Genomic DNA, 57,671 nt, shown 5'->3' with positions numbered 1-57,671 from the left:
GCCAAGCTTGGCGCCCGTGGCCGACGACGCCTGCCCGAAGTCGACGCCGTACTTGCGGGCGGCGCCCTCGGCCTGGCGGCGTGCCGAGGCGGGGATCACGGCGGTGCCGTCGTCCGCCCAGGTGACCTGGACGCCCTGGCCGAGCAGGTCGTTCAGGGCCTGGATCTCCCGGCCGTCGGTGACGCGCAGCGACAGCGCACGGCTCGTCCACGGCACCGTACCGTCGAGGTCGGCCTTGTCGACCTCCTTGGTGTCGGCCCGCAGAGAGCTCACCGAGTCGACCGTCGCGCCCCAGAGCAGCGCGTGGCTCCAGCCGGAGATGTCGTACATGGAGTCGACGCGCGGGGTGATGTCCGCGCCCGCCTCCAGCATCACGTTGGCCAGGCCGCGCTTGGGCTGGTGCATGTCGACGATGTAGGAGCCCTCGGCGTAGCGCTTCCCGTTGGCCGAGAACGCCCGCTTGGCCTTCTCGACCCGCACGTCGTTGGCGATCAGGTGGTCGACCAGGCGCGCGGCGGCGGTGGCCGAACGCTGCCCCTCGCCCGCCGGGATCACGTAGGCGCGCGGGAAGGTGGTGTTGTAGACGTCCTCGGGGCCGAAGCCCGGCACGATGTCCAGCGGCACCTGCTTGGAGGCCTCACCGGCCGCGCCCCGGCGGAACGTCTCGATCTGGTCGGCGATGAGCTGGTCGTGGCGGTCCTGCACGAAGGTGTAGGTCGCCCGCATCACGGCCGCCGCGATGTCGGTGTTGATCCTGGCCCGCCGCTGGAGCTCCGCGACCGGGAGGTTGTTGTAGTCGGCGTTGTTGACCCGCATCGGGAACTCGATGGTGTGCGAGGCCACCGCGCCCTGGAACGGGGCGTACTGCGGGGTGAAGATCGGGGGCCAGTCGTCCCAGCCCTCGGCGTCGTCGCGGAACGGGATCTGGGGCGGGTTCACGCCGTCCTTCTCGGGCGTGTAGCCCAGGCCCAGCACCGCCTGCTCCATCGCCAGGCCGTTGGCGTAGGTGTTCTTGATGAACAGGTCGTACTCGTAGTTGGCGCCGTGGGGCGGGGTCGTCGGCTCGATGAGGGTGCCGTTGACGTAGCCGTGCAGGTCGATCATGGCGACCGGCTGGGTGTCGATCATTACCTGGCGCATCGCCTGGACCTCGGGCTGCGAGGCGGTGATGAAGTCGCGGTTCATGTCGAAGCCCGAGCCGTTGGCGCGGGTGTTGCCGAACCGGCCGTCGGGGTTGGCGGTGACGTTGAAGTAGAGCCGGGTGCGGTTCAGCAGGTCGACGATCTTCTTGTCGTCGCTGGTGGCCAGCTCCTCGATCACGCGCAGGGCGGCGTCGGTGCCCTCCCACTCGTTGCCGTGGATGTTGTTGTTGACGAAGATCGGCGCCTTGTACCTGCCGGGCAGCTTGCGGTCCTTGGCGGCCTTGGCCGAGTCGTTCTCGATGCGGTCGCGGATGGCGTCCTGCTCGCGGGCCTGCTGCTTGCTCTCCGGCGCCGTGACGGTCACCAGGTAGAGGTCGCGGCCCTGAACGGTCTTGGTGATGATCTCGACGCTGACGCGGTTGCTGCGCGCCTGGAGGGCGTTCAGCTTCCCGGCGATGGCGTGGTAGGGGGTCAGGCCCAGCTTGATGGAGGCGTCGGCCGGGTTCTCGGCGGGAACCGGCAGGCGGGTCTGGCGCGGGTAGCCGCGCTCCTTGTCCCGGAAGTCCCGGAAGAAGGGGAACTGCTTGAGCCGCTCGGTGGCGGCAGCGGGGGTCGTGTCGCCCGCCAGGGCACGTAACGTGGCGGCGGCGGCCGGGTCGGCGGCGCCGAAGGCCTCCTCGTTACGCTCGGGACCGTTGCCGAAGTCGCGGGTCGTCACCCCGGGCGGCGGGGTCGGCTCGGCGAGTGCCGAACCCGTCGGAACGAGGAGCGTGGCCGCGACGGCGACGCTCAGGAGGGCGGTGGGGGCACGCAACAGAGAACCTCCGTGATCAGAGTGCGTGCCCTAATTCGTAGTGATCGAATGTGAAATAACACAAGATTTGTAACTGGAGCGACATGGAATCCATGTAAACCTGTCACCAGGAGGGCTCTTGACAGGAAGATTTCAAGCCCAGGGCGGCGGCACGGCCACCCGCGGCGGCGGCACCGGGAACAGGCCCCGCGAGTGGGCCATCAGCTCGGCCAGCGACCGCTGGGTCGTCAGGAAGTCGGTCTCGGAGACCCCGCCGCGCACCGCCCGCTCGTGGAGCAGCCCGAGCTCGGTCGCGGCGAGCTGGTAGTCGCTCATCGCCTGCTGGCCGCGCCGCCCGCCGTGCTGCCGCGCCCACTTGCGGGCCTCGCGGCGGTGCTTGAGCGACGAGAGCATGACGATGTCGGCGGCCGTGATCAGCCCAGTGCGCTCATAGGGCGGCAGGTAGTGCTGGATCATGCCGACGACCCGCTTCCGGTCGCGCACGATGACCCACAACTCCACGAAGAGCAGCGCCATCAGGATCAGGTAGGCCACGATCAGCCCGTTGAAGCCCGCGAACGAGGCGAACCCGTTCCAGAGGCCGTGGAGGATCATCGCGCCGATCCACCCCAGGATCACCATCCAGACGCCGCGCGCGCCCCGGTTCTGCGGCTGGGCGGCGTAGGCCACCGCGATCCCGATCAGCGAGGTGAACAGCGGGTGGGCCAGCGGCGAGAGCACTCCGCGCAGCACCACCGTGGCGGCCAGGCCCTCGGGGCCGTTCTCGGTCAGCGCCGCCAGGTAGTAGCTGACGTTCTCGGACATCGCGAAGCCCAGGCCCACCATGCTGGCGTAGATGATGCCGTCGGTCGGGCCGTCGAGCTCCTGCCGCCGGTAGCGCAGGAACCCGACCAGCACGAGGCCCTTCATCGACTCCTCGACGAGCGGGGCGCCGAAGGTGGCGACGTAGTTGCGGGCGCCCTCGGGGTCGCCCAGCGCGTTCTCGACGTAGATCAGGTTCAGCGAGTTGAGCAGGCCGGCGAACAGCACCGCGATCCCGGCGCCCCACATGAAGGCGAAGATCAGGTTGCTGCGCGGCTCGGGCTCCATGCGGTCGAGCGCCAGGACCCCGGCCAGCAGCAGCGGGACGGGCGCGATCGCCGCCGCCAGCGCGATGAAGAACTCGACCGGATCGCCGTTGAGGATGTCGAACGAGAACGACACGGTCGCGCAGATGCCCGCCACGACGAGCCCGATGATGAGCCCGAAGGACGGGCGCCCCCTCAACACCGATCGTGGATCGCGGCTCGCCATTCCGTGAGCGTAACGGAACCTCGACGCGCTGTCCGCTCAGGCGATCAGGGAGTCGATCGCCACGGCCAGGAACAGCAGCGCCAGGTAGATGTTCGACCAGTGGAAGAACCGCATCGGGCGCAGGTCGACGCCGGTCTTCCCCGCCTTCAGGCGGTGCCGCAGGGCGTACACCTCGAACAGGCACGCGGCGCCCAGGACGGCCGCGACGGCGGGGTAGAACAGGGAGGTCCCGGCCACCGGCCAGAGCAGCAGCGAGCAGGCCACCGTCGCCCACGTGTACCAGATGACCTGCTTCACGACCGTGGCCTCGGAGGCCACCGTCGGGAGCATCGGCACCTTGGCGGCGGCGTAGTCCTCGCGGTAGCGCATGGCGAGGGTCCAGGTGTGCGGCGGCGTCCAGAAGAACACCACGCCGAACAGCACGACCGGCGCCCACGACATGCCGCCGGTGATGCCGGCCCAGCCGATCAGCACGGGCATGCACCCGGCGATGCCGCCCCAGACGATGTTCTGCGACGTGCGCCGCTTCAGGAACATCGAATAGACCAGGACGTAGAAGAGGATCGCCCCCAAGGACAGGGCGGCGGCCAGCCAGTTCACGGTCAGGCCGAGGCCCAGCGTGGAAGCGGCGCCCAAAATCACGCCAAAAGTGAGCGCGCCTCTGGGGGACACCTGGTGGCGGGCCAGCGGACGGCGCCGCGTGCGGCGCATCACCTCGTCGATGTCGCGGTCGATGTAGCAGTTCAGCGCGTTGGCGCTGCCCGCCGACAGGGTGCCGAACACCATGGTGTTGATCGCGAGCCACAGATCGGGAAGGCCCTTGGCGGCGAGGAACATGACCGGCAGCGTGGTGATCAGGAGCAACTCGATGATCCGCGGCTTGGTCAGCGCCACATAGGCCCGGATGACCTCGCCGGCGCCGCGGCGAACCGCGGCGGGGGCCATCGCTTCGTTCTTCATCAGCACCGTCAAGGCGCTTCCAGCACGTGCGGGGTCAACGCGTAACCTCGGGATTAGAGCGGGATCTCCGGGCAGCAGCCGGAACTAGGGAAATCACTTTAGTGGGACGGGCCCGTGGTCCCTGAATCGGGGCTGCTCACCCACCCTCGATCGTTTGGGGGGTGCCTACCAGACGGTACGCATCCGCACCCGTTAGGGTCCCGTGTGGGCGGGAACGCCTGAACCGCGTGAGTGAAACAAGAGGGGATCGAACGAGTGAGCAGTGCTGGTCTTGAGTGGAGCGACCTCGATCGGCAGGCCGTCGACGTGGTGCGCGCCCTGGCGATGGACGCTGTCGAGAAGGCGGGCTCGGGACACCCCGGTACGGCGATGAGCCTGGCCCCCGCCGCTTACCTGCTGTTCCAGAAGACGATGCGACACGACCCGACCGATTCCCACTGGGTGGGTCGCGACCGATTTGTACTGTCCTGTGGACATTCGAGCCTTACGCTCTACATCCAGCTATACCTGTCCGGTTATGGCCTGAGCCTCGACGACATCAAGGCGCTGCGCACCTGGGACAGCCTGACCCCCGGTCACCCCGAGCACGGCCACACGCTCGGCGTCGAGACCACCACCGGCCCGCTGGGCCAGGGCATCGGCAACGCCGTCGGCATGGCCATGGCGGCCCGCCGCGAGCGCGGCCTCTACGACCCCGACGCCGCCCCCGGCACCTCCCCCTTCGACCATCACATCTGGTGCGTGGCCTCCGAGGGCGACATCGAAGAGGGCATCAGCCACGAGGTCAGCGCCCTGGCCGGCCACCAGCGCCTGGGCAACCTGACCGTCGTGTTCGACTCCAACCACATCTCGATCGAGGACGACACCCAGATCGCCCTCTCCGAAGACGTGGTGGCCCGCTACGAGGCCTACGGCTGGCACACCCAGACCGTCGACTGGACCCAGACCGGCGACTACGTCGAGGACGTCGCCGCCCTCCACGCCGCCCTGGAGGCCGCGCGCGCCGAGACCGGGCGCCCGTCGTTCATCCGGCTGCGCACGATCATCGGCTGGCCGGCGCCCAACAAGCAGAACACCGGCAAGATCCACGGTTCGGCGCTGGGCGCCGACGAGATCGCCGCCACCAAGAAGGTCCTGGGCATGGACCCGAACGAGTCGTTCGTCGTCCCGGAGGCCGTGCTGGAGCACGCCCGCGGCGTCGTCGAGCGCGGCCGGGCCGCCCACGCCGAATGGGACAAGGGCTACCAGGAGTGGCGCGCCGCCAACCCCGAGCGGGCCGCCCTGCTCGACCGGCTCAGCGCCAAGGAGCTGCCCACCGGCTGGACCGAGGCGCTGCCGTCCTTCCAGGCCGGCGCCTCCATGGCCACCCGCAAGGCCTCCGGCGAGGTGCTGAGCGCACTGGCGCCGGTGCTGCCCGAGTTGTGGGGCGGTTCGGCCGACCTGGCCGAGTCGAACAACACCACGATGAAGGGCGAGCCGTCGTTCATCCCCGAGGTGTTCCAGACCAGGGAGTTCCCCGGCGGGCCCTACGGCCGCACCCTCCACTTCGGCATCCGCGAGCACGGCATGGGCGCCATCCTCAACGGCATCGCCCTGCACGGCGGCACCCGCCCCTACGGCGGCACCTTCCTGGTCTTCAGCGACTACATGCGCCCCGCGGTGCGCCTGGCCGCGCTGATGAAGCTCCCGGTCACCTACGTCTGGACGCACGACTCCATCGGCCTCGGCGAAGACGGCCCCACCCACCAGCCGGTCGAGCACCTGTGGGCGCTGCGCGCGATCCCGGGCCTCGACGTGGTCCGCCCGGCCGACGCCAACGAGACCGCCGCCGCCTGGCGGATCATCATGGAGCACAACGACCGCCCGGCCGCGCTGGCGCTGACCCGGCAGAACCTGCCGGTCTACGCCGGCACCGCCGACGTGACCAAGGTCGCCAAGGGCGGTTACGTGCTTGAAGACGCCTCGAACGGGCAGCCGAAGGTGGTCATCATCGGCACCGGCTCCGAGGTCGAGATCGCTCTCGGCGCCCGCGAGAGCCTTGAGGAGCAGGGCATCCCGACGCGCGTCGTCTCGATGCCGTGCGTCGAGTGGTTCCACGCGCAGGACGCCGCCTACCGGCAGGAGGTCCTGCCACCGAATGTTCACGCGAGGGTCGCCGTCGAGGCGGGAATCGCGCTGGGCTGGCGTGAGTTCGTAGGAGACGATGGCGTCGTGGTGGGCCTGGAGCACTTCGGCGCCTCGGCCCCCTACAAGACCCTCTACGAGCAGTTCGGCCTCACGGCGGAGCGCGTGGCCGCGGCGGCGAAGGCCTCGCTCGCCAAGACCGGCGCCGACAAGGGCGAGACGACGGGAAACTGAATATGAGTGAGAACCTCTCCAAGCTGACCGGATTCGGCGTGTCGATCTGGCTCGACGACATCAGCCGCGAGCGTCTGCGCACCGGCAACCTCGCGGCGCTGATCCGCGAGAAGAACGTGACCGGTGTCACCTCGAACCCGACGATCTTCGCGTCCGCGCTGAGCAAGGGCGACGCCTACGACACCCAGCTCCACGACCTGGCGGTCCGCAAGGTCTCGGTCGACGAGGCCGTGCGCGCGATCACCACGTTCGACATCCGCTGGGCCGCCGACGTGCTGCGCCCGGTCTTCGACGCCACCTCCGGCGTCGACGGCCGCGTGTCCATCGAGGTCGACCCGCGCCTGGCCCGCGAGACCGAGGCGACGATCGCCGAGGCCCGCGCGCTCTGGTGGCTGGTCGACCGGCCGAACCTGTTCATCAAGATCCCGGCGACCGTCGAGGGCCTGCCCGCGATCACCGAGGCCATCGCCGAGGGCATCAGCGTCAACGTCACGCTGATCTTCTCCCTGGAGCGCTACCGCGCGGTCATGGACGCCTGGCTCGACGGCCTGGAGCAGGCCAAGGCCAAGGGCCTCGACCTGTCCAAGATCGAGTCGGTGGCGTCGTTCTTCGTCAGCCGCGTCGACTCCGAGATCGACGCCCGGCTCGACAAGATCGGCACCCCCGAGGCGCTGGAGCTGAAGGGCAAGGCCGCCGTCGCCAACGCGCGCCTGGCCTACGCGGCCTTCGAGGAGATCGTGAACACCCCGCGCTGGCAGGAGCTGCGCGCGGCCGGGGCGCGTCCCCAGCGCCCGCTGTGGGCCTCCACGGGCACCAAGAACCCCGACTACCCCGACACGCTCTACGTCGACGAGCTCGTCACCGCCGGCACCGTCAACACGATGCCGGAGAAGACGCTGAACGCCGCGGCCGACCACGGCCGTATCTCGGGCGACACGATCCGTCCGTTCTACGAGGCCGCCTGGAACGCCATGGCCGCGCTCAAGAGCATCGGCATCGACTACGACGACGTCGTGCGGGTGCTGGAGGACGAGGGCGTCGACAAGTTCGCCGTCTCGTGGAACGAACTGCTGGAGACCGTCACCACCGAGCTGGGGAAGGCCCGATAACTCATGGCGCTAGAGGTGACCCTGGGTCCCGTGGCCGAGGCCGCGGCGGCCGTCAAGGACAAGCTGGTCGCCGAGGGCGTGCCGGCCGCCCTCGCGGCGGGCGACTCGACCCTCTGGGGGCCGGAGGCGCAGACCGAGGCGGCGATCCGTCTCGGCTGGCTGACCCTGCCCACCACCAGCCGGGAACTGCTTCCCGAGCTGACCAAGCTGGTGGAGCGGGTGCGGGCCGAAGGGCTCGACCACGTCGTGCTGGCCGGCATGGGCGGCTCGTCGCTGGCGCCGGAGGTCATCTGCGCGACCGACGACGTGCCGCTGACCGTGCTCGACACCACCGACCCCGGCCAGGTGCTGCGCGCCCTGGGCGACCGGCTGGAGAACACGGTCGTGGTGGTCGCGTCGAAGAGCGGCGGCACCGTCGAGACCGACAGCCACCGCCGCATCTACGAGAAGGCCTTCCGCGACGCCGGCATCGACCCGGCCGGCCGGATCGTCGTCGTGACCGACCCGGGTTCACCTCTCGAGAAGTCCGCCACCGAGGCGGGTTACCAGGTCTTCCTGGCCGACCCCAACGTGGGCGGGCGCTACAGCGCGCTCAGCGCGTTCGGCCTGGTGCCGAGCGCGCTGGCGGGCGCCGACGTCGGCAAGCTCCTCGACGACGCCGCCGAGATCGCCCCGCTGCTGGGCCGCGACGAGGGCAACCCGGGTCTCGACCTGGGCGCCCTGCTGGGGGCCCAGGCGCTGGCCGGGCGCGACAAGCTGATCCTGCGCGACGCGCTGTCCGACATCACCGGGCTGCCCGACTGGATCGAGCAGCTCATCGCCGAGTCGACCGGCAAGTCCGGCAAGGGCATCCTGCCCGTCGTCGGCGCCGACTCGGCCGAGGGCCACGACCAGTTCGCGGTCGACATCGGCCCCGAGGGCGACGTCCACGTCGACGGCCCGCTGGGCGCGCAGTTCCTGGTCTGGGAGTACGCCACCGCGATCGCCGGCCGGGTGCTGGAGATCGACCCCTTCAACCAGCCCAACGTGGCCGAGTCGAAGGAGAACACCGGCAAGATCCTCGCGTCGGCCCCGCAGATCGGCGCCCCGGCGCTGGTCGACGGCCCGGTCGAGGTCTACGGCGAGGTCGGCGACTCCCGCAACCTGGCCGACGTGCTGACGTGGCTGCTGCGGGCGATCCCCTCCGACGGATACCTGGCGATCATGGCCTACCTCGACCGCGAGGCCGCCTTCGACGCCGCGGTGCTCGGCGGGGCCGACTTCGAGCAGACCACCGAGGCGTGGGCGAGGGCCGACGTGGCGACGCTGCGCAACCTGCTCGACTACCGCACCGAGCGGGCCGTCACCTTCGGGTGGGGCCCGCGGTTCCTGCACTCGACCGGCCAATACCACAAGGGCGGCCCGCAGGTCGGGGTCTTCCTGCAGATCACCGGCGCCAACGGCGACGACGTGGCGGTCCCGGGCAAGCCCTACGGCCTGGCCGAGCTCCAGCTCGCGCAGGCGCTGGGCGACCTGGGCGCGCTCCAGTCGCGGGGCCGCCCGACCGTGCGGCTCCACCTCACCGACCGGCGGGCGGGCGTCGCCCACCTGCTGGCGGTGGCCGAGGAGCTCTGACCCCGATGAGAGCGGATGAGATCAAAACGGAGCCGTCGTACAGGAGGGCGCCGAATCATGTCTGACAACGAACCCGCCGCGCTCGCGGAGGAGACCCAGGTCGCCACCGCGGCCGTCGCGGCGGTGGCGACCAACGAGGAGACGATCGCCGCCAACCCGCTGCGCGACCCCAGAGACAAGCGGCTGCCCCGCGTGGCCGGGCCCTGCGTCCTGGTGCTGTTCGGCGTGACCGGCGACCTGGCCAAGCGCAAGCTGCTGCCGGCGATCTACGACCTGGGCAACCGCGGCCTGCTGCCGCCGGGCTTCTCCCTGGTCGGCTTCGCCCGCCGCGACTGGGCCCACGAAGACTTCGCCAACGTCACCTACGAGGCCGTGAAGGAGCACGCCCGCACCCCGTTCCGGGAGGAGGTCTGGAAGCAGATCTCCGAGGGCATCCACTTCTGCCCGGGCGAGTTCCACGACGACGGCGCGTTCGACTGCCTGGCGATGATGCTGAAGGAGATCGACGAGACCCGGGGCACGGGCGGCAACTACGCCTTCTACCTGTCGGTCCCGCCGAAGTTCTTCCCGACGGTCGTCGAGCAGCTCAAGCGCACGGGCCTCGCGCAGCACCCCGACGGGTCGTGGCGCCGCGTGGTGATCGAGAAGCCGTTCGGCCACGACCTGGCCAGCGCCCAGGACCTCAACCGCATCACCAGCGCGGTCTTCCCGGAGAGCTCGGTCTTCCGGATCGACCACTACCTGGGCAAGGAGACGGTCCAGAACATCCTGGCCCTGCGCTTCGCCAACAACCTCTACGAGCCCATCTGGAACCGCAGCTTCGTCGACCACGTGCAGATCACGATGGCCGAGGACATCGGCATCGGTTCACGGGCGGGCTACTACGACGGCATCGGCGCGGCCCGTGACGTCATCCAGAACCACCTGCTCCAGCTCCTGGCGCTGGTCGCGATGGAGGACCCGACGTCCTTCGACGCCAACTCGCTGCGCCGCGAGAAGGAGAAGGTCCTCAAGGCGGTCAGGCTGCCCGACGACCTGGCGACCGGCGCGATCCGGGGCCAGTACACCGCGGGCTGGCAGGGCGGCGACAAGGTGATCGGCTACCTCGAGGAAGACGGCATCCCGAAGGACTCGCTGACCGACACCTACGCCGCCATCAAACTGGAGGTGGCCAACCGCCGGTGGGCCGGGGTGCCGTTCTACCTGCGCGCGGGCAAGCGCCTGGGCCGCCGGGTGACCGAGGTCGCCGTGGTGTTCCAGCGGGCGCCGCACCTGCCGTTCAGCAAGGACGACACCGAGATCCTCGGCCAGAACGCCCTGGTGATCCGCGTCCAGCCCGACGAGGGGATCACGGTGCGGTTCGGGTCGAAGGTGCCCGGCACGGCCATGGAGGTCCGCGACGTGTCCATGGACTTCGCCTACGGCGAGTCGTTCATGGAGAGCAGCCCCGAGGCCTACGAGCGGCTGCTGCTCGACGTCCTGATCGGCGACCCGCCGCTGTTCCCGCACCAGCGGGAGGTGGAGCTGTCGTGGCAGATCCTCGACCCGATCGAGGAGTACTGGGCCACCCACGGGCGTCCCGAGGGCTACCCGGCCGGCACGTGGGGTCCCGCGGGCGCCGACGAGATGCTCGCCCGCGACGGGCGGGTCTGGAGGCGGCTGTGACCAGTTTCAACCTGACCGCGACCACCGCCTCGAAGATCAGCTCGGCGCTGACCAAGCTCCGCCACCAGATGGGCGCCCCGGCCGTCGGCATGGTGCTCACGCTCGTGGTGGTCTCCGACGAGGCGGGCCAGTACGACGCGGTGCGCGCGGCCACCGACGCGGCGCGCGAGCACCCGTCCAGGATCCTGGTGGTGATCCGGCGCGACGCCCGCGAGGCCGACCGGCTCGACGCGGAACTGCGCGTCGGCGAGTCGTCGCCCGGCGAGGTCGTCATCCTGCGCCTCTACGGCGAGCTCACCAAGCACGCCGACTCGGTGCTCAGCCCGCTGCTGCTGACCGACACCCCGGTGGTGGTCTGGTGGCCGGCCGACGGTCCGTCCGCCCCGGCGAAGGACCCGATCGGGCACCTCGCCACCCGGCGGATCGTCGACGCCCGCACCGCCCACGACGGCGCCAAGGTCGTCGCGTCGCGCTGGGCGGGCTACGTCCCGGGCGACACCGACCTGGCCTGGACGCGGCTCACGCCGTGGCGTTCGCTCCTGGCGGCGGCGTTCGACCTGCCGGCGGGCCCGGTGACGGGCGGCATCGTCGAGGCGACGGCGGGCCATCCCAGCGCCTGCCTGCTGGCCTCGTGGTTGTCCGACAAGCTCGGCGCGGACATCGCCGTCGGCGAGTCCCAGGGCCCGGGCCTGACCGCCGTTCGGCTGACGCTGGCCAGGGGCGGCGAGCTGACGCTGGTCCGCGGCGACGCGCGGCTGGCGACGCTGTCGCGGCCGGGGCAGCCCGACCGCAACGTCGCGCTGGCGCGGCGCAGCGAGTCGGAACTGCTGGCCGAGGAGCTGCGCCGGCTCGACCCCGACGAGATCTACGCGGGCGCGCTGAAGCACCTCGCCGCACAATAAGATCGTCAACCGCCCGTCTCCCCTTCCGGGAGACGGGCGGTTTCTCTTTTACCGGAGGTACGTCATGAGCGCAGTCCCCTTCGTCGTGGTCCACCGGGACCCGGGCGTCCTGGCCCAGGCCGTGGCGGCCCGGCTGATCACGAGGTTGACCGACGTGCAGACGGCACGGGGGACGGCGTCGGTCGTGCTGACCGGCGGCACGATCGGGATCGCCACCCTGGCCGCCGTGGCCGCCTCCCCGGCCCGCGACGCGGTCGACTGGCGCGCCGTGGACGTCTGGTGGGGCGACGAGCGGTTCGTGCCCGCCGGCTCCTCCGACCGCAACGAGAAGCAGGCCCGCGAGGCCCTGCTCGACGTGCTCGACTTGGACCCCGAGCGGGTCCACCCGATGCCCGCCGCCGACTCGGGCCTGTCCCCGGAGGAGGCCGCCGACCGGTACGCCGCCGCCCTGGGCGCGGCGCCCGGCTTCGACGTCCTGATGCTGGGCATGGGCCCCGACTCCCACGTGGCCTCGCTGTTCCCAGGCCATCCGGCCCTCCACGAGAAGGACCGCCTGGTCGTGGCCGTGCACGACTCCCCCAAGCCGCCGCCCACGCGGGTGTCGCTGACCTTCCCCGCCATCCAGGCGGCGCGTGAGGTGTGGGTGATCGCGTCGGGCGCGGAGAAGGCGCCCGCGGTGCGGGTCGCCCTGACGTGCGACCAGCTCTCGGCCCCGGCGGCGGGCGCCCGCGGCGTGGAGCGGACCCTGTTCCTGGTGGACCGGGCGTCGGCCGCCGAGATCCCGGGCCGGTCGCCCGTCGGGTAAAGCCGGGATTTGCCGAGACGGGACCGGCCCTTGGCCGGGCTTCGAGCCCGGCCTTGCGGCGGCAGGGCGGCGGCGGGGCGGCGGCGGGCCCCTCCCGTCCCCGGCGTTGCGGTCGCTTTTACCCGCCCCGCCCTGAGCCCGGGAACCCCCTTCCGACCTGCGGATAGTGTCGGTTGAGTGGTCGACGGACGAGGGAGGGGACCATGTCGATCGACCTGACCGAGGACACGACCGTCGGCTGGACCTTCACGCTCACCCCGGCGGAGAGGAGACCGTGACATGCGCGCCCTGCGATTCACCCGCTACGGCTCGCCCGCCGACGTCCTGGAGGTCGTCGACGTCACCGAGCCCGAACTGAACGGCGGCGACGCCCTCGTCGCGATCAAGGCCGCCTCGGTCACCCCGTCGGACCTGAAGACCGTCTCCGGCTACATCCCGGGCACCTCGTTGCCCCGCGTCCCCGGCCGCGACTTCGCCGGGGTGGTCGTCGGCGGGCCGCACGACTGGATCGGGGCCGAGGTGTGGGGCACCGGCGGCGACCTGGGGTACACCCGCGACGGGTCGCACGCCGAGTTCGTCGTGGTGCCCGTCTCGGCGCTGGTCCGCAAGCCCGAGAGGCTGACCTTCCCCGAGGCGGCGGTCATCGGGGTCAACTTCCTCGTCGGCTGGATCGGCGTCGTCGAGACCGCCCTGCTGGAGAAGGGCGAGACGATCGTGATCTTCGGCGTCAGCGGCGCCGTCGGGTCGGCGGTGGCGCAGATCGGGCGCGTCCGGGGGGCGCGGGTCATCGGGATCGACCGCAGACCCCCGCTGGACGACGCCGGCCTCGACGAGTTCGTGCTGCTGGACGGCGACGCCGCCGCCGAGGTGCGGCGGCTGACCCGCGGCGCCGGCGCCGAGGTCGTGTACGACGCCGTCGGCGGCGTCACCACCCCGGCGGCCCTGGCCTGCCTGGCCCAGCGGGGCCGGCTCGTGGTCATCGGCTCGACCGGGACGCGGAAGGTCGAGATCGACCTCCCCGACTTCTACCACCGGGAGGTGCGCATGATGGGCCTGGACACCAGGCGGCTCGGCGCCATGCAGTGCGCCGAACGGCTCGCCCAGGTCACGTCCTATCTGGAGTCGGGCGACTTCCGGCCGCCGCCCATCGCGTTCACCTTCGACCTCGAACTGGCCGGGGACGCCTACGAGGCGGTCGCGAAGCGGCCTCCCGGGCGGGTCGTCATCTGCCCGTAGACGCGCGTCGCAGCGTGTGCTCGGCGTCGGTGAGCGCCTGCCGGGCCTTGGACTCCTCCTTCCTGACGACCTCGTAGCGCTGTTCGGCGGCCGACGCCCGTCTCCGCGCCCCGGTCAGGGCACGCTCGGCCTCGGCCACACCTTCGAGCGCCTCGTCGCGCTCCGCGACGGCGGGCCCGAGCCGGTCGGCCCATTCCGCGTGACGTTCCCGCGCCGCCTCCACGGCCGCCTCGGCCGCCGCCCGGGCCGAAAGGTCGGGGGCGGGCCTGCGGCGTGCCGCCGAGGTGGGAGGGGCCGCGGTGGGCACGAAGCCGCTGTAGCTCAGGGCCCCCGCCAGCCGTCCCGAGCGGACCTGGGCGGCCGCGTCGGCGTCGATCACGGCGGCGTCGAGGGTCTGCTCCAGTTCGGCCGGCGAGGTCACCCGGCCGGACGCGGCCTTCAGCACCAGGCGGGAGACCGCGGCGACGGCGGCGGCGCGGCGCGGGCCGAGGGCGGCCAGGGCGTCGCCGTCGCCGGAGGCCCAGGCGGCCCGCATCTCCTCCCCCACGGCCAGGAGTTCCCCGATCTCGGCGGGGTGCGAACGCACCACCTGGTTGACCGCCCACGCCAGCACGGTGGGCTTGCGCAGCTTCCCGATCTCCTTGTCGCCGGTCTCCTTGACGAGCCGGTTCCGCGCGGCGGTGAACTCCGACGGGGGCAGGGCGTAAAGCTGGTCGGCAGCCTCTTCACGGTTCACGGAGAGGTCATACCCTGGCCCGCATGACCGACTTGCGCGGAGACCGGCTGACGCTCCGCCCGATCGCCCCGTCGGACGCCCCGTGGCTGCTGGTCCACTGGAACGAGCCGAGCGTGCGGCGGCACCTCTTCGACGACTCGCTGGTCTCGGTGGAGCTGGTGGCCGAGATCGTGAGCGACAGCCGGGAGGACTTCGAGTCCCACGGCTACGGCCTGTGGGCGATCGTCCGGGGCCACGAGATCGGGGTGTGCGGGTTGCGCACCACCGACGACCACGCGGCCGAACTCCTTTACAGCGTAGATCCGAAATGGCAGGGGCAGGGTCTCGCGCTGGAGGCGGCCCGCATGGTGGTGGCGTTCGCCTTCGGCGACCGGGGCGCGCCCGAGGTGGTGGCCGAGACCGACGCCGCCAACACCGCCTCGCGGCGGCTGGCCGAGAAGCTGGGCATGATCCGCACCCGCACCCGCCAGGGCGAGCACGGGCCGGTCCACGTCTACACGCTTCGCGCACCCGCCGTTTCCGGCGCATAGTGGGGGCAGTCCCCCACACCACACGGAGACGACACGGAGGAAACCCGTGTTCGAGCGTTTCACCGACCGTGCCCGCCAAGTGATCATGCTCGCCAGCGAAGAGGCCCGCGACCTGGGCCACCGCCACCTCGGCACCGAGCACGTCATGCTCGGGCTCATCAGGGAGGGCCACGGCCTGGCCGCCCAGGCGCTCGCCGAGTGCCAGGCCGACGTCGAGCCCATGCGGGCCGTCGTGGCCCGCCTCGTCGGCGAACCGCGGACGCCGCCGGCCGAGACCGCCAACCTCCCCTTCACGCCGCGCACGAAGAAGATCCTCGAACTGGCGCTCCGTGAGGCCATGCGGCGCAACGACAGATACGTCAGCACCGAGCACATCCTGCTCGCCACCCTCCGGGAAGGGCAGGGCATCGCCGTCCACGCGCTCGCCGAGTGCGGGATCCCGCCCGAGGTGGTCGAGGACGCGCTCGAACGGCGCATGGCCGCTCAGGGCGCGAAGGACCGCTCGGTCATCGACCGGCTGACCGATCCGGGCGACCACACGATCCAGGCCACCCTGCGCCGCTACGGCGAAGACCGGCACACCATGAGGAGGGTCCTGGAGAGCCTCGAAAGCCTCCACCGGCGGCTCGACGCGATGGGTGCGCCGCCCGACCCGGGAAAGTGATCATTCCGGTCCGGGGCCCCTGAGCCGCCCCGGACCGGAATGTTTCGTGTGGCGCGGTCTAGGCCGGGACGACCGGCGCCAGCACACCCACGGCGATCCGCGCCTCGACCACACCGGGGTCATCGGTGTAGCCGAGCGTGGCGCCGAGGGAGATCAGCAGACTCCGCATGCGCGTGTTGTCGGAGAGCAGCGTGGCCCGCACTTCGGCCAGGCCCAGGTCGCGGGCCTCCTCCAGCAGCGTCCGGGCCAGGGCGGCCCCGAGGCCGCGGCCCTGCCAGCGGTCCTCGACGAGGAGGGTGAACTCGGCGGTGCCGGGTTCGGCGCCGAAGTTCAAGCTGGCCAGCGCGACCACCTGGCCGTCGTGCCCGGCCACCAGCGAGTGGCCCTTCGACCGGTCGCAGAGCCGGTCGAAGACCCTCGGGGGCAGGCTGGGGGCCGCGGTGAAGTAGCGGAACCTGCGGGTCTCCGGGGAGCAGCGTTCGTGCAGGTCGCGTACGGCCTCGCGGTAGATCGGGGCCAGCGACTCGACCCGCACCCGGGTGCCGTCGCCCAGCGTCAGGTCGCGCTCGGCCGTGACCGGGCCGGCCGGCGGCTGGGCCAGCCGGACCAGCGCGGCGGCGCGGGCCGCCTCGGTCATGGTGAAGGGCAGGCCGGTCCGGCGCAACCGGATCGACCGGCGCGGCGCCACCGGCACCACCAGCAGGGTGGGATCGGGCAGTTCACCCTTCAGGGCGCCGAACACCCAGCGGGCGTCGTCGGCGCGGAGCAGGTCGCCGAGGATCTCCGGGAGCCGCCACGGCATCGCCCGCAGCCGCGCGGCCAGCAGCAGCACCCGCGTCGGCTCGTCGGTCAGTTCGTGGGCGGTCGCCGGGACGACCTTGACCCGCCGGCCGCCGGCCTCCTCAAGGGCGACCCGCACGTCGTCCGCCGAGGCCGGGATGTCGGCGATGAACTCGTCGACGGTGCCGTCGGAGTCGGGTTGCACGGACAGGCCGAGGATGTTGCCGCCCTTGGCCGCGAGCGCCGACGCCAGCGACGCCAGCCGCCCGGGACGTTCGTCGACCGTCGTCCTGATCCGCAGAAACCCCATGACTTCTCTCCCTCCGCTGCATCCCAGGCTGGAGGAGCGTTGTTACGCATCTGCTACATGGCGGTATGCCATCCGTTTCGTCATGACAAATTCTGTTAAGACTTCGCATAACGGGGCTTAATGCCACCCTCGACGACGTGTTCCGTCGTGAGATGCGGCGTCGGTGACGAATAGAGCAGGATTATCCCTATGAACGCTCCGCTCTCCGATTCCTTCGCCAACGGTGACGTCTCCTACTGGTACCGGGCACTCGGCGTCCCCGAGCCCGCCCACCGCCTCGACGGCGACCTGCGGGCCGACGTGGCGATCGTCGGCGGCGGCTACACGGGCCTCTGGACGGCCTACTACCTGGTGAAGGCCGACCCGGCGCGCCGCGTCGTGGTCCTGGAGAAGGAGTTCGCCGGGTTCGGCGCCTCCGGCCGCAACGGCGGCTGGCTGGCCGGGCTGCTGCCGGGCAGCCCGCGGCGCTACGCCAAGACCCACGGCGCGGAGGCCGCGCGGGCGTTCCAGCGGGAGCTGTTCACCGCCGTCGACGAGGTCATCTCCGTCTGCGCGGCCGAGGGCGTCGACGCCGACGTGGTGAAGGGCGGCGTCTTCAACGTCGCCAGAACCCCCGCGCAGGCACTGCGCCTGGAGCAGGAGGTCGAGGCGCAACACGCCTGGGGCTGGGGCCCCGAGGACGTCTCGGTGGTGCCGGTCGACGAGCGCATCCGGGTCGAGGGCGCCCTCACGGCCTCATGGAGCCCCCACTGTGCGCGGGTGCAGCCGGCGAAACTGGCCAGGGGGCTGGCGAAGGTCGTACAGGACCTCGGGGTCGAGCTCTACGAGGGCACCGAGGTGACCGGGATCGCGCCCGGCCGGGTGACGACGGCGCGCGGCACGGTCCGCGCCGATGTGATCCTCCGCTGCACCGAGGGGTTCACCGCCACCCTGAAGGACAACCACCGCGACTGGCTGCCGATGAACAGCTCCATGATCGTCACCGAGCCGCTCCCCCCGGGCTTCTGGGACGAGGTCGGCTGGCGGGGCCACGAGCTCCTCGGCGACTTCGCGCACTACTACATGTACGCCCAGCGCACCGCCGACGACCGCATCGCCTTCGGCGGCCGGGGCCGCCCCTACCTCTACGGCTCCAGGGTCGACGACCGCGGCCACACCCACGGCTGGACCGTCGACGCCCTCTGGCGCCTGCTGCTCGGCTTCTTCCCCGCCGCCCGCTCGACCCGGGTCGCGCACGCCTGGTCGGGGGTGCTGGGCGTGCCGCGCGACTGGTGCGCCACCGTCGGGCTGGACCGTTCGACCGGGCTCGGCTGGGCCGGCGGCTACACCGGCCACGGCGTCACCGCGACCAACGTCGCCGGGCGGACCCTGCGCGACCTGGTGCTCGGCCGCGACACCGGCCTGACCGCGCTCCCGTGGGTGGGCCGCCGGGTCCGCAAGTGGGAGCCCGAGCCCCTGCGCTGGACGGGGGTGCACGCGATGTACCGTCTCTACCGGCTCGCCGACGCCCGGGAGGCCGGGGGCGTGCCCCGCACGTCCGTGCTGGCCAGAATCGCCGACAAGATCACAGGACACTGAATTGACCGAGACCCTGTTCCACGGAGGCCGCGTCTTCACCCCGGGCGGCTTCGCCGAAGCCGTGCTGGTCCGCGACGGAGTCATCGCCGCCGCGGGAACGCCCGACGAGGTCGCCACCCCGGCCGCCGAGCCCTTCGACCTGGCCGGAGGCCTGCTCACGCCGGGATTCACCGACAGCCACGTCCACCCGGTCCAGGCCGGCCTCGAACGCGCGTTGTGCGAACTGTCGGAGGTGTACGGCCTCGACGCCTATCTCCAGGAGATCGCCGAGTACGCCGCCGCCCACCCCGGCCGGGAGTGGATCCAGGGCGGCGGCTGGGACATGGCCGCCTTCCCCGGCGGTCTCCCCCGCCGCGAGCAGCTCGACTTCCTCGACCGCCCGGCCTACCTGATCCAGCGCGACCACCACGCCGCCTGGGTCAACACGCGGGCCCTGGAGCGGGCGGGCATCACGAAGCACACCCCCGACCCCGCCGACGGCCGCATCGAACGCGACCCCGACGGCACCCCGACCGGCGTCCTGCACGAGGGCGCGATGGACCTGGTCGGCCTGCTCACCCCCCGCCCCACGGCCGCCGACCAGGAGGCCGCGCTGCTGGACGCCCAGCGGCACCTGTTCTCCCTGGGCATCACCGGCTGGCAGGACGCCATCGTCGGCTCGTACGCCGGCTCCGACGACCAGCTCCCCACCTATCTCTCGGTGGCCGGCAAGGGCCTGCTGAAGGCCCGCGTCGTGGCGGCGTTGTGGTGGGACCGGGCCCGGGGCGCCGAGCAGATCCCGTCACTGGTCGAGCGCCGGGCCTCGGCGGAGGGCCTCGACCGGTTCCGCGCCGGGGCCGTCAAGATCATGCAGGACGGCATCGCCGAGAACTTCACGGCCGCGGTCATCGAGCCTTACCGCCGGCCCGATCTCAAGAGCCGGGATGAGATCGCATGTCACTGCGGCGGGACCGGCCTCTCCTACGTGGATCCCGCTCTCCTGAAGGGCTACGTCCGCGAACTCGACGCGCTGGGCTTCCAGGTCCACTTCCACGCCATCGGCGAGCGCGCGGTCAGGGAGGTGCTCGACTCCCTGGAGGGCACCGACCCGGCCAACCGCCACCACATCGCGCACCTGCAGATCATCACCCCCGACGACGTGCCCCGCTTCGCCAAGCTGGGCGCGGTGGCCAACCTGCAGCCACTGTGGGCCGCCCACAGCCCCCAGATGGACGAGCTCACCCTGCCCTACCTGGGCGAACCCCGGTCGTCGTGGCAGTATCCGTTCGGCGACCTGGTCGCCTCGGGGGCCCGTCTGGCGGCCGGCTCCGACTGGCCGGTGTCGTCGGCCGACCCTCTGGAGGGCATGCACGTCGCGGTCAACCGGGTCGAGCCGCCCGGCTCCCACCACGCCGGGCACTCCGCGACGCCGTTCCTCCCCGGCCAGGCGCTGGACCTGCGGACCATCATGACGGCGTACACGGAGGGAAGCGCCTGGCTCAACGGGTCACCGGCGGGCGTGATCGAACCGGGCCGCCCGGCCGACCTCGTCGTGCTCGACCGCGACCCCTTCGCCCAGCCGGCCGGTGAGATCGCCCTCACCAGGGTCCGGGCCACGTTCGTGGACGGAGAGCAGGTGTACTGACGAACGAGAACGGCCCCGCTGCCTGCGCAGCGGGGCCGTTCCGGCGAGTCCTGGTAGATCGCACTAGTAGATCGGACGCGAGGAGGAACGCAGCCGCTCCAGCGCCTCCGCGAGGATCTGCGCGCCGTCCTTGTCGCTCCGGCGCTCCTTCACGTAGGCGAGGTGCGTCTTGTAGGGCTCGTTGCGCGGCGGAGCAGGCGGGTTGGCCTGGTCCTGACCCGCGGGCAGGCCGCAACGGGGGCAGTCCCAGAACTCCGGGACGGCCGCGTCGCTGGCGAAACTGGGACGCGTCTCGTGAAGATTCGCGCACCAGAAGGCGACACGCACTCGGGGGGCCGCCTCGCCGCGCTCGGCCTCGCCCATCGGGCCGGCTCCGACTCGACTGCCACGGATCGCGTTGCCACTACCCACGGATTACTCCTCGCTCGATCGCCCCGCGGGGAACACGGGGAGAGAATGAACCCTATGTGACGCTTGGGGCTGCTACGGCTTGAGCAGCAGGCCGAGCGCGATGATGCAGACGAACCACACGACGCCGGTGATGACCGTGAGGCGGTCAAGGTTGCGCTCCACGACGGACGAACCGCCGAACGACGAGGCGAAGCCGCCGCCGAACATGTCCGTCAGACCGCCGCCCTTGCCCTTGTGGAGCAGAACCAGCAGCACCATGAGGCAGCTCGACAGAATGAGGGCGATGGAGATTCCGATAGTCACGGCAGACCTTTTCCGGATAGCGCCTGAGCGGCATGACGATTCAAACGTGCTCTATGAGGGTACGACCTGGTGTCAAGTCGCACCCCCATAATGACCCAGCTAGGCCGACATCTGCGCTAAAACCGGCAGATCTTCACGAACTCCGCCGGGTCGAGGCTGGCCCCGCCGACGAGCGCGCCGTCGACGTCGGGCTGTGCCATGATCCCCGCGATGTTGTCAGACTTCACCGAGCCTCCGTAAAGGATACGGACGGCGTCGGCGACTTCGGTGTCGTACAGCTCGGCGAGTCGCACGCGGATCGCGCCGCACACCTCCTGAGCGTCGTCAGGAGTGGCGACCTCGCCGGTGCCGATCGCCCAGACCGGCTCATAGGCGATCACGATCGTCTTCGCCTGCTCGGCCGAGACCCCCTTGAGGGCGCCGTCGACCTGGGCGAGCGTGTGCTCGACCTGGTTGCCCGCCTGGCGGACCGGCAGGCCCTCGCCGACGCACAGGATCGGCGTCACCGAGTGACGGTAGGCCGCCTGGACCTTGGCGTTGACCAGGGCGTCGTCCTCGGCGTGGTACTGCCGGCGCTCCGAGTGGCCGATCGCCACGAAGGTGCAGCCGAGCTTGCCCAGCATGACGCCGGAGATCTCCCCGGTGTAGGCGCCGCCGTCGTGGGCGGACAGGTCCTGGCCGCCGTAGACGATGCGGAGCTTGTCGCCGTCGACCAGCGTCTGGACGCTGCGCAGGTCGGTGAACGGCGGCAGCACCGCGACCTCGACCTTGTCGAAGTCCTTGTCGGTCAGGGAGAAGGCGAGTTCCTGAACCAGCTTGATCGCCTCAAGGTGGTTCTTGTTCATCTTCCAGTTGCCGGCGATGAGCGGCTTGCGGCTCACGTCAGTCCTCCAGCGCGATCAGGCCGGGCAGTTCCTTGCCCTCTAGGTATTCGAGGGAGGCGCCGCCACCGGTCGAGATGTGCGAGAAGCCGTCTTCCGGCAGGCCGAGCTTGCGCACCGCCGCGGCGGAGTCGCCGCCGCCGACCACGGTGAACGCCTCGGAGCGCACGAGCGCCTCGGCGACGGCGCGGGTGCCGCCCGAGAACGCCTCGAACTCGAACACGCCCATCGGGCCGTTCCAGAACACGGTCTGGGCGTCGGCCAGCTTCTGGGCGAACAGCTCGCGGGTGCGCGGGCCGATGTCCAGGCCCTCACGGTCGGCCGGGATGGCGGTGGCGTCGACGACCTCGTACTCGGCGTCCTCGGCGAACTCGACGGCCGCCAGGATGTCGACCGGCAGGACCAGGTCGACGCCGCGCGAAGCGGCCTCGTTCAGGAACCCGCGGACGGTGTCGAGCTGCTCCTCCTGCAGGAGGGACTTGCCGACCTCGTAGCCCTGGGCCTTGAGGAACGTGTAGGCCATGCCGCCGCCGATGAGCAGCCGGTCGACCTTGGTCAGCAGGTTCGCGATGACCTTGAGCTTGTCGGAGACCTTCGCGCCGCCCAGCACGACCGCGTAGGGGCGGGCCGGTTCTTCGGTCAGCTTCTTCAGCACGTCGACCTCGGCGGCGATCAGGCCGCCGACCGCGTGGGGAAGCTGCTTGGGCACGTCGTAGACCGACGCGTGCCGGCGGTGGACCGCTCCGAAACCGTCGCCGACGTAGAGGTCGGCGAGCATGGCCAGGCGGGCCGCGAACTCGGCGCGGGCGGCGTCGTCCTTGGACTCCTCGCCCGGCTCGTAGCGCAGGTTCTCCAGCAGGGCCACCTGGCCCTCTTCCAGCGCCGCGACGGTGGCGCGGGCGGAGTCGCCGACCACGTCGGCGGCGAAGGCGACCGGCTCGCCCAGCAGCTCGGAGAGCCGCCTGGCCACGGGGGCCAGCGAGAACTCCGGCTTGACCTGGCCCTTAGGACGGCCCAGGTGAGCGCAGACGATCACCTTGGCGCCCTTGCCGGCCAGCTCCCGGATCGTCGGGAGCGAGGCGCGGATGCGGCCGTCATCGGTGATCACGTCCCCGTCGAGGGGAACGTTCAGGTCGGCGCGCACGAGGACGCGCCGACCCTTCACGTCGAGCTCGTCGAGACCACGCATCAGAGCGAGGCACCCACGTACTCGATGAGGTCCACGAGACGGTTGCTGTAACCCCACTCGTTGTCGTACCAGCCGATGACCTTCACCTGGTTGCCGAAGACCTTGGTGAGGCCGGCGTCGAAGATGCAGGAGCTCGGGTCGGTGACGATGTCGCTGGAGACGATCTCGTCCTCGGTGTAGGTCAGGAAGCCCTTGAGCGGGCCCTCGGCGGCGGCCTTGAACGCGGCGTTGACCTCTTCGACGGTCACCTCGCGCTTGAGGTCGACGGTCAGGTCGGTCGCCGAGCCCGTGGGGATCGGCACGCGCAGCGCGAAGCCGTCGAGCTTGCCCTTGAGCTCGGGCAGCACCAGGCCGATCGCCTTGGCGGCGCCGGTCGAGGTGGGGACGATGTTCAGCGCGGCGGCGCGGGCGCGGCGGAGGTCGCCGTGCGGGCCGTCCTGCAGGTTCTGGTCCTGCGTGTACGCGTGGATCGTCGTCATGAGGCCCTTCTCGATCCCGAAGGAGTCGTTGAGGACCTTGCCGAGCGGGGCCAGGCAGTTGGTGGTGCACGACGCGTTGGAGATGATCGTGTGGTTCGCCGGGTCGTAGGTGTCGTGGTTGACACCCATGACGATGGTGACGTCCTCGTTCTTCGCCGGAGCGGAGATGATGACCTTCTTCGCGCCGTTCTCGGCGTGGACCTTGGCCTTGTTGGCGTCGGTGAAGAAGCCGGTCGACTCGACGACGACGTCGACGCCCAGGTCGCCCCACGGAAGCTTGGCCGGGTCGCGCTCGGCGAACGCCTTGATGGCCTTGCCGTCGACGATGATCTCGTCGGCGGTCGCCTTCACCTCGTAGGGCAGGCGGCCCAGGATGCTGTCGTACTTGAGCAGGTGCGCGAGCGTGGCATTGTCCGTGAGGTCGTTGACAGCGACGACCTCGATGTCCTTGCCGCTGGCTGCGGCGGCTCGCCAGAAGTTGCGGCCAATGCGGCCGAAGCCGTTGATGCCTACGCGGATGGTCACGGGGATCCGATCTCCTCGTCCGTCGTTACGTGACTGAAACCTCGGTGCAGACCCTATCGGACTCAAATTGGTTTAGACCAAGTGGGTCTGCCGCAGGGCGGCATAGCGTAAGAAAGCCGCAAAGCGGGGCGACTTTCTGTAAAAAATTGCGCTGTTACGTGGGGTCTTCAGCCGCTGAGCATGTCCGCCGTGAGGCTCGCCTCGGTGGTCGGGAGGCCGAGGTCCTGGGCGCGTTTGTCGGCCATGGCGAGGAGGCGGCGGATGCGGCCGGCGATGGCGTCCTTCGTCAGCGGCGGGTCGGCGATCTGGCCGAGCTCCTCCAGCGACGCCTGCTTGTGCTCCACGCGCAGCCGCCCGGCGATCACGAGGTGCTCGGGGGCGTCGTCGCCGAGGATCTCCAGGGCCCGCTGGACGCGCGCGCCGGCGGCCACGGCCGCGCGGGCCGAGCGGCGCAGGTTGGCGTCGTCGAAGTTGGCGAGGCGGTTGGCGGTGGCCCGGACCTCGCGCCGCATCCGGCGCTCCTCCCAGGCCAGCACGCTGTCGTGGGCGCCCAGGCGGGTCAGCAGGGCGCTGATGGCGTCGCCGTCGCGGACGACCACGCGGTCGACGCCGCGCACCTCGCGCGCCTTGGCGTGGATCTTCAGCCGGCGGGCGGACCCGACCAGGGCCAGCGCGGCCTCGGGGCCGGGGCAGGTCACCTCCAGCGACATCGACCGGCCCGGCTCGGTCAGCGAGCCGTGGGCCAGGAACGCGCCCCGCCAGGCGGCCTCGGCGTCGCACGTCGCTCCTGACACGACCTGTCGGGGCAGGCCCCGCACCGGACGGCCGTGGTTGTCGATCAAACCGGTCTGCCGCGCCAGCGCCTCACCGTCCTTGTAGACGCGGACGACGTAGCGCGACCCCTTCCGCAGCCCCGCCGGGGCCAGCACCAGGACCTCGGCCTTGTGGCCGAACACCTCGCCAATGTCCTTGATCAGGCGGCGGGCCGTCACGTTGGTGTCGAGCTCGGCCTCGATCACGATCCGGCCGCCCACCAGATGGAGCCCGCTGGCGAACCGCAGCAGCGTCGACACCTCGGCCTTGCGGCAGCAGGGCTTCAGCACCGGCAGACGGCTCAGCTCGTCTTTTACCACGCCTGTCATGGCCATTAGCGCGTGTCCTCCCCCAAACAGACTATGGCCGTTAGTCTCTCGCACGCTGACTAGGGGGTATCACCGCTTCTCGCGGAAAATCTCGTCCAGGACAGCGGCAAGGCGTGGTGCGTCGTGCCTGGGAGATCCGTCAGAGGCGCCCACATCGGCCAATATCAGGCGCCCCCCGAGGGCCACCACGGCCTTCTCCAGTTCGCCCGGTTCGGGAACCACGCCCCGATCTGCGACGACGGCGTCGACCAGCAGCGACGGCGCGTGGTCGCGGAGCACCTCAAGATGGTTCTCGGGCGAGAAGCCGTCGGTCTCCCCCGGCTGGGGAGCCAGGTTGAGGATGACCAGCCGCCGGGCGCTCGTGGTCGCCAGCGCCCTGGCCAGCCCGGGAACCTTCAGATGCGGCAACACGCTGGTGAACCAGGACCCGGGCCCGAACACCACCCAGTCGGCCTCGTGGATGGCCCTGACCGCCTCGGGAGACACCGGCGGATCGGATGGAACGAGCGAAATCGCCCGCACCCGACCGGGTGTGAGCGCGCACGCGACCTGCCCCCGGACGGTCGTGACCGCGCCGTCGAGCTCGACCTCGGCCTGGATGTCGAGCGGCACCGAGGCCATCGGCAGCACCCGCCCGTGGGCGCCGAGAAGGCGGCCGACCCATTCGAGCGCCTTGACAGGGTCGTCAAGGAGCTCCCAGAGCGCCACGATCAGCAGGTTGCCGACCGCGTGGCCCCGCAGGTCGCCCTCGCCGTGAAAACGGTGCTGGACGACCCGGGACCAGGTCTGGCCCCACTCGTCGTCGCCGCAGAGCGCGGCCAGCGCCATGCGCAGGTCGCCGGGCGGCAGCACGCCGAGTTCGCGGCGCAACCGGCCGCTGGAGCCGCCGTCGTCGGCGACGGTGACGACCGCCGTGAGGTCGGTGGTGACCCGGCGCAGGGCCGAGAGTGAGGCGTGCAGGCCGTGGCCCCCTCCGAGCGCGACGACCCTCGGTCTCGCGGGGGCGTCGTCACTCACTCGCGACCCACGTCGCGGTGGCTGACCTGGACGTCCATGCCGCGCTCGCGCAACCGTGCGCCGAGCTGCTCGGCCATGGCCACGCTGCGGTGCTTGCCGCCGGTGCAGCCGACGGCGAGGGTGGCGTAGCCCTTGCCCTCGCGGGTGTAACCGGCGGCCACCACGCCGAAGACCTCCTCGTAGCCGTCGAGGAACTCCTTGGCGCCGGGCTGGCTGAGCACATATTCCCTCACCGGGACGTCGAGACCGTTCATCGGCCGCAGTTCCGGCACCCAGTGAGGGTTGGGCAGGAAACGGCAGTCGACCACGAGGTCGGCATCGACCGGAAGGCCGTATTTGTAACCGAACGACACCACGTTGACCTTAAGGCCTGGCCGGTCCTCCCCGCCGAAGAACGAGACGATCTTCTTGCGGAGTTCGTGGACGTTGAGCTTGGAGGTGTCGATCACCAGGTCGGCGTTGGCCCGGACCTCGCGCAGAATGCCCCGCTCGCGGTCGATGCCGTCGACCAGGCGGTTCTCCGCTTGGAGGGGATGGGGCCGGCGCACGTTCTCGAACCGGCGCACCAGCTCGTCGTCGCTGGCCTCCAGGAAGACCACCCGGACCTCGACCCCGCGGCCGTCGAGCTCCTCGATCGCCGCGTTCAGGTCGGTGGTGAACGCCAGCGACCGCACGTCGACGACCGCCGCGACGTGGTCGGCGGCCAGCTTGACCCGCCCGGCCTCCTCGGCCAGCGAGAACAGCAGGCCGGGCGGCAGGTTGTCGATGACGAACCAGCCCAGGTCCTCCAGTGCCTTGGCCGCGGTGCTGCGCCCGGCGCCGGACATGCCGGTGACGATCACGAACCCGGGCTCGCCGGTGGTGTTCTCGCTCATGCGCTCTCCCCCTTCAACGCCGCGACGATCGCCTCGGCCGTCGCCGGCCCGATGCCGGGAACCTCGCATATCTCGGCGGCCGTCGCGTCACCAAGGCGTTTCACGGAGCCGAAGTGACGGAGAAGAGCCTGCCGCCGGGCGGGACCGAGACCGGGGACCGCGTCCAGAGCGCTCTCTTTGAGCGATCGGGACCTCTTGGCACGATGGTAGGTGATCGCGAAGCGATGCGCTTCGTCACGGAGCCGCTGCAGAAGGTAGAGGGCCTCGCTCGTGCGCGGCAGGATCACCGGCTGGTCGTCTCCCGGCAGCCAGACCTCTTCGAGCCGCTTGGCCAGGCCGCACACCGCCACGTCGTCGATGCCGAGCTCGTCGAGGGCCCGCTGGGCCGCCGCGGCCTGCGCGGGGCCGCCGTCGACGACGACCAGGTTGGGCGGGTAGGCGAACTTGCGCGGGCGGCCGGTCTCGGGGTCGATCGGCTCGCCGGTCGGTTCGCCGCCGAACTCGCCGGTGGCGCTGCGTTCTTCGAGGTAGCGGCGGAACCGCCGGGTGATGACCTCGTGGATGGACGCGACGTCGCCTTCGGTGGATTTGATCTGGAACCGCCGGTATTCGCTCTTGCGGGCCAGCCCGTCTTCGAAGACGACCATCGAGGCGACCACGTTGGTGCCCTGGATGTGGGAGACGTCGTAGCACTCGACGCGCAGCGGCGCCTGGTCGAGGTCGAGCCCGTCGGCGAGCTCCTGGAGGGCCTTGCTGCGGCTGGTGAGGTCGCTGGAGCGGCGCAGTTTGTGCTGGGTGAGCGCCTCTTTCGCGTTGCGCTCGACGGTCTCCATGAGCGCCTTCTTGTCGCCGCGCCGCGGCACCCTGACCTGGACGCGGGCGCCCTTCGCCTCGGAGAGCAGCTCGACCACGGCGTCGAGGTCGGGCGGGTCGGCCGGGACGAGGATCTCGCGCGGGATCTCGGCCTCGGAGTACATCCGGATGAGGAAGTGTTCGACCAGGTCGCCGGGCGAGGACTCCTCGACCTTGTCGACGACCCAGCCGCGCTGGCCGCGGATGCGCCCCCCGCGCACGTAGAAGACCTGGACGGCGGCTTCGAGGTCGTCTTCGGCCAGGGCCACGACGTCGGCGTCGGTCGCGTCGCCGAGCACCACGGCCTGCTTCTCCAGCGCCTTCTGGAGGGCCTGGACGTCGTCGCGCAGGCGGGCGGCGCGTTCGTACTCCTCCACCGCCGCCGCCTCGCGCATCTCCTGTTCGATGCGCCTGATGAAGCGGCTGGTGTTGCCGGCCATGAAGTCGCAGAAGTCTTCGGCCAGGTCGCGGTGCTGCTCGGGAGTGACCCGGCCGACGCAGGGCGCCGAGCACTTGTCGATGTAGCCGAGCAGGCAGGGCCGCCCGATCTGACCGGCCCGCTTGAACACCCCCGCCGAGCAGGTGCGGACCGGGAAGACCCGCAGCAGCAGGTCGACGGTCTCGCGGATGGCCCACGCGTGGCTGTAGGGCCCGAAGTAGCGGGTGCCCTTGCGCTTGGCTCCCCGCATCACCTGGACGCGGGGGAACTCGTCGGACATCGTCACCGCGAGGTAGGGATAGGACTTGTCGTCGCGGTATTTGACGTTGAAGTGGGGGTCGAACTCCTTGATCCAGGAGTATTCGAGCTGGAGGGCCTCGACCTCGGTGCCGACGACGGTCCAGTCGACGCGGGCCGCGGTGGTCAGCATCGACTGCGTGCGGAAGTGGAGGCTCGCGAAGTCGGCGAAGTAGGAGTTCAGCCGTTGCCGCAGGCTCTTCGCCTTGCCCACGTAGATCACCCGGCCGGAGGGATCCCTGAAACGGTAGACGCCGGGGGACTCGGGGATCGATCCGGGTGCGGGCCGATAGGTTGCCGGATCAGCCACCCTCAAAGACTATCCGCCCCCGCTGACATTCCGATTCCATGATCGAGGACATCACGGGAGCGTCTCCACCATCTGCGGCATCGCCGCCACGAACCCGGCGAGACAGCCGATGGCGGTCACGACGGCGTAGGGCCGCCAGCCCGTCATCCGCTCCCCCAGGTGCCGCGCCAGCGCCAGATGGCACATCAGCACGACGACCGGCACGAACCGGGCGAACTCATAACGCCCCGCCCACGCGGCCACGCCGACGACACCGGTCCCGAGGGCGGCGATGATCAGCAGTTCCCTGCCGAGCCGCCAGCGCACGCCGTAGAGGAGGGCGGGAACGCCGAGCAGCGCGAGGCCGTACCGGAGATGGGGGTCCTCCAGCAGCGGCGCGTGCACTTCCGAGAACTCCGGCGAATCGGCCAGCACCCCGGTCACGTCGGGATAGGGCCACGCGAGCGCCAGCGCGATCGCCCCCACCCCCGCAGGGACGATCAGCACCAGCCGCCGCCACTGCCACCGCCGGGCCACCAGGATGCCCACCACTCCGAGCATCGTCGCCACGGCCGCGAACGGGTGCACGAGCAGGATCACCGGCGGCAGCAGCACCAGCCCGACGAGCCCGCGCCCGCTCTCCCGGAACCGCACGAACACCGTCCACGTCAGCACCATCAGCGCTAACGCCGGCGTCGACGGAAAGGCGAACGAGAACGACAACGAGGTGAGCCCGGGAAACCCGGTAGCCCCGAACCCGCTGACCCCCCACAGGACGATCGTGAACACCGCCGCCAACGCGGCGACGGAGTCACGCGCGCCGAGCTCCCGCCCGAACGCCCGCAGCGCGACCAGCAGCAACAGGACGTTCAGTATCCCGGCGGCCCCGAGAACGGTCTCGGGCCCCGCACCGGAGACCCGGGCGAGAAGAGCCAGCCCGAGCACGTAGGGCGTCGGCGTCCACCCCCCGGCGGGCGGCTCGTCGAGCATCGCCCGCAGGGTGGCGACGTGGAGGTCCCAATCGGCCAGCCAGGCATGCCGGAAGGCGACGAGCACCCCCCACCCCAGCACGGCCCCCGCGGCCAGTACGAACCACCCCGGCCGACCGGCCCGCGCGAACCCCCACACCACTCCATGATCATCAACCGACCGTCAACCGAGCACCTCCGACACCCCAAGCCACACCCTCGGCAGCCGGCCCCCTCCGCCCGGGCCGCGCGTGCGAAGCACGCGCCATAATCACGCCAGGACGATGTTGTCCCCGCTCACCGTGATCTGCTTCTCCTCCAGCGGCGACGGCGCGGGGCCGCCCGCCACCGACCCGTCGGAGATCTTGAACTTGCTCCCGTGGCACGGGCAGTTGATCGTCCCGCCCGAGATGCTGGCCACCGTGCACCCCGCATGCGTGCAGACCGCCGTGAAGCACTTGAAGTTGCCCGGCGTCGGCTGGGTGATGACGACCTTCTCGGCCTCGAAGATCTTGCCGCCGCCCTCGGGGATGTCGGCCGTCTTGGCGAAGGCGTCGGCGGCCTGCGCGGGCGGCTCCTCCTCGGCCGGCGGGTCGGCCGGCTCCTCTTCCGGCTCGTCGGCCGGGGGTGCTTCGGCCTGGGCGTCGCCGGTGGGAGGCGGGTTGTCGCCCCAGGCCGGCTTCGCCTGGTCGGCGGGCACCGACCCCGGCGGCTCGGCGCTGGTGGCCGTGCCGGAGGAGTAGCCGGTGCACGCCGTCAGGGCGGCGGCCAGCCCGGCGCCGCCCACCGCGAAGACCAGGCCCCGCCGCGTCAGCGCGCTCGTGACCTGTTCCTGCTCAGAGGTGCCGTCAACGTTCATTTCCATCCTCCGCTGGGGGACTTCCCGATCATTGGTAGGTACGGGCCCAACCCCGTTCGTGGTTCAGCCTGGCCTACCGGATCCCACCGGAATATGAAGAAATGCACTTACAGGTCGAGGATCTTTCGCAGGAACGACCCGGTGTGGCTGCCGTCGACGAGCGCGACGTCTTCGGGGGTGCCGGTCGCGACCACCCGGCCGCCGCCCGAGCCCCCTTCGGGGCCCATGTCGATCACCCAGTCGGCCGTCTTGATCACGTCGAGGTTGTGCTCGATCACGATGACCGTGTTCCCGGCGTCGACCAGCCGCTCCAACACGCCCAGCAGGCGCCGGATGTCCTCGAAGTGGAGACCGGTGGTCGGCTCGTCGAGCACGTAGATCGTGCGGCCGGTCGACCGCCGCTGCAGCTCGGAGGCGAGCTTGACGCGCTGGGCCTCGCCGCCCGACAGGGTGGTGGCGGGCTGCCCGAGGCGGACGTAGCCGAGGCCGACGTCGTTGAGGGTCCGCAGGTGACGGCTGATCGCCGGGATGGCCTCGAAGAAGTCGAGCGCCTCCTCGATCGGCATGTCGAGGATCTCGGCGATCGTCTTGCCCTTGTAGTGGACCTCCAGCGTCTCCCGGTTGTAGCGGGCGCCGTGGCAGACCTCGCACGGGACGTAGACGTCGGGCAGGAAGTTCATCTCGATCTTGATGGTGCCGTCGCCGGCGCACGCCTCGCAGCGCCCGCCCTTGACGTTGAAGCTGAACCGGCCCTGCTGGTAGCCCCGGATCTTGGCCTCGGTCGTCTGCGCGAACAACTTCCGGACGTGGTCGAACACCCCGGTGTAGGTCGCCGGGTTGGAGCGCGGGGTGCGCCCGATCGGCGACTGGTCGACGTGGACGACCTTGTCGAGCTGGTCGACCCCGTTCACCCGGGAGTGCCGCCCCGGCACGGTCTTCGCGCCGTGGAGCTCCTTGGCCAGCGCGTTGTAGAGGATGTCGTTGACCAGCGTCGACTTGCCCGATCCCGACACCCCGGTCACGGCGGTGAAGACGCCGAGCGGGAACTCGACGTCGATGCCGCCGAGGTTGTGCTCCCGGGCGCCCTTCACCACGAGCTGGCGTTTGCGGTCGCGCTTGCGGCGCTTCTTCGGCACCGCGATGGCCCGCCGCCCCGACAGGTAGGCGCCGGTCAGCGACTCCTCACTGGACAGGAGTTCTTCGACGGTGCCCGAGACGACCACCTGGCCGCCGTGTTCACCGGCGCCGGGGCCGATGTCGACCACCCAGTCGGCCGCCGCGATGGTGTCTTCGTCGTGCTCGACGACGATCAGGGTGTTGCCCATGTCGCGCAGCCGGATCAGGGTCTCCAGCAGGCGCATGTTGTCACGCTGGTGGAGGCCGATCGAGGGCTCGTCGAGGACGTAGAGCACTCCGACCAGGCCCGAGCCGATCTGGGTGGCGAGCCTGATGCGCTGGGCCTCGCCGCCGGCGAGGGTGCCGGCGGCCCGGTTGAGTGTCAGGTAGTCGAGGCCGACGTCGAGCAGGAAGCCCAGGCGGGCGTTGATCTCCTTGACCACCCGCTCGGCGATCTGCATGTCGCGCTCGGAGAGCTTGAACCCGGCCAGGAACCTGGCGCACTCGCCGATCGACAGGGCCGCGACCTCGGCGATCGACGACCCGCCGACGGTCACCGCGAGGGAGACCGGCTTGAGGCGGCGGCCCTTGCAGGCCGGGCACGGGATCTCCCGCATGTAGCCCTCGAACTTCTCCCGCACCGCGTCGCTCTCGGACTCGGCGTGGCGGCGCTGGATCCACGGGATCACGCCGTCGAAGTCGGTGTAGTAGGAGCGCTGGCGCCCGAACCGGTTGCTGTAGCGGATGTGGACCTGTTCGTCGTGGCCGTGGAGCAGGGCGTTCTGCTGGGCGCGGGTCAGCTTCTCCCACGGGGTGTCGAGGTCGAACCCGAGCGCGTTGCCCAGGCCCTCCATCAGCTTCTCGAAGTAGTCGCTGGTGTGGCCGCCCGCCCACGGGGTCAGCGCGCCGTCGCCGAGGGTCTTCTCGGGGTCGGGGACGACCAGCTCGGGGTCGACCTCCATGCGGGTGCCGAGGCCCGTGCACTCGGGGCAGGCCCCGAACGGCGAGTTGAACGAGAACGACCGGGGCTCCAGCTCCTCGAACGACAGGTCGTCGTAGGGGCAGTAGAGGTGCTCGGAGTAGAAGCGCTCCCGGTTGGGGTCGTCGGCCTCCAGGTCGACGAAGTCGAGGGTGATCGTGCCGCCGGACAACTGCAGCGCGGTCTCGACCGAGTCGGTCAGGCGCCGGCGGGCCGACTCCTTGACCGCCAGCCGGTCGACGATCACCTCGATGTCGTGCTTCTCGTACTTCTTGAGGGTCGGCGGCTCTTCGAGGCGGATGATCGTGCCGTCGACGCGGGCGCGGGCGTAGCCCTTGGTCTGGAGCTCGCGGAACAACTCGGCGTATTCGCCCTTGCGGCCCCGGATGACCGGCGCGAGCACCTGGAAGCGGGTGCCCTCCTCCAGTTCGAGGACGCGGTCGACGATCTGCTGCGGGGTCTGCCGGGCGATCGGCCGCCCGCAGGTCGGGCAGTGGGGCTTGCCGATGCGGGCCCACAGGAGCCGCAGGTAGTCGTAGACCTCGGTGATCGTGCCGACAGTCGAGCGCGGGTTGCGGCTGGTCGACTTCTGGTCGATCGAGACCGCCGGGGACAGGCCCTCGATGAAGTCGACGTCGGGCTTGTCCATCTGGCCGAGGAACTGCCGGGCATAGGCCGACAGCGACTCGACATAGCGCCGCTGGCCCTCGGCGAAGATCGTGTCGAAGGCCAGGCTCGATTTGCCTGAGCCGCTCAGCCCGGTGAAGACGATCAGGGCGTCTCGGGGGAGATCGAGAGAGACGTCCTTCAGATTGTGTTCGCGTGCGCCACGCACGACGAGACGGTCAGCCACAGCGTTCCCGATGGTCGTTGGGGTCTACAGGTGTGCGTCGGGCAGGCTATCCGCCGCCACCGACAAAAACCGGCCCGGCCGGTCTCCCCCTGCTCATCCAGAGTATGCAGCCGGTCAAACCTGTTGTCCCGTGGACGAGGATGAAGCCATGTCCCTCCTTCACGACTACCGGGCGGAGCTCCAGGCCGCCGACGCCCGGCTGATCGCCACCGTGGCCGCCCTGTCCGACGACGAGATGCGCGCCCCCTCGGCCCTGCCCGGCTGGACCCGCGGCCACGTGGTCACCCACGTCGCCCGCAACGCCGACTCCCTCGTCAACCTGCTCACCTGGGCCCGTACGGGCGTGGTCACCCCGCAGTACCGCGACGCCGCCGAACGCGACGCCGGCATCGAGGCGGGCTACGCCAGGCCGGCCAAGGAGCAGCTCGCCGACCTGGAGGAGAGCACCGCCCGCTTCGCCGCCGCCGCCGACGCGATCCCCGGCGACCGCTGGAACGCCCTGATCAGCGGCACCCGCCCGCCCGAGCACCCCGCCTGGTACATCGTCATGCGCCGCCTGCGCGAGGTCGAGATCCACCACGGCGACCTCGGCACGGCCTACACCTGGCGCGACTGGCCCGACCGCTACGTCCACTGGGAGTGGCGCGACTCCCCCGGGCTGGCGGGCGAGCCGACGTACCGGAGCCTGACCGCGACCGACACCGGCGAGACGATCAGCGGGGCCGACGGCCCCGACCTGCGGGCCACCAAGCGGGAGCTCGTCGCCTGGCTGACCGGCCGCCACGCCCCCGACGGCTTCCCGGCTCCCCCGCCCTGGATGGTCCGATCGGCCCCCGACGGCCTAGCGTGATCTCATGACCTATACGGGAGACGTGTCCAAGGGCGGCCCGGCCGACGTCCGGGAACTGGAGAAGATCACCATCGCCAAGATGGAGGTCGGCGACTTCGGCAACAACGCCTACCTGATCCGCTGCCGCGAGACCGGCGACGGCATGCTGATCGACGCCGCCGCCGAGCCCGGCAGGATCCTGGAGCTGATCGGCAGGCAGCCGATCAGCGTGATCGTGACCACCCACCAGCACGGCGACCACTGGGGCGCCCTGGAGGAGGTCGTCAGGGCGACCGGCGCGACCGTGGTGGCGGGCCGTGACGACGCCGCGGCGCTGCCGGTCGAGGCCCGGCCCGTCGACGGCGGCGACCGGGTGACGGTCGGGGTGACCGACCTGGAGGTGATCCACCTGCGCGGCCACACGCCGGGCTCGATCGCCCTCTACTACCCGGGTCACCTCTTCACCGGAGACTCGCTGTTCCCGGGCGGCGTGGGCAACACCTGGAAGGACCCGGAGCGGTTCACCCAGCTCTACACCGACGTCGTGGAGCGGATCTTCGACCGCTTCGACGACGAGACGTGGGTCTATCCCGGCCACGGCAAGGACACCACGCTCGGGGCCGAGCGCCCCGCGCTGCCCGAGTGGAAGGCGCGCGGCTGGTAGGTCAGCGCGCGCCCAGCACCCTGGCGATGAGCGTGGCGGCGGCGTCGGGCTCCTCGGCGCTCTCCACCACCTCGCCCCACGACCACCGGTAGAACCAGCCGCCCTGCAGCGAGACGCAGTCGACGGTCTCGTTGAGCAGGGCGGCCTCGGGGTCGCTCACCTTCAGCGACGGCGGGTCGGCCCGCAGGGTGACGTCGAAGCCGCGCTGTTCGAGTTCACGCGCGAGCTTGCCGAGGAAGTAGGACCGGGTCAGCTCACGCGGGGCGGTCGCCATATGCCCATTGAACAACGGCGGGTCCGCCCCGGGACAGCCGCCCCGTCACGAGTCGGCGGCGCGGCGTTCCTTGCGCTGGGCCCGCTTGAACATCAGCACCCGCAGCGGGATCGCCGACACGATCGCGATCTGCATGATCGCGCCGACCTGGATGAGCTGGTCGCCGCCGGGCAGCCCGGCCGCCCAGATCGTGAGGCAGGCCACGTTGATCATCATCCAGCCGAGCACGACGGCCGCCAGGTTGCCCTTGGGCTTGGGGTACTCGATCCGGCTGATCATCAGGTAGGACGTGGCGAAGATGCCGAGGATCGTCCAGATCGTCGGCTGGAACAGCAACACGATCGAGACGATCGTCATGGCGCCCATGGGGATGGGCAGGCCCATGAAGTCGCCGCTCTTGGTCTTCACGCAGGCGAACCGGGCGAGCCGGGTCACCCCGGCGAGCAGCACCGACGCCGCGGCGGCCAGCACGAGCCACAGGGGCAGCGGGGCGTTGAACCCGCCCCATATGACGATCATGAACGCCGGCGCGAAGCCGAAGCTGATCACGTCGGCGAGGTTGTCGAGCTCGGCGCCCATCGCCGAGGCCCGGAACCGGCGGGCCACCAGCCCGTCGAACAGGTCGCAGGTCGCCCCGACGAGCAGCAGCACGACGGCGGTCCCGAAGAACCTCGGGTCGGGCTCGAAGCTGCCCCGGGTCATTTTGAGCTGGTCGATCGCGCTGTACGCCAGCACGACCACCGACAGGAACCCCGACAACGCGTTGCCCAGGGAGAGCAGGTCGGCGGCCGACAGGCGGAACGCCTTGCCGACCGGCCCTATCGGTTCTTCCTCTTCTTCGACGGACCAGCTTCCGGCCCTGATATCAGGCGCGGTCAATGCGGGTCACCCCAGCCACGGTCTTGTCGCCGACGGTCACGGCGGGCTCGACGCCCTCGGGCAGGTAGAGGTCGACCCGGGAGCCCAGCCGGATCAGCCCGACGCGGTCGCCCTGGGCGACCTTCGCGCCGGCCTGCAGATAGGGGACGATTCGGCGCGCGACGGCCCCGGCGATCTGGACCATCTCGATGTCGCCGAGCGCGGTGTCGAAGTGCCACACCACACGTTCGTTCTTGTCGCTGTCCTTGTTGAACGCCGGCACGAAGCCCCCCGCGACGTGCTCGACCGAGACGACGGTCCCGGCGGCGGGGGCGCGGTTGACGTGGACGTTCAGCGGGCTCATGAAGATGGCGACGCGGGTGCGGCCATCGGGCCAGGGGTCGACGCTCTGCACGACGCCGTCGGCGGGCGAGAGCAGCCGCCCGGCGCCGGGCGAACGGTCAGGATCACGGAAGAACCAGAGCATCCCTCCCGTGAGGGCCGTCAGCGGCACCGCCGCGAGAGCCCACTTGGGAGACCGAGCGGTCAGGGCCGCGGTCACGGCCGCCGCGGCCGCTGTCGGAGCCAGCCACGGCGACACACCGCGCGCGAGCCGTACGCGCGGGCGAGGACTTTCCATTTCGTTCGACACTAGGAGCCTTTGTACTCTTTTGCGACTAGAGGACGGATTTGCGACTTAAGCAGTTATGTTACCGATGCCACAGTCCCTAACCGTCCTCTTTCGCGTCAAGCGCGGCACCCCAGTGGGGTTTTGGTGGCTTAGTGGCGCTCCGCCTGCTCGGGGGCGGCGTCCTTCTCGACGGCCGGGGTGCGGCGGGACTTGATGATGCTCGCCACCGTCGTGATCACCATCGTGCCGATGATGACGCTCAGCGAGACCGAGATCGGGATCTTCGGCGCCCAGTCGACCACGTCGTGCATGGCCTCGAGAATCAGCTTCACGCCGATGAAGGCGAGGATGAACGCCAGGCCGTAGCTGAGGTAGACCAGGCGCTGCAGCAGGCCGCCGAGCAGGAAGTAGAGCTGGCGCAGGCCCATCAGGGCGAACGCGTTGGCGGTGAAGACGATGAACGCGTCGGTGGTCAGACCGAAGATCGCGGGGATGGAGTCGAGGGCGAACAGCAGGTCGGTGCTGCCGATGGCGATCATGACGATCAGCATCGGGGTGACCATCTTCTTGCCGTCGACCCGGACGATCATCTTGGAGCCGACGTAGTCGGGGGTGGTGGGGAACGCCCGGCGCGCGTAGCGCAGCAGGATGTTCTCGTCGAAGTCCTCTTCGCTCTTGTTGTGGTCGCGGATCATCGTGTACGCGGTGTAGAGGAGGATCGCGCCGAACACGTAGAAGAGCCAGTGGAAGGAGTTCAGGGCGGCGGCGCCGACGACGATGAAGAACCCGCGCATGACCAGCGCGATGAGGATGCCGATCGTCAGCACCTTGTGCTGGTAGGCCTTCGGCACCGCGAACCTGGACATGATGATGAAGAACACGAACAGGTTGTCGACGCTCAGGCTGTATTCGGTGATGTAACCGGCGAAGAACTCACCCGACTGCTGCGGGCCCGCGAAGATCAGCAGGCCGATGCCGAACAGCACGGCGAGCGCGACGTAGAGACCCACCCAGAAGCCCGCCTGACGGAGCGAGAACTCCTTGGGCTCTCCCCGGTCGACGACCCACAGGTCGATGGCGATGACCACGAGCAGGCCGATGATGACGGCAGCCCAACCCCACACGGGAATGTCCAATTCCTTAATCCCTCCGGCGCGCGACGAAACACACTGCCGGAGGTCTCTCCCGCCCCTGGAAAAGCTCCAGACACGGACCGACGGCCCCGGGTGCTGACACCGTGATGACGGGACCGTCGCGAAGGGATACTCCCCCCCAACGCGAACAGTATAGAGACCAGCCCCAAGGGCTACTGAACCCCAGGGGCAGGTTTCCTGAACGAATTATTCCTCTCAACCCGGAACAAGCCCGGGTGATTCCCCGCTCAGCCGTAGTTCTTCAGGGCCGCCTCGACCGCGTCGGCCTCGTCCGGCAGTGCCCTCCCGCGAGCCGACGCGGCGGTTCTCAGCTCGCCCGCCAGGCGTGCGTCCCCCAGCAGCCGCAGCAGCGCCGACCGCAGTTCCGCGGGGTCACCGGGCGCCACCAGCAGGCCCGCGTCGCCGGTCATGAGCGGCACGCCGCCCACCGCGAAGCCCACGACGGGCACCCCGGCCCGCAGCGCCTCCTGGACGATCAGCGGCTGCCCCTCCCAGCGGCTCGGCACCACCAGGGCGGCCGCCGCCTTCAACAGGGCCGCGACGTCGTCGCGCGGGCCGAGCAGGGTCACCGGCAGGTTCTCGCGGGTCACCCGCTCCCGGAGCGCGTCGCGCAGCGGCCCCTCCCCGGCGACGGCGAAGACCACGTCCGGCGGGTACGGCCCGGCCGCGGCGTCGAGCAGCACCTCCAGCCCCTTCTGCTGGGCCAGCCGCGCCACGGTCAGCAGCACCCTCTTCCCGCCGAACTCGGTGGTGGCGGGCAGGTCGCCCAGCGGCGGCGCGGGCACCACGGCGGGGGCGACGGCCCGGGCGCCGAGCGCGGTCATGCGCTCGCACAGGTCGGGCGAGACGCCGAGGACCATGTCGGCCCGGCGGGCCACGATCCGTTCGAGGGTCGCGTAGACCGCGCCGATCGCGCCCCCGGCGGTGACCGCGTTGTGCAGCGTGACCACGAGCCGGCGCGGCCGGGCCAGCGCGGCCAGGGCGCCGGCGCGCAGGCCGTGGGCGTGTACGACGTCGGCCTCGATCCGGCGCAGGGCGGCCACCGTCCGGGCGTCGTTGACCGGGTGGGGCCGGTCGGAGACGGGGATCTCGGCGAAGGCCTGGGTGAAGCCGAACCGGTGCCGGGTCTCGGCCGGACCGGCGACGACGACCTCGTGCCCCCGGGCCGCGAAGCCGTCGGCGAGGGTGCGGACGTGGCGGCCCACTCCCCCGGCGCTGGTGCCGAGGGTCAGCAGGATCTTCACCGTCTGATCACTTCCTTGAGGTCGTCGCGGTCGATCGCGGCCGCGACCGCGCCGCCGGAACCGGCCGCCACGATCCCGGCCAGGCCCGCCACCAGCACACTGCCCCACAGGCCGGGGGTGCCGAGCAGCCAGACGACGGCGGAACCGGCGACCGCGCCCGTCACACCGCCGGCGACCGCGGCGAGCACGGCCCGGGTGAGCCCTTCCAGGGGGCCGTGGGCACGGCGGACCGCCAGGAGCAGCAGGACGCCCGCGGTGGTCATGCCGATCGTGCTGCCCAGGCCCAGCGCGCCGACCGCCCAGTCGTCGGGCAGGGTCAGCACCAGGGCGACCTGGGCGGCGATCACCACGAGCCACCCGGCGACCTGGTCGCGGGCGGCGGGGCGGCCGTGGCCGCCGGCGTACAGGACACGCGACAGGTGGGCCATCAGGCCGTAGCCGACCAGGCCGGGGGCGAAGGCGACGATGCCCAGGGTGAGCTGGTCGGGCGGCACCTCCGACTTGGTCGTCAGGAACACCTCGGCCACCGGCGCGGCGACCGCGACCAGCGCGCCCGCCGCCAGGCCGGAGACGAGCACCACCGCGCGCGTGGTGCGGGCGGCCAGTTCGGCGAAGCCCCGCCCGTCGCCGGCCTCCCATCGGGCGGAGAGCACGGGGAAGACGCTGGTCGCGATGGGGACGGCGAGCACGGCGTACGGCACCAGATAGACGGCCCAGGCGTAGTTGTAGGCGGCCAGCCGCCCGGTGCCGCCCTGGTTGGCCAGCCTGACCACCACGGCCATCGCGGCCTGCTGCGCCAGCAGCGTGCTCAGTCCGGCCACCGCCAGGCGTCTGACCTGCGGGGCGACCCCGGCGGGGAAGCTCAGCGTCGGACGCCAGCGCAAATTCAGCCGGGCGACCGGCCACAGCACGGTGAGCACGAGGGACGCCACCCCGAGCGTGGTGCCGACCGACAACACGAGTTCGGCCTCGCGGGGCAGCCCGGCGATGTCGACCGTGCCGCCGAGCGGGACGAAGGCCAGGTAGGCCGCGATGACGACGACACTGGAGATCAGCGGGGCCAGGGCGGGCCCGGCGAAGCGCCGGTGGGCCTGCAGCACGCCGTAGAGGACGACCGCCAGACCGTACAGGAGGATCTGGGGCGCGAAGACGACGAGCATGTGGGCGGCGAGCACCACGACGTCACCGCCGTCACACCCGACCATGGCGCCGGGCACGAACAACCACACGATGGGGCCCGCGAACAGCGCGGCCAGCACGCTCAGCGGCACCAGCAGCACGACGACCCAGGTCAGCAGCCCCGACGCGATCCGCCCCGCGGTCTCGCGGTCACCACGCTCGGCCGCGCCCGCCAGCACCGGCACGACCATGCCCGCCAGCGCGCCCCCGACGACGATCTCGAAGATCAGGTTGGGGACCGCGTTCGCGGTGAAGTAGGCCGACGACAGGCAGCCCGTGCCGACCGTCTTGGCGAACACGAGCTGCTTGGCGAAGCCGGTGACCCGCGCCGCGATCGTGATGACGCCGATGAGCAGGGCCGCGCCCGCGACCCCCCGGGTGGTCAAGGGGTGGGCCGGGTGACCTCGGCCGGAGGCGGCACCGGGCGGCGCCCGAGCATGTCGAGCCGGTTCAGCACCGGATTCCCCGCGATGACCTTGGTGAACGACACCTTCTCCGAGGCGGCCGTCAGCGCCGCGACGGTGCCCAGCACGGCCAGCCGCCCCGGACGCCCCAGCTTCTGGGCGGCCGCCAGGCCCAGCAGCGCGCCGAGCGCGTTGGCGCCGGTGTCGCCGAGCATCGCCCGTTCGGCCAGGTCGCCGGGGAGCAGCGCTGCGGCGGCGCCGAGGGGCACGGCCGCCAGCGGCGAGCCGGCGAGCGGCGCGCCGGCCAGCAGGCCGACCTTGATCGCCCGGCCGGGCCGCAGGTCGAACAGGTTGGCCAGGTTGGCCGACCCGGCGATCAGCAGGCCGTCGATGGCGATGTCGGCCACGTTCCGGCGGGTCAGGGCGGCGGCGGCGAGTCCCGTCGCGCCGATCCCGAGGATCTTCACCGCGCCGCTGGTGACCTGCCCCCTGCGCAGCGCCGACAGATGGCCCTTGAAGCCCTTGGAGGCGCTGGTGCCGAACACGTCGTCGTAGGCGCCGAGCGCGCCGCAGGCCACGGAGGTCAGCACGCCGGCGGCCTTCACCCGGACGGGGAGCCCCGGGGTGAGCGCCAGCGCGGCCCCGGCCCCGGCCGCGAACGCCGGGCCTTCGAGCAGCGTGACGGGCTCGCCGCGATGGTTGACGCGGGCCCAGGTCTTCTCGTCGCCGAACGGCTGCTTCTTCGTGAAGGCCGCGTAGGCGGCCCGCGCGGCGGCCGCGCCGAGCGCCGCCCCCGCCAGGGCGAGGAGCAGGGGACGTTGAGTCACGGCGGATCCTTCCGGGTCAGCCCGTGGACGAGGCCACGGGAGACGAGGTGGCTGAGGGAGTGGCCAAGGGGGTGACGGACGGCGTGATCGCGGGCACGGCCGGGGCCGGTTCGAACGCGGTCGCGCCGCTGCCGATCCCGTAGGCGCCCGACTGCCCGCCGAGCTGCTCGCGGAGCGCGTCGACCACGACGATCCGCCCCGAGGGGAGGTCGAGGGTGTCGACGCTGGAGACCTGGGAGGTCTCCTCGCCCGAGTCGAGCAGCGCGGCGATGACGCCGCCGGTCGCCGAGGCGGCGGTGGTGCCGGTCATGACGGTACCGAGCCCGGCCTTGTCGAGGGCGCCGGACACCGAGACGATCGCCCCGTTCATCGTCTCGGCCGTCTCGCCCTCGTAGGGCAGCGCGGGCGCGACCACGATCGCCAGGGTCGCCCGGTCGGCCGGTTCGCCGGAGACCGCGATGAACCCGCCCTCCTGGAAGGCCGACAACACGGTCGAGGCGGCCGTGTTGACGGTGCCCGCCTGCGGCCGCATGTTCGTCACGAGCGCGGCGGCCAGGACGGTGCCCGCCTTGTCGTAGGGCGTGGCCCCCTCGGGGAAGGCCGCCCCCGCCGGGGCGAGCTGGGCCGCCAGCCCGTCGACGACCCCGGCCTGCTCGGGCTCCAGGAAGCCGTCGGTGAGCGACACCCGGCCCGTGTAGGTCGCGCCGGCCAGCTCCAGCACCTCGCGCAGCGGGTCGCGCAGGGCCGTGGGCGCGCCCGGCGCCTCGACGACCACGACCCGCTCGCCGGCCAGGTCGCGCTCGACCAGTTCGGCGGTGGCGGAGGCGACGAAGGTGTTGTTGCCGTCTTCGCGGGCCTGCTGCGCGGCCATCTCGGCCCGCAGGGTCAGGTTCTCCTTCTTCAACGTCTCGGCGGTCACCTGCGTCGACTCGATGATCGGATCCTGGATGACGGTGCTGCCGAGCACGATGCCCACGGTCAGCGCCAGGAAGATCGCCACGATGGAGACGAGGTGATAGCGAAAATCGATCACGAGAAGAGTCCGACCACCCAGAAGATGAAGCCGTTCCAGACGTCCTGCGCCCCGTCGAGCCAGATCTTGCCGACCGGCGAGACGAACAGCACCACGCCGATCGTCACGATGGTGGTGGCCACCAGGAGAAGCAGCGACGCCGCGGAGATGCGGCTGCGATAGAGCCTGCTGACGCCCTTGGCGTCGATGAGCTTGCTGCCCAGCCGGAGCCGGGTGAGGAAGGTGCTGGCCATGCCCGACCGCCCCTTGTCGAGGAACTCGACGAGCGTGGCGTGGGTGCCGACCGCGACGATGAGCGAGGCGCCCTTCTCGTCGGCCAGCAACATGGCGATGTCCTCGCTGGTGGCGGCGGCCGGGAAGACGACGGCGTCGCGCCCCAGCTTGCGCACCCGGTCGAGCCCGGGGGCCCGCCCGTCGGGATAGGCGTGGACGACCAGCTCGGCGCCGCCGCTCAGCGCCTCGTCGGACACCGAGTCGAAGTCGCCGACGATGATGTCGGGCCGGTAGCCCGCTTCCAGCAGCGCGTCGGCGCCGCCGTCGACCCCGATCATGACCGGCCGGTATTCGCGGATGTAGGGCCGCAGCGCGGCGATGTCTTCCTTGTAGTGGTAACCGCGGACCACGATCAGGGCGTGCCGCCCGTCGAGCCTGGTGCGGACGTCGGGCACGCCGACACCGTCGATGAGCAGGTCGCGCTCGCGGCGGACGTACTCCATGGTGTTGACGGTGAACGCCTCGATCTGGACCGACAACCCCGCGCGGGCCTCGACCATCGCGGCCTCGACCGACTCGGCGGTCATCACCTCGCCCTTGCCGGCGATCTCCTCGTCGACGTAGACGACGCCCTCGGAGATCCGGACCGTGTCGCCGTCGCGGACCTTCTCGAACAGTTCGGGCGTCGCGTTGTCGACCAGGGTCACCCCGGCTTCGAGCAGGATCTGCGGCCCCAGGTTGGGGTAACGGCCGGAGACGCTCGCCGCGACGTTGACCACCACGGCCACGCCACACGCGACGAGGGCCTCCGCGCTGACCCGGTCGATGTCGACGTGATCGATGATCGCGACTTCCCCCGGGCGAAGGCGTTTGGTGAGCCTCTTGGTGCGCCGGTCGATGCGCGCCGTCGCAGTCACCCCGGGAAGGACACTGACCTTCCGGCGGCGGAGGCCTGGAACCCTGACGCTCGAGACCTTCATCGGGACCATCCTGCCAGAGGCGACGACCATGAAGGCCCGACACCCCGGCACCCGCCAGCTTTGTCGCCACCCTGCCCTCATGCCGCCGTCCCCCATGTCGCCATCCGGCCTCGTCCGGGCACGATGCCCACCTCTGCCCAGAACACGAACCGATGTCACCCGTCGCGGGAAGCGTTTCCCGACGACGGCCGCACGCCCCCGCACGACCGCCACCCGTGGTGACTCCAGCCTGACCGACTTTCACGAGATTCGCTGACAAGTTTCCGATATGTGACTAAGCCGCCGCTGAGCTGCTCTTTCATTTCCGTTACGGCTCCGCCCACCCCGGCGCCGCCCGCCGTCGCCCCATCGCGCCGCATCCGGCGCCCAGCACCCGCTCAGGCCACCCGCCGCGACGACGGAAAGAGCGGCCACGGGCCGCGCGTCAGCCGGCCGACTTCGCGGCCGCCGCCGTGGCCAGCAGCTCCTCCGCGTGGGCGCGGCCGAGCTCGGAGTCCTCCATGCCGGCCAGCATGCGGGCGAGCTCGCGCTTGCGGGCCTCGCGGTCGAGGGTGACCACGCCGCTGCGGACCACGCTGCCGTCGCTGTCCTTCTCGACCACGAGATGCTGGTCGGCGAAGGCGGCCACCTGGGGCAGGTGGGTGACCACGATGACCTGGGCGGTGCGGGCCAGCTTGGCCAGCCGCCGCCCGATCTCCACGGCCGCCTTGCCGCCGACGCCCGCGTCGACCTCGTCGAAGACGAACGTCGGCACCGGGTCGGCGCCCGCGAACACGACCTCGATGGCCAGCATGACGCGGCTGAGCTCGCCCCCCGACGCGCCCTTGTTCAGCGGCAGCGGCGGGGACGCCGGATGGGGGGCCATGCGCAGCTCGACCTCGTCGACCCCCGCCGGGCCGAAGTCGCCGCTCGACTCGATCACGACGGCGACCCGGGCGTGGGGCATGGCCAGCGCGGTCAGCTCCTCGGTCACCGCGACCGCGAAGCGTTCGGCGGCGGCCTCGCGGATGCGGGTCAGCTCACCGGCCAGCTCGCCGAGCCGCGCGGTCAGCTCCTCGTGTTCGCGGGTCAGCTCGCCGATGCGGTCGTCGTCGCCGTCGAGCTCGCCGACGCGGACCGCCGCCCGTTCGGCCCAGGCCAGCACCTCGGCGACGTCGGCGCCGTATTTGCGGGTCAGCCCGTTGAGCAGGGAGCGGCGTTCGTGGACGATCGACAGGCGCTGGGGGTCGGCCTCGACCGACTCGGCGTAGGCGGCCAGCTCGGTCGCCACGTCGTTGAGCAGGTAACCGGCCTCGGCCAGCCGCTCGGCGAGACCGGCGAGGGCGGGGTCGTAGTCGCGGGCCGACTCGACGGCCGAGCGCGCCTGCCCGATGAGCGACACCGCGTCGGGCGCCGCCTCGGGCCCCGACATCGGGTCGCCCAGCAGCGCGGTGTGGGCGGTCGTCGCGGCCGTGCGGAGGGTGTCGGCGTGGGTGAGGCGCTCGGCCTCCTCCTTCAGCTCGACGTCTTCGCCGGCCACGGGGGCGACCTTCTCGATCTCCTCCAGGCCGAACCGCAGCACGTCGGCCTCCTGCGCGCGTTCGCGCGCCCGGCCGGTCAGCTCGGCGAGCAGGTCACCGACCTGCTTGTGGCGCTTGTAGGTCTGCTCGTAGGCGCGCAGCGGCTTGACCAGCTCGTCTCCGGCGTAGCGGTCGAGCGCGGCGCGCTGGCGGCCCGGCTGGAGCAGCCGCTGCTGGTCCATCTGCCCGTGGACGGCCACCAGGTCGTCGGCCAGGAACGTCAGCGTGCCGACCGGGACGGTGCGCCCGCCGAGCCAGGCCCGCGACCGGCCCTCGGAGGAGACGGTGCGGGAGATGATGAGCTCGCCGCCGTCGACCTCGCCGCCGATGTCGAACACCTGCTGGGCGGCCCGGCCGGCCGGGTCGACGATGAGCGTGCCCTCGACGGTCGCCTTGTCGGCCCCCGGCCGGACCCGCGCGGGATCGGCCCGGCCGCCGAACAGCAGCCCCAGGCCGGTCACCACCATGGTCTTGCCGGCGCCCGTCTCACCCGTGACAACGGTGAAACCGGGTGACAACTCGAGGACGGCCTCGTCGATGACACCCAGTCCCTGGATGCGGACCTCCTCGACCCTCGGCCGCACTGGTCCCTCCCGTTCAACGTCGATGTCGCAAGCGATCCTACGCGCAACTCGCCAAGATTTTCGAGTCGCTCAGAGCTCAGGCGGGCCTGGCGCGCCCGCGCCATCCCTCCACCGGAAGGCCGAACTTGGCGACCAACCGGTCGGTGAACGGGACGCCCGTGGAGTCGACGCCGAGCATGCGCGCGAGGCGTACGGCATGGGTGCCCTTGCGGACCTCCACCCGCGCGCCCGGCGGCAGATCGAAGCGGCGGCGGCCGTCGCACCACAACACGCCCGCGTGGGTCGTCGACAACAACTCGATCGCGATCGAGCTGGTCGGAGCCACCACGAGAGGCCGCGCGAACAGCGCGTGGGCGCTGTTCGGGACCACCAGCAGCGCCTCGACCTGAGGCCACACGACGGGCCCTCCGGCGGAGAAGGCGTAGGCGGTCGACCCGGTCGACGTGGCGCAGATGACGCCGTCGCAGCCCCAGCGGGACAGCGGATGCCCGTCGATCTCCGCCACGACCTCCAGCATGCGGTCGCGCTTCTCCACCGACGCCTCGTTGAGCGCCCACGTGCGCGCCAGCACGCTGCCGTTGCGGACGGTCACGTCGAGGGTCATGCGCTCCTCGACCTCGAACCGCCCGTCGACGACCCGGTCGACGACGACGTGGAGGTCCTCCACCTCGGCCTCGGCGAGGAAGCCGACGTGCCCGAGGTTGACGCCCAGCAGCGGCACGCCCGTGGGCCGGGAGATCTCGGCGGCGCGCAGGAGCGTTCCGTCGCCGCCCAGGACGACGATGATCTCGGCGCCGAAGGCGGCCCGTTCGTCGGCCGGGACGACCTCGACGCCCGTCCGGGCCACCTCGTCGGCCTCGTCGGCCAGGACGCGGACCGTCAGCCCCTCTTTGAGCAGCCGGTCGATGACCAGCCGGGCGCTCTCGACCGCGGCGTCACGCCCGGTGTGTGTGGTGATCAGGACCGATCGGCTGTCGCTCATCGGGGCCCCTCCTCGACGGCACGGGCGACGGCGGCGGCGACGTCGCCGACCGCGTCGTGACCAGGCCCCTTCCCGAGCCTGATCAGGTATTCCACATTGCCCGAAGGTCCCGGCAGCGGACTGGCCGTCACTCCCTTGACCGTGAGCCCGAGCCGCCCCGCCGCCGCCGCGGCGTCGCGCACCGCCTCGGCCCGCAGCTCCGGGTCGCGGACGACCCCTCCGGCGCCCACCCGGTCCTTCCCCACCTCGAACTGGGGCTTGACCAGCATCACCAGTTCCCCGCCCTCGGCCAGGCACGCGGTCAGCGCGGGCAGCACCAGCCGCAGCGAGATGAACGACAGGTCGCCGACGACGAGCGTGGGCGGTTCCCCGACCATCTCGGGGGTGAGGTCGCGGACGTTCACCCGCTCCATCACGGTGACACGCTCGTCGGTCCGCAGCGACCAGGCGAGCTGCCCGTAGCCGACGTCGACCGCCAGCACGTGGGCGGCCCCCCGCCGCAGCAGCACGTCGGTGAACCCGCCGGTCGACGCGCCCGCGTCGAGGCAGCGCCGCCCCGTGACGTCGAGGTCGGCGAAGACGTCGAGGGCGCCGATGAGCTTGTGCGCCCCCCGGGAGACGTAGTCGGGCCCGTCGGGGGCCTCGGCGACCACGATCGGGGCGGCGGTGTCGACCTGCGTGGCCGCCTTGGAAGCGGGCCGGCCACCGATGGTGACCCGGCCCGCCTCGATGAGCTGGGCGGCCTGCTCCCGCGAGCGGGCCAGCTTGCGCCGCACCAGCTCGCTGTCGAGACGGCGGCGCTGACTCAACGGTCACCTCTGGCGAGGGACGTGGTGGCGGACCTGGTGGGGGGATTATCGATCACGGGCGGTCGTCCACAGCGGCAAGGGTCTCCTCCAACGTGCCGAGCACCTGCTCGTACACCTCGACATGAGCCGCCACCGGCACCTCCGCGAGCCGGTCGACGGCGGCACGGACCGCCGCCTCGGGATCGGCCTCGGCGCCGGGCGGTCGGGTGCCGGCCGGGGCAACGGCCGGCACCACATTGATTGTCGGGGTCGCCATGACGTCCGCCGGCGAACCGGCATCCGCGGACACAGCGGCCTGCACCGGCACGACGGCTTCCCCACCGCCGGCCGAGTTCATCTCGGTCATGCGCCCCCTCCGGTGTCAGATACGCGGCCCTTGCCCGAAACGCCTCACGAGGCACCCGATACAAGGCTTCCGAACACGGGCCTCAGACGCTCCGCCGCCTCGACGGTAGCGGACCGGGCCGACGACGTCGCCCGTCGCCCACCCGTCGCGCGGCGGCGCTACGACTTCTTGCCGGCCTTCTTGCCCGCCTTCTTGGCAAGCGCCTTCTTCGCGGCCTTCTTCCCGCCCTTACCGGGCGCGGTCGTGGCCGACAACTTAGCCGCCACGACGGTCCCCGCGTGCGAGGCCGCTCCCAGCGCCTTGGCCGCCCGCGCCGACCCGGTGGCCTTGGCCACACGGGAGGCCGCGGTCGCCGGCGTGCGGGCGGTCCCGACGGCGTGCGCCATGCGCGCGGCCATCTTCTCGGCCCGCGCGACGCGGGTGGACCCGGTGGCCTTGACGATCCGCGCGGCGGCCTTCTCGGCCTTGGCGATCCGGTTCCCGGCGACAGCGGACCGGGCCGAGGCGGACGTGCCGGACGCCTTACGAGCGGCCGGGGCCTTGCGCACCGCACCCGCCGAGGCGGACCGGGAGACCGACGCCTTCCGCGCCGAACCCGAGGCCGCGGAACGAACCGCGACGGACCCCGACGCCTTCCGCGCCGCCGTGGCGGCAGTCGAACGCGAAGCCGACGCCTTGCGCGCGGAACCGCCCGAAGCCGAAGCCGACGCCCTGCGCGCCGACACTGCCGACGCCTTGGCCGAACCCGCGGCCCGAGAGGCGGACGCCCGGCGAACCGAACCCGCGGCGGACGCGGCCGCACGAGACGAGGCCCGGCGAACCGAACCCGTGGCCGACGTGCCCGCACGAGACGAGGCCCGGCGAACCGAACCCGCCGCCGACGTACCCGCACGAGACGACGACGCCCTGCGCGCGGACGCGGACCCCGACGCCGTCCGCGACGACGCCGCGGCGCCGTTGAGGGCGGCCGCCGACCGCGACGAGACGGTGCGAGCGGTCGCGGCCTTGCGCGCCGTCGTGACCCCGCGCGCGGCCGTGATCCCGCGCGCCGTCGTGGCCTTGCGTGCCGTGCCGGAACGAGCCGCCGTCGTCTTGCGGGCCGAAGTCCCCGAAGCGGCCGCCCTGGCCGTCCGCTTGGCCGCCGACGCCTTGGTGGCGGACTTCGTGGCGGACTTCGTGGCGGTCGTCGAGGCGGGCTTCCCCGTGATGGCCGAGATGGTCCGCTCGGCCTTGGCCGCGATCCCGGTCACCCGGGCCGACACCCCCCGGGACGTCCGCGCCGAGGCCGCCTTCGCCCGGGTGGCCGTCCGCGACCGCGCCCCGTTGGCCCGGCCGGCCGGTTTCAGACGTCCCTGCAGTTCACGGACCTGCGACCGCAGCCGGTCGACCTCGTCCTTGCGCGCGAGGTCGAACACCCCGAGCACCTGGTCGGTCCCCGACCGGACGATCTCCTGGATCCCCTTCGACGACCGCGCCGTCCGGGACGAGCGGGACGACGACCGAGACGACGACCGCCGCGACTTGGCGGACCGCGACGAGTCCGTGTCGAGCATGTCGATGACGGCGGCCCGAGCGTTGCTCGTGGCCGTCTCGGTGAGCGACGTGGCCATCTGTACGATGCCACGCAGCGTGTGGAACACCATGCGAACCCCCTTGTCATCTGACACGCCCCCACGTGTCAGATTTCGCGTAGTACTCAGGTTGAACGCTACCGTCCGTTGGTAGATGGGCATTTGACCGGTCCTGGCTTAAGGGGGATGACGCATGGCGACGATCGAAGAATGCCGTGCCGCATTGGACAAATTGGGCGAGCAGTTCCACGAGATCAGCGACGAGGACCGTGCCAAACATGTCGTCGAGCGCCGGCTCCAATGCCGCATCTCCGACCTGAACGTCACCTTCTACGGCCGCATTCACCGCGAAGGCCTCGACCCCTTCACCGAGAACCCCCCGACCGACGGCCGCCCCGCAGAAGTGAAACTCACGTTGGGCAGCGAAGACCTCATCGCCCTCGTCAACGGCGAACTCGACATGGCCAGGGCCCTTTTCGGCGGCAGGGTCAAAATCGACGCGAGCCTCGGCGACCTCCTCCGCCTCCGCCGCCTTCTCTGAACCCCCCGCATTCCCTCCGCCGCGGAACCGACGACGCGACGCCAAGACAGATCTGGTGGCCGAACCCGCGCGGCCCCGTCCACGCCGCTCCTTCGCCGCCTTCAGCCCCGCCGCCCCCGCGACAAGGCACTCGAATCCCCGGCCCATCAAGCCCGCGAAAGCCGCTTCCATTCACTTCCGCCCACACATTCTGAGCAGAGGTTTGAAGTTCAGAGACGGGTAAGCGGCCAGCCGCACGGCAGCCACGTGTGGCCGCCGCGCGAACTCGATGTGTCGTGAACCGAATCCCGGCCCGAGCGCCCCCTCCAATACGGCCGCCATTCCGAACCTCGAAAAGACGCGGCGACACGTCCAGCGCCGCGAAGCGTCATGAACCGAGAACTCGGCCGCCGGATCGACGACCCGCCGTAAGAGTCGCCCACGCCCTCAGCCGGGATGCAAGCCGTTTCCCGGGCACGACCGGAGCTCTAGCCGAACGCCCGGAGCGCCGGCTTGACGGCATCCTCCTCCGCTCGCCCGTCTCCCACACCGGCCCACGTGGCGGCACAAGCCGCCCGCAGGGCGTCGATCGACTCCCCGCTCCCGGTCAGCCGCAGCCGCCCGCCCTCCCAGGAGGCCGTCCAGCCACCGCACTCCCACCCGTCGTGAGTGGAGCGCGCCGAAGCGGCGGGCTGGTGCAGCCCGGACAGATCCGCCGACACGTGGGTGGGCCGGTGGACCGGCTCGGCCGTCAGCAGGTCGAGCGGCGTGGCCACCCCGGTCAGCACCAGCAGGCTGTCGACCCCGGCCCGGTTGGCGCCTTCGATGTCGGTGTCGAGGCGATCGCCCACGATCAGCGGCCGCTGCGCCTCGGTGCGGATCATCGACTCCCGGTGCAGCGGCGGCTCCGGCTTGCCCGCCACCACCGGGCTCACCCCCGTGGCGTTCGCGATCACCTTGAGCATCGACCCGTTCCCGGGCAGTTCGCCCCGGTCGGTCGGCATCGTGCTGTCGTGGTTGGCCCCCACGAACCAGGCCCCGCCCCGCACCGCCAGCGTCCCCTCGCTGAGCAGCCCGTAGGAGAGCCCGTCCCAGATTCCCTGGACGACCGCCGCCGGACCTTCCAGCGCGGTCGTCACCGGCCGCAGCCCGTGGGCGCGCAGGGCCGACCGCAACCCCATCCCGCCGACGACGAGCACGGCGGACCCCGCGGGCACGTGTTCGGCCACCAGCCGGGCGGCGGCCTGGGCGGAGGTCACCACGTCGTCGGGGGACGCGGGCACCCCCAGGTGGGTGAGGTGTTCGGCGATGGCCGCCGGGGTCCGGGAGGCGTTGTTCGTGACGTAGGCCAGGCGTACGCCCTGCTCCCGGGCGAGGGCCAGCGCCTCGGGTGCGCCGGGGACGGCGTGCCGTCCCAGGTAGACCACACCGTCGAGGTCGAGGAGCAGGGTGTCGTACGCGTCGAGCAGGTGGTTCACGCGCGCCTCGCGCGCAGGGTCGCCCGGATCTGGGTGAGGGCCGAGACGTAGTGTCGTTCGTCGGGACGCATCGCGACAGCGACGGCCAGGGGTTCCTGGGCGCCTTCGATGTCGCCGGTTCGCCAAAGTGCCATACCGAGACCGTAGTAGGCGTAGTCTTCGGCCGGGTTCGCGTCCACGATCCAGCGGAAGCTGGTGGCCGCATCCTCGTATCGGCGCGAGTTGAACTGGGCGCGGGCCAGGCCCTCGCGAATGCTCCGGGAATCGGGTTCGGCGTCGGCCGCACGCTCCAGGAGCGCCGCGGCGGCAGCGGGGCTGCCCTCCTGGAGGAGCTTCATGCCGCGCTGGTACCACTCGTATACGTCGCCCGACGGGCTGCCGGACGTATCGCCCACTCCATTCTGATCATGCCGTGTCACGCAATGGCCTCCTGCTTCCGATTTCGGTTCCAACCGGGCACCGCGGCAGTGGGGAGTCCGGGCCTTTATGGCAGCATGCCCGATATGGAGAGATCTGAACGGGCGGGACTGGTGCTGCGCCCGTTCCGCGGCGTGCGATACACGGCCGACGATCTGAGCGCCGTGACGTCGCCGCCCTACGACCTCATCTCCCCCGCCGAGGCCCGGCGGCTGGCTGACGCCCATCCGAACAACGTGGTCCGCCTGATCCTTCCCGGCCCCGGCCACTACGCCGAGGCCCGCGACACCCTGGCCGCGTGGCTCAGCGAGGGGATCCTGGCCGCCGACGAGGAACCCGCTCTCTACGTGTACGAACAGAGCGGCCCCGCATTCGTCCAGCGCGGCCTGATCGGCGCCGTGGGGGTCGGCTCCGACGCCGTCCTCCCGCACGAGAACGTCATGCCCGGCCCGGTGGCCGACCGCCTGGCGCTCATGCGCACCACCGAGGCCAACCTCGAACCCATCTTCCTCCTCTACATCGGCGGCGGCCCCGCCACCGCCCTCGTCGAGGAGACGGCCGCCACGAGAACCCCTCTGGTGGACGTCAACCTGAGCGAGCACACCCGGCACCGCCTGTGGGCGATCACCGACCCCGTCGCCCTCGGCAAGATCGCCGACGACCTGGCCGGCCACCGCGCCATGATCGCCGACGGCCACCACCGCTACGCCACCTACCGCGAACTCCGGGCCGAACACGACGAACCCGGCCCCTGGGACGGCGGCCTCGCCTACCTGGTCGACTCGACGGCGTACCCACCGGATCTGAAGGCGATCCACCGCGTCGTCCCCGGCCTCCCCCTCAGCGAAGCGGTCGCCCGCGCCAAGGGCGCCTGGCAGGTCACCGACCACCCCCACCTGGACGAGGCCCTCGCCGCCCTGGCCGCCGCGGAATCCCCCGCCTACGTCATCACCGCCGGTCAAGCGGCCCACCTCCTGACCAACCCCGATCCCCTCCAACTGAACCTGGCCATGCCGAAAGACCACTCGGCCCGCTGGCGCTCCCTCGACACCGCCGTCCTGAACGAGTTCCTGCTCCCCAAGGTCTGGGGCATCGAGGACGACGAGCAGAACGTCCAGATCGTGCACCACGACCACACCGCCGCCGCCCGCCAGGCCCGGCAGTCAGACGGCACCGCGGTCCTGATGCGCCCGCTCGACGCGGCCGACGTCTTCGCCGTGGCCGAAGAGGGCGAACGAGTGCCCAGAAAGTCGACCTCGTTCAGCCCGAAACCCGCCACCGGCCTGGTCCTGAGGACCTTCGCCACCGGCTGACCACGTCACGGCAACCCCTCGGGGGGCGGATCGCCCGCGTTCGCACGATGGGCCAGCCGCACGGAGCGGGCCTCGACCTCGAAGGCGCTGCCGCCCCGCCACCAGCGGCGGCGGAGCGCCCCCTGGACCTCGACCACGTCGTCGACGGTCAGCCCCGTCAGGGACGCGCGGACGACGGGGTCGTAGGTCACGCACTCGATGGCGTCGGCCCGGCCCTTCTGATGGTCGGGCATGGGCCGCCGGACGGCCAGCCGCCACTGGATCAACTGGGCGCCGCTGGGCAGCAGGCGGGACTCCGGCGCCTTGGACAGACGGCCGACCAGAATGACCTCGTTGTGGTGGGCAGGGACGCTCACCACTTGATCAACAGACATGTGATCCCCTTCTCTCGGGAACCACTGTCGGTGACTATGCTGCTGCACCGGCCATTCGAGTGCCGTTCTGTGAGAACCCGTTCTCGCTCTGAGGTGAGCTGTGGAAAACGTGACCCCGCTCGGCGGAGACGTGTACGAAATCGACACGAGGCTGGCCGGATATGCCGGAATCACCGCCGGATATCTGATCCTCGGTGACCGACCATGCCTGGTGGAGACGGGCACGTCGACCTCGGCGCCGGTCGTGCGCGACGCGCTGGCCTCATTGGGTGTCGGCGCCGGCGATCTCGCGACGGTCGTCGTGACGCACATCCATCTCGACCACGCGGGCGGAGTGGGCGACATTTCGGCGATGTTCCCGGCGGCGGAGATCGTCGTACACGAGAAAGGGGCCCGGCACCTGGCCGATCCGTCCCGGCTCATGTCCAGCGCCCGGATGGTCTGGGGTGACCGGCTCGACACCCTCTTCGGGATGCTGAAGCCGACCGACGCGGCCCGGATCCGCGCACTGGGCGACACCGGGGCCATCGATCTGGGCAACGGCAGGCGGCTGACCAGCCATTACTCGCCCGGACACGCCAAGCACCACGTCGGGCTGGTCGACTCGCTGACGGGCGATCTGTACGTCGGCGACGCCGCCGGGGTGTACATCCCGGACACCGGGGACGTCCGGCCGTCCACGCCTCCGCCGGATTTCGACCTCGAGACCGCGTTGGCGTCGATCGCCCTCTTCGAGGCGCTCGGGCCGCAGCGGCTGCTGTTCAGCCACTACGGCCCGGTCGACGAGGTCGGCTCGATTCTGGAGCGATCCGCCGAGGAACTACTGATCTGGGTCGATCTGGCCAAGCAGGCCAAGGGCGAGCAACTCGACCTCGACCACGCCGTGGCGATGGTCGACCAGCGCACCCGTGACCGCTACGCCCGGCCCGCGCCCGGCGACGAAGCCGCTGAGCACATCGAGATGCTCAGCGGCACCGAGCCGAACCTGGCGGGGATCATGCACTGGCTCGACCGCCCGGAGACTTGATCAGGCCTCCGGCTTGTCCGCCGGTCCGTCGAGGACGTCGCCGTAGTCGGGTTCGATGAACGCCGGACCGAACCCGGCCTCCTCGGCGGGCTTGTCCGCCTCGGCCTTGGCCGGGGCAGCGGCTCGCTTCTCAGCAGGCTTGTCGGCCTCCGCATTCGCCGATGCGGCGGTTCGCTTCTCAGCGGGCTCGTCGGCCTCGGCCTTCACCGGGGCAGCGGCTCGCTTCTCTGCGGGCTCGTCATCGAGGTCCTCGTCGTCGAGGTCGTCGTCATCGAAGTCGTCGTCGAAGTCGTCGTCCTCGTCTTCGTCCTCGTCAGAGTCTTCCTCGTCGGAGTCGTCCTCGTTCGAGGCGTTCTCCGCAGGCTCGTCGTCGAGGTCGTCATCGTCCGAGGCGAAGTCGTCGTCGAAGTCGCCCTCGTCCTCCTCGATGTCCTCGATCACCGCGCCGGTGAGTTCGGCGTAGCGCTCGGCGGCGTCGGTCTCGCCGTCCTCGTCGAAGGAGGCGGCGCGGCCGAACCAGTCGGCGGCGGCGCTCACGTGGCCGGCCGCCGCGAGGGCGTCGGCGTAGGCGAAGGCCAGCCGGGCCGACCAGTCGCGGGGCTGCGGGTCGCGCAGCTCCGGCAGGCGCTGGAGGGTCACGACCGCCGCGTCGAGCTGGCCCAGGTCGCGCCGGGCGCCCGACTCGACGATGGCCAGTTCGATCTTGCCGGACCGGTCGAGCTTCTCGGCCTCCTTCGACTTGACCAGGTCGAGCGCACGCTCCGGCCGTCCCATGCCCCGCTCGCAGTCGGCCATGATCGGAAGGAACGCCTCCGATCCGGTCATCCGCCGGGCGGCCCGCAGGTCGCTGAGCGCCTCGGCGTACTGTCCCGCGTGGTAGGCGGCGATGCCCACCGCCTCCCGGACCACGCCGATGCGTCCGGCGAACCGGCGCGCGACCTTGGCGTGCTCGTAGGCCTTCTCGGCGTCCTCCGCCGCCAGGGCACGCGTCGCCGCGACCAGGTGCTTGGCCACCAGCTCGGCCAGGTCGCCCGGCAGCGACTTCAGCTCGCCACGGGCCTCGCGGTCGAGCTCGTCCGCGGTGATGTCCGCCTCCAGCTCGGGCAGCACCTCCCGCTCACGCTGCGGCTCCTCCTCCCGCCCATAGCGGGTACGGCTGCCGCCACGGTCGTCACCGAACGACCGCTGCGGCCGGTCACCACGGTCCTCGAAGCCACGGCGCGGCCCGTCGTCCCGGTCACCGGAAGGCCGGCGGTCCCGGTCCTGGAAGGGCCGCTGGGGCCGGTCACCGCGATCCTGGAACGACCGCTGGGGCCGGTCACCGCGATCCTGGAACGACCGCTGGGGCCGGTCACCGCGATCCTGGAACGACCGCTGGGGCCGGTCACCGCGATCCTGGAACGACCGCTGCGGACGGTCGCCACCCCGGAAACGATCCCGGTCGCCGTAAGCAGGCCGCTCATCACGGCTCTGCGGGCCCCGCCGGTCGTCGCGGTCCTGGAACGACCGCTGGGGCCGGTCGTCCCGATTCTGGTACGACCTCTGCGGACGGTCGTCGCCGAACGAGCGACGCGGCCGGTCGTCGCGGTCTCCGTAGGAGCGCTGGGGACGGTCGTCCCGGTTCTGGAACGGCCGGGACTGCCGGTCGTCACGATCGCCGTAGGACCGCTGCGGCCGGTCACCGCGATCCTGGAAGGAACGCTGCGGACGGTCTCCCCGGTCCTGGAAGCCACGACGGTCATCGCGGTCCTGGTAGGGCCGCTGCGGACGGTCGCCGCGATCACCGAAGGAACGCTGGGGCCGGTCACCGCGATCCTGGTATGACCTCTGCGGGCGGTCGCCCCGGTCCTGGAAGGGACGCTGAGGGCGGTCACCACGGTCACCGAACGAGCGCTGGGGCCGGTCGTCCCGGTCGCCGAAGGGCCGCTGAGGCCGGTCACCACGATCGCCGAAAGAACGCTGCGGGCGATCACCGCGATCGCCGAAGGGCCGCTGAGGCCGGTCACCACGATCGTTGAAAGGCCGCTGGGGACGATCACCACGGTCACCGAAAGAACGCTGGGGACGATCACCGCGATCGTTGAAAGGCCGCTGAGGCCGGTCACCACGATCGCCGAAAGACCGCTGAGGCCGGTCACCACGATCGCCGAAAGAACGCTGCGGACGGTCACCACGATCGTTGAAAGACCGCTGGGGACGATCACCACGGTCACCGAAAGAACGCTGCGGACGGTCACCACGGTCGCCGCGGTCGCTGAAGGGGCGCTGGGGACGGTCGTCGCGGTTCTGGAAGCCCCGCCGGTCGTCGCGGTCGCCGTAGGAACGCTGGGGGCGGTCGTCGCGGTCGCCGGACGATCGCGGGGGGCGGGAGTCGCGCACTCCGTAGCGGCCGCCGAAGCCGCCGCCGCGAGCCTCGTCGCGGTCGCGGTAGCCACCGCGGCTGTTCGCGCGGAAGGGGCGGTTGCCCCGGTCGTTCGGGCCGTCTACCTGGCCACCTCTGCCGCCGGCACCGCCGCGGCCATACCCGTCGCCGTCCTGGCCACCGGCCGGTCGGTCGTTTCGCTCATCGCCACGGCCCGCGCCGTCACGCCCGTCTTCTCTGTTCACTTTGATCCTCTGTTGCTCCACCGCGTACGGATCTACGTCTCTGGCTGCGAGGCGGGTGCGCGGTATGGGCACTGTTAGGGTCGCGTATTCCTCTGACGCGACGAAGGCCACCCGTTCGTCAGGGTGGCCCGGCTATGCCAGCCTAGCAAGTCTTCGCAGGTGATGCGGACCTGCCCGAAAATGACGAAAGCCCGACCAGT

Annotated in this window: 53 protein-coding genes (1 of these 53 running past the window's edge); 18 read left to right on the top strand and 35 right to left on the bottom strand. The window is 71.2% G+C overall.

Annotated features, from left to right (window positions below; genetic code table 11):
- The 3 genes from AW273_RS12955 to AW273_RS12945 form a co-directional block, all read right to left on the bottom strand.
- Positions 1-1,956: the 5' portion of a M14 family zinc carboxypeptidase gene (locus AW273_RS12955; RefSeq protein WP_157555757.1), read on the bottom strand. The gene continues 651 nt to the left of window position 1, outside the view; the window shows 1,956 of its 2,607 coding nt (coding positions 1-1,956); its start codon is at positions 1,954-1,956; the stop codon falls past the left edge of the window.
- A gap of 132 nt (positions 1,957-2,088) precedes the next feature.
- A complete protein-coding gene (locus tag AW273_RS12950) occupies positions 2,089-3,225 on the bottom strand; it encodes a PrsW family intramembrane metalloprotease (protein WP_232327356.1) in 1,137 nt (378 codons plus the stop codon).
- A gap of 60 nt (positions 3,226-3,285) precedes the next feature.
- Positions 3,286-4,209, bottom strand: coding sequence for a heme o synthase (locus AW273_RS12945; RefSeq protein WP_062348728.1), 924 nt, complete (start codon positions 4,207-4,209; stop codon positions 3,286-3,288).
- 255 nt (positions 4,210-4,464) lie between these two features.
- On the opposite strand from AW273_RS12945, the gene tkt reads away from it, so the two are divergent.
- The 7 genes from tkt (at position 4,465) to AW273_RS12910 (ending at position 13,898) form a co-directional block, all read left to right on the top strand.
- Complete coding sequence (tkt, locus tag AW273_RS12940; protein WP_062348542.1) at positions 4,465-6,567, top strand: transketolase; 2,103 nt, start codon at positions 4,465-4,467, stop codon at positions 6,565-6,567.
- Positions 6,568-6,569: 2 nt separating this feature from the next.
- Positions 6,570-7,676, top strand: a complete 1,107-nt coding sequence (tal, locus tag AW273_RS12935; RefSeq protein WP_062348541.1) for a transaldolase — start codon at positions 6,570-6,572, stop codon at positions 7,674-7,676.
- A gap of 3 nt (positions 7,677-7,679) precedes the next feature.
- Entirely contained in the window at positions 7,680-9,290 is a 1,611-nt protein-coding gene (locus AW273_RS12930; RefSeq protein WP_062348540.1) for a phosphoglucose isomerase-related protein, read from the top strand.
- 57 nt (positions 9,291-9,347) lie between these two features.
- A complete protein-coding gene (gene zwf / locus AW273_RS12925) occupies positions 9,348-10,955 on the top strand; it encodes a glucose-6-phosphate dehydrogenase (RefSeq protein ID WP_083949730.1) in 1,608 nt (535 codons plus the stop codon).
- On the top strand, positions 10,952-11,857 hold the full coding sequence (locus tag AW273_RS12920; protein WP_062348539.1) for a glucose-6-phosphate dehydrogenase assembly protein OpcA: 906 nt from the start codon (positions 10,952-10,954) through the stop codon (positions 11,855-11,857). The genes zwf and AW273_RS12920 overlap by 4 nt, the downstream gene beginning before the upstream one ends.
- Positions 11,858-11,921: 64 nt before the next feature.
- Entirely contained in the window at positions 11,922-12,662 is a 741-nt protein-coding gene (pgl, locus tag AW273_RS12915) for a 6-phosphogluconolactonase (RefSeq protein WP_062348538.1), read from the top strand.
- Between the two features lie 279 nt (positions 12,663-12,941).
- Complete coding sequence (locus AW273_RS12910; RefSeq protein WP_062348537.1) at positions 12,942-13,898, top strand: quinone oxidoreductase family protein; 957 nt, start codon at positions 12,942-12,944, stop codon at positions 13,896-13,898.
- Here AW273_RS12910 and AW273_RS12905 read toward each other — a convergent pair.
- The gene (locus tag AW273_RS12905; RefSeq protein ID WP_062348536.1) at positions 13,885-14,634 is read right to left on the bottom strand and encodes a hypothetical protein; all 750 of its coding nucleotides are present in this window, start codon (positions 14,632-14,634) and stop codon (positions 13,885-13,887) included. The two genes, AW273_RS12910 and AW273_RS12905, sit on opposite strands and share 14 nt — an antisense overlap.
- Before the next feature lie 23 nt (positions 14,635-14,657).
- On the opposite strand from AW273_RS12905, the gene AW273_RS12900 reads away from it, so the two are divergent.
- Entirely contained in the window at positions 14,658-15,164 is a 507-nt protein-coding gene (locus tag AW273_RS12900) for a GNAT family N-acetyltransferase (protein WP_062348535.1), read from the top strand.
- Between the two features lie 46 nt (positions 15,165-15,210).
- Positions 15,211-15,828, top strand: coding sequence for a Clp protease N-terminal domain-containing protein (locus AW273_RS12895; protein ID WP_062348534.1), 618 nt, complete (start codon positions 15,211-15,213; stop codon positions 15,826-15,828).
- A gap of 58 nt (positions 15,829-15,886) precedes the next feature.
- Here the strand turns inward: AW273_RS12895 and AW273_RS12890 are convergent, their stop codons facing one another.
- A complete protein-coding gene (locus AW273_RS12890; RefSeq protein WP_062348533.1) occupies positions 15,887-16,918 on the bottom strand; it encodes a GNAT family N-acetyltransferase in 1,032 nt (343 codons plus the stop codon).
- 189 nt (positions 16,919-17,107) lie between these two features.
- Between AW273_RS12890 and AW273_RS12885 the strand changes: the two genes are divergently transcribed.
- Together AW273_RS12885 and AW273_RS12880 are read left to right on the top strand one after the other, a co-directional pair.
- A complete protein-coding gene (locus AW273_RS12885) occupies positions 17,108-18,496 on the top strand; it encodes an NAD(P)/FAD-dependent oxidoreductase (RefSeq protein WP_062348532.1) in 1,389 nt (462 codons plus the stop codon).
- A gap of 1 nt (position 18,497) precedes the next feature.
- Positions 18,498-20,120 (top strand): amidohydrolase, encoded by a 1,623-nt coding sequence (locus tag AW273_RS12880; protein WP_062348531.1) that lies wholly within the window; start codon positions 18,498-18,500, stop codon positions 20,118-20,120.
- A gap of 63 nt (positions 20,121-20,183) precedes the next feature.
- Here the strand turns inward: AW273_RS12880 and AW273_RS12875 are convergent, their stop codons facing one another.
- From AW273_RS12875 to uvrA, 12 genes are all read right to left on the bottom strand, one after another.
- Positions 20,184-20,531: an RNA polymerase-binding protein RbpA gene (locus tag AW273_RS12875; protein WP_081898407.1), complete on the bottom strand. Its 348-nt coding sequence runs from the start codon at positions 20,529-20,531 to the stop codon at positions 20,184-20,186.
- A gap of 72 nt (positions 20,532-20,603) precedes the next feature.
- Complete coding sequence (secG, locus tag AW273_RS12870; RefSeq protein ID WP_030452236.1) at positions 20,604-20,834, bottom strand: preprotein translocase subunit SecG; 231 nt, start codon at positions 20,832-20,834, stop codon at positions 20,604-20,606.
- 116 nt (positions 20,835-20,950) lie between these two features.
- Positions 20,951-21,715 carry a triose-phosphate isomerase gene (gene tpiA / locus AW273_RS12865; RefSeq protein ID WP_083949729.1) on the bottom strand — a complete coding sequence of 255 codons (765 nt, stop codon included), beginning with the start codon at positions 21,713-21,715 and terminating at the stop codon, positions 20,951-20,953.
- A gap of 1 nt (position 21,716) precedes the next feature.
- Positions 21,717-22,904: a phosphoglycerate kinase gene (locus AW273_RS12860; protein ID WP_062348530.1), complete on the bottom strand. Its 1,188-nt coding sequence runs from the start codon at positions 22,902-22,904 to the stop codon at positions 21,717-21,719.
- Positions 22,904-23,908 (bottom strand): type I glyceraldehyde-3-phosphate dehydrogenase, encoded by a 1,005-nt coding sequence (gene gap / locus AW273_RS12855; RefSeq protein WP_062348529.1) that lies wholly within the window; start codon positions 23,906-23,908, stop codon positions 22,904-22,906. Before gap ends, AW273_RS12860 begins: the two co-directional genes overlap by 1 nt.
- Before the next feature lie 167 nt (positions 23,909-24,075).
- Entirely contained in the window at positions 24,076-25,056 is a 981-nt protein-coding gene (gene whiA / locus AW273_RS12850) for a DNA-binding protein WhiA (protein ID WP_030452232.1), read from the bottom strand.
- 63 nt (positions 25,057-25,119) lie between these two features.
- On the bottom strand, positions 25,120-26,067 hold the full coding sequence (locus AW273_RS12845; protein ID WP_062348528.1) for a gluconeogenesis factor YvcK family protein: 948 nt from the start codon (positions 26,065-26,067) through the stop codon (positions 25,120-25,122).
- Complete coding sequence (gene rapZ / locus AW273_RS12840; protein WP_062348527.1) at positions 26,064-26,942, bottom strand: RNase adapter RapZ; 879 nt, start codon at positions 26,940-26,942, stop codon at positions 26,064-26,066. Before rapZ ends, AW273_RS12845 begins: the two co-directional genes overlap by 4 nt.
- Positions 26,939-28,840, bottom strand: a complete 1,902-nt coding sequence (gene uvrC / locus AW273_RS12835) for an excinuclease ABC subunit UvrC (protein ID WP_062348526.1) — start codon at positions 28,838-28,840, stop codon at positions 26,939-26,941. Before uvrC ends, rapZ begins: the two co-directional genes overlap by 4 nt.
- A 51-nt stretch (positions 28,841-28,891) precedes the next feature.
- Positions 28,892-29,950, bottom strand: coding sequence for a hypothetical protein (locus tag AW273_RS12830; protein WP_062348525.1), 1,059 nt, complete (start codon positions 29,948-29,950; stop codon positions 28,892-28,894).
- A gap of 108 nt (positions 29,951-30,058) precedes the next feature.
- Positions 30,059-30,646: a Rieske (2Fe-2S) protein gene (locus AW273_RS12825; protein WP_063909942.1), complete on the bottom strand. Its 588-nt coding sequence runs from the start codon at positions 30,644-30,646 to the stop codon at positions 30,059-30,061.
- A gap of 107 nt (positions 30,647-30,753) precedes the next feature.
- Positions 30,754-33,594, bottom strand: a complete 2,841-nt coding sequence (gene uvrA, locus AW273_RS12820) for an excinuclease ABC subunit UvrA (protein WP_062348524.1) — start codon at positions 33,592-33,594, stop codon at positions 30,754-30,756.
- A gap of 148 nt (positions 33,595-33,742) precedes the next feature.
- Between uvrA and AW273_RS12815 the strand changes: the two genes are divergently transcribed.
- Together AW273_RS12815 and AW273_RS12810 are read left to right on the top strand one after the other, a co-directional pair.
- Positions 33,743-34,444 (top strand): maleylpyruvate isomerase N-terminal domain-containing protein, encoded by a 702-nt coding sequence (locus AW273_RS12815; RefSeq protein ID WP_062348523.1) that lies wholly within the window; start codon positions 33,743-33,745, stop codon positions 34,442-34,444.
- 4 nt (positions 34,445-34,448) lie between these two features.
- Positions 34,449-35,087 carry an MBL fold metallo-hydrolase gene (locus tag AW273_RS12810; RefSeq protein WP_062348522.1) on the top strand — a complete coding sequence of 213 codons (639 nt, stop codon included), beginning with the start codon at positions 34,449-34,451 and terminating at the stop codon, positions 35,085-35,087.
- Between the two features lies 1 nt (position 35,088).
- Here the strand turns inward: AW273_RS12810 and AW273_RS12805 are convergent, their stop codons facing one another.
- From AW273_RS12805 to AW273_RS12740, 14 genes are all read right to left on the bottom strand, one after another.
- Positions 35,089-35,361 (bottom strand): hypothetical protein, encoded by a 273-nt coding sequence (locus AW273_RS12805; protein ID WP_062348521.1) that lies wholly within the window; start codon positions 35,359-35,361, stop codon positions 35,089-35,091.
- Positions 35,362-35,406: 45 nt separating this feature from the next.
- A complete protein-coding gene (gene pssA / locus AW273_RS12800) occupies positions 35,407-36,240 on the bottom strand; it encodes a CDP-diacylglycerol--serine O-phosphatidyltransferase (protein WP_062348520.1) in 834 nt (277 codons plus the stop codon).
- Positions 36,227-36,859: a phosphatidylserine decarboxylase gene (locus tag AW273_RS12795; protein ID WP_062348519.1), complete on the bottom strand. Its 633-nt coding sequence runs from the start codon at positions 36,857-36,859 to the stop codon at positions 36,227-36,229. Before AW273_RS12795 ends, pssA begins: the two co-directional genes overlap by 14 nt.
- Before the next feature lie 140 nt (positions 36,860-36,999).
- The gene (locus AW273_RS12790) at positions 37,000-37,974 is read right to left on the bottom strand and encodes a TerC family protein (RefSeq protein WP_439648624.1); all 975 of its coding nucleotides are present in this window, start codon (positions 37,972-37,974) and stop codon (positions 37,000-37,002) included.
- A gap of 257 nt (positions 37,975-38,231) precedes the next feature.
- Complete coding sequence (locus tag AW273_RS38580) at positions 38,232-39,248, bottom strand: glycosyltransferase family 4 protein (RefSeq protein WP_062348517.1); 1,017 nt, start codon at positions 39,246-39,248, stop codon at positions 38,232-38,234.
- Positions 39,245-40,813 carry a murein biosynthesis integral membrane protein MurJ gene (gene murJ, locus AW273_RS38575; protein ID WP_062348516.1) on the bottom strand — a complete coding sequence of 523 codons (1,569 nt, stop codon included), beginning with the start codon at positions 40,811-40,813 and terminating at the stop codon, positions 39,245-39,247. The genes AW273_RS38580 and murJ overlap by 4 nt, the downstream gene beginning before the upstream one ends.
- A complete protein-coding gene (locus tag AW273_RS37170; protein ID WP_062348515.1) occupies positions 40,810-41,658 on the bottom strand; it encodes a hypothetical protein in 849 nt (282 codons plus the stop codon). The genes murJ and AW273_RS37170 overlap by 4 nt, the downstream gene beginning before the upstream one ends.
- 16 nt (positions 41,659-41,674) lie before the next feature.
- Positions 41,675-42,691, bottom strand: coding sequence for a copper transporter (locus tag AW273_RS12770; protein ID WP_062348514.1), 1,017 nt, complete (start codon positions 42,689-42,691; stop codon positions 41,675-41,677).
- Positions 42,688-43,893, bottom strand: a complete 1,206-nt coding sequence (gene steA / locus AW273_RS12765) for a putative cytokinetic ring protein SteA (protein WP_439648627.1) — start codon at positions 43,891-43,893, stop codon at positions 42,688-42,690. Before steA ends, AW273_RS12770 begins: the two co-directional genes overlap by 4 nt.
- A gap of 415 nt (positions 43,894-44,308) precedes the next feature.
- Positions 44,309-46,027, bottom strand: a complete 1,719-nt coding sequence (gene recN / locus AW273_RS12760) for a DNA repair protein RecN (protein WP_062348512.1) — start codon at positions 46,025-46,027, stop codon at positions 44,309-44,311.
- Between the two features lie 76 nt (positions 46,028-46,103).
- Complete coding sequence (locus AW273_RS12755) at positions 46,104-47,009, bottom strand: NAD kinase (RefSeq protein ID WP_062348511.1); 906 nt, start codon at positions 47,007-47,009, stop codon at positions 46,104-46,106.
- Positions 47,006-47,818, bottom strand: coding sequence for a TlyA family RNA methyltransferase (locus AW273_RS12750; RefSeq protein ID WP_062348510.1), 813 nt, complete (start codon positions 47,816-47,818; stop codon positions 47,006-47,008). The genes AW273_RS12755 and AW273_RS12750 overlap by 4 nt, the downstream gene beginning before the upstream one ends.
- A gap of 52 nt (positions 47,819-47,870) precedes the next feature.
- Positions 47,871-48,164 carry a hypothetical protein gene (locus AW273_RS12745; protein WP_062348509.1) on the bottom strand — a complete coding sequence of 98 codons (294 nt, stop codon included), beginning with the start codon at positions 48,162-48,164 and terminating at the stop codon, positions 47,871-47,873.
- 158 nt (positions 48,165-48,322) lie between these two features.
- Positions 48,323-48,712, bottom strand: a complete 390-nt coding sequence (locus tag AW273_RS12740) for a hypothetical protein (RefSeq protein ID WP_062348508.1) — start codon at positions 48,710-48,712, stop codon at positions 48,323-48,325.
- Between AW273_RS12740 and AW273_RS12735 the strand changes: the two genes are divergently transcribed.
- Positions 48,705-49,889 carry a hypothetical protein gene (locus AW273_RS12735; protein ID WP_062348507.1) on the top strand — a complete coding sequence of 395 codons (1,185 nt, stop codon included), beginning with the start codon at positions 48,705-48,707 and terminating at the stop codon, positions 49,887-49,889. The two genes, AW273_RS12740 and AW273_RS12735, sit on opposite strands and share 8 nt — an antisense overlap.
- A gap of 39 nt (positions 49,890-49,928) precedes the next feature.
- Positions 49,929-50,276 carry an SCP2 sterol-binding domain-containing protein gene (locus AW273_RS12730; RefSeq protein ID WP_062348506.1) on the top strand — a complete coding sequence of 116 codons (348 nt, stop codon included), beginning with the start codon at positions 49,929-49,931 and terminating at the stop codon, positions 50,274-50,276.
- A 467-nt stretch (positions 50,277-50,743) separates the two neighbouring features.
- On the opposite strand, the gene AW273_RS12725 is transcribed toward AW273_RS12730, so the two are convergent.
- Positions 50,744-51,733 carry an HAD-IIA family hydrolase gene (locus AW273_RS12725; protein WP_062348505.1) on the bottom strand — a complete coding sequence of 330 codons (990 nt, stop codon included), beginning with the start codon at positions 51,731-51,733 and terminating at the stop codon, positions 50,744-50,746.
- Complete coding sequence (locus AW273_RS12720) at positions 51,730-52,128, bottom strand: tetratricopeptide repeat protein (RefSeq protein WP_369409039.1); 399 nt, start codon at positions 52,126-52,128, stop codon at positions 51,730-51,732. Before AW273_RS12720 ends, AW273_RS12725 begins: the two co-directional genes overlap by 4 nt.
- A gap of 108 nt (positions 52,129-52,236) precedes the next feature.
- Between AW273_RS12720 and AW273_RS12715 the strand changes: the two genes are divergently transcribed.
- Entirely contained in the window at positions 52,237-53,463 is a 1,227-nt protein-coding gene (locus tag AW273_RS12715; RefSeq protein WP_232327354.1) for a DUF1015 family protein, read from the top strand.
- 5 nt (positions 53,464-53,468) lie between these two features.
- Here the strand turns inward: AW273_RS12715 and AW273_RS12710 are convergent, their stop codons facing one another.
- Complete coding sequence (locus AW273_RS12710) at positions 53,469-53,837, bottom strand: single-stranded DNA-binding protein (protein ID WP_063909941.1); 369 nt, start codon at positions 53,835-53,837, stop codon at positions 53,469-53,471.
- Between the two features lie 100 nt (positions 53,838-53,937).
- Between AW273_RS12710 and AW273_RS12705 the strand changes: the two genes are divergently transcribed.
- Positions 53,938-54,864: an MBL fold metallo-hydrolase gene (locus AW273_RS12705; RefSeq protein WP_062348501.1), complete on the top strand. Its 927-nt coding sequence runs from the start codon at positions 53,938-53,940 to the stop codon at positions 54,862-54,864.
- Here the strand turns inward: AW273_RS12705 and AW273_RS12700 are convergent, their stop codons facing one another.
- The gene (locus tag AW273_RS12700; protein WP_232327352.1) at positions 54,865-55,974 is read right to left on the bottom strand and encodes a hypothetical protein; all 1,110 of its coding nucleotides are present in this window, start codon (positions 55,972-55,974) and stop codon (positions 54,865-54,867) included.
- On the opposite strand from AW273_RS12700, the gene AW273_RS37165 reads away from it, so the two are divergent.
- Positions 55,867-56,688 carry a hypothetical protein gene (locus tag AW273_RS37165; protein ID WP_157555751.1) on the top strand — a complete coding sequence of 274 codons (822 nt, stop codon included), beginning with the start codon at positions 55,867-55,869 and terminating at the stop codon, positions 56,686-56,688. The two genes, AW273_RS12700 and AW273_RS37165, sit on opposite strands and share 108 nt — an antisense overlap.
- Positions 56,689-57,671: the final 983 nt, after the last annotated feature.

Origin of the sequence: Herbidospora yilanensis, assembly GCF_001570565.1 — a bacterium.
In the GTDB taxonomy this organism is placed as follows: domain Bacteria; phylum Actinomycetota; class Actinomycetes; order Streptosporangiales; family Streptosporangiaceae; genus Herbidospora; species Herbidospora yilanensis.
This window is presented reverse-complemented; position numbering and strand designations above follow the sequence as displayed.

What these genes read in the sequence shown, in the direction of transcription:
- AW273_RS12945 (WP_062348728.1), bottom strand. Translation starts at nt 4,209, where the DNA reads ATGAAGAACGAAGCGATGGCCCCCGCCGCGGTTCGCCGCGGCGCCGGC.
- tal (WP_062348541.1), top strand. Translation starts at nt 6,570, where the DNA reads ATGAGTGAGAACCTCTCCAAGCTGACCGGATTCGGCGTGTCGATCTGG.
- AW273_RS12930 (WP_062348540.1), top strand. Translation starts at nt 7,680, where the DNA reads ATGGCGCTAGAGGTGACCCTGGGTCCCGTGGCCGAGGCCGCGGCGGCC.
- zwf (WP_083949730.1), top strand. Translation starts at nt 9,348, where the DNA reads ATGTCTGACAACGAACCCGCCGCGCTCGCGGAGGAGACCCAGGTCGCC.
- pgl (WP_062348538.1), top strand. Translation starts at nt 11,922, where the DNA reads ATGAGCGCAGTCCCCTTCGTCGTGGTCCACCGGGACCCGGGCGTCCTG.
- AW273_RS12910 (WP_062348537.1), top strand. Translation starts at nt 12,942, where the DNA reads ATGCGCGCCCTGCGATTCACCCGCTACGGCTCGCCCGCCGACGTCCTG.
- AW273_RS12900 (WP_062348535.1), top strand. Translation starts at nt 14,658, where the DNA reads ATGACCGACTTGCGCGGAGACCGGCTGACGCTCCGCCCGATCGCCCCG.
- AW273_RS12890 (WP_062348533.1), bottom strand. Translation starts at nt 16,918, where the DNA reads ATGGGGTTTCTGCGGATCAGGACGACGGTCGACGAACGTCCCGGGCGG.
- AW273_RS12885 (WP_062348532.1), top strand. Translation starts at nt 17,108, where the DNA reads ATGAACGCTCCGCTCTCCGATTCCTTCGCCAACGGTGACGTCTCCTAC.
- AW273_RS12860 (WP_062348530.1), bottom strand. Translation starts at nt 22,904, where the DNA reads ATGCGTGGTCTCGACGAGCTCGACGTGAAGGGTCGGCGCGTCCTCGTG.
- whiA (WP_030452232.1), bottom strand. Translation starts at nt 25,056, where the DNA reads ATGGCCATGACAGGCGTGGTAAAAGACGAGCTGAGCCGTCTGCCGGTG.
- rapZ (WP_062348527.1), bottom strand. Translation starts at nt 26,942, where the DNA reads ATGAGCGAGAACACCACCGGCGAGCCCGGGTTCGTGATCGTCACCGGC.
- AW273_RS12825 (WP_063909942.1), bottom strand. Translation starts at nt 30,646, where the DNA reads ATGAACGTTGACGGCACCTCTGAGCAGGAACAGGTCACGAGCGCGCTG.
- AW273_RS12815 (WP_062348523.1), top strand. Translation starts at nt 33,743, where the DNA reads ATGTCCCTCCTTCACGACTACCGGGCGGAGCTCCAGGCCGCCGACGCC.
- AW273_RS12810 (WP_062348522.1), top strand. Translation starts at nt 34,449, where the DNA reads ATGACCTATACGGGAGACGTGTCCAAGGGCGGCCCGGCCGACGTCCGG.
- AW273_RS12805 (WP_062348521.1), bottom strand. Translation starts at nt 35,361, where the DNA reads ATGGCGACCGCCCCGCGTGAGCTGACCCGGTCCTACTTCCTCGGCAAG.
- AW273_RS12795 (WP_062348519.1), bottom strand. Translation starts at nt 36,859, where the DNA reads ATGGAAAGTCCTCGCCCGCGCGTACGGCTCGCGCGCGGTGTGTCGCCG.
- steA (WP_439648627.1), bottom strand. Translation starts at nt 43,893, where the DNA reads ATGGTCCCGATGAAGGTCTCGAGCGTCAGGGTTCCAGGCCTCCGCCGC.
- AW273_RS12755 (WP_062348511.1), bottom strand. Translation starts at nt 47,009, where the DNA reads ATGAGCGACAGCCGATCGGTCCTGATCACCACACACACCGGGCGTGAC.
- AW273_RS12745 (WP_062348509.1), bottom strand. Translation starts at nt 48,164, where the DNA reads ATGACCGAGATGAACTCGGCCGGCGGTGGGGAAGCCGTCGTGCCGGTG.
- AW273_RS12730 (WP_062348506.1), top strand. Translation starts at nt 49,929, where the DNA reads ATGGCGACGATCGAAGAATGCCGTGCCGCATTGGACAAATTGGGCGAG.
- AW273_RS12715 (WP_232327354.1), top strand. Translation starts at nt 52,237, where the DNA reads ATGGAGAGATCTGAACGGGCGGGACTGGTGCTGCGCCCGTTCCGCGGC.
- AW273_RS12710 (WP_063909941.1), bottom strand. Translation starts at nt 53,837, where the DNA reads ATGTCTGTTGATCAAGTGGTGAGCGTCCCTGCCCACCACAACGAGGTC.